The 57,134-nt window shown below is 40.5% G+C and carries 60 protein-coding genes, 4 tRNA genes and 1 other RNA gene (1 of these 65 only partly in view); 31 read left to right on the top strand and 34 right to left on the bottom strand.

The features are described 5' to 3' along the window. Positions 1–27: 27 nt before the first annotated feature. From CZ809_RS14320 to mutY, 7 genes are all read right to left on the bottom strand, one after another. Positions 28–103, bottom strand: a tRNA-Phe gene (locus CZ809_RS14320). Positions 104–158: 55 nt separating this feature from the next. Then, positions 159–234: transfer RNA gene (locus tag CZ809_RS14315), tRNA-Thr, on the bottom strand. A gap of 48 nt (positions 235–282) precedes the next feature. After that, a tRNA-Asn gene (locus tag CZ809_RS14310) sits at positions 283–358 on the bottom strand. A 45-nt stretch (positions 359–403) separates the two neighbouring features. Further along, positions 404–479 (bottom strand) — tRNA-Phe (locus CZ809_RS14305). A gap of 168 nt (positions 480–647) precedes the next feature. After that, on the bottom strand, positions 648–920 hold the full coding sequence (locus tag CZ809_RS14300; RefSeq protein WP_080158270.1) for an oxidative damage protection protein: 273 nt from the start codon (positions 918–920) through the stop codon (positions 648–650). A gap of 170 nt (positions 921–1,090) precedes the next feature. Then, on the bottom strand, positions 1,091–1,852 hold the full coding sequence (locus tag CZ809_RS14295) for a 5'-methylthioadenosine/adenosylhomocysteine nucleosidase (protein WP_080158269.1): 762 nt from the start codon (positions 1,850–1,852) through the stop codon (positions 1,091–1,093). A 120-nt stretch (positions 1,853–1,972) separates the two neighbouring features. Next, the gene (gene mutY, locus CZ809_RS14290) at positions 1,973–3,022 is read right to left on the bottom strand and encodes an A/G-specific adenine glycosylase (protein WP_080158268.1); all 1,050 of its coding nucleotides are present in this window, start codon (positions 3,020–3,022) and stop codon (positions 1,973–1,975) included. A gap of 250 nt (positions 3,023–3,272) precedes the next feature. Between mutY and trmB the strand changes: the two genes are divergently transcribed. The 3 genes from trmB (at position 3,273) to CZ809_RS14275 (ending at position 5,493) form a co-directional block, all read left to right on the top strand. After that, a complete protein-coding gene (trmB, locus tag CZ809_RS14285) occupies positions 3,273–4,010 on the top strand; it encodes a tRNA (guanosine(46)-N7)-methyltransferase TrmB (protein WP_080158267.1) in 738 nt (245 codons plus the stop codon). A gap of 104 nt (positions 4,011–4,114) precedes the next feature. After that, the gene (gene glsB, locus CZ809_RS14280; RefSeq protein ID WP_080158266.1) at positions 4,115–5,035 is read left to right on the top strand and encodes a glutaminase B; all 921 of its coding nucleotides are present in this window, start codon (positions 4,115–4,117) and stop codon (positions 5,033–5,035) included. A 59-nt stretch (positions 5,036–5,094) separates the two neighbouring features. Then, positions 5,095–5,493, top strand: a complete 399-nt coding sequence (locus tag CZ809_RS14275; RefSeq protein WP_080158265.1) for a DUF2884 family protein — start codon at positions 5,095–5,097, stop codon at positions 5,491–5,493. A 116-nt stretch (positions 5,494–5,609) separates the two neighbouring features. Here CZ809_RS14275 and hemW read toward each other — a convergent pair whose 3' ends face one another. From hemW to CZ809_RS14245, 6 genes are all read right to left on the bottom strand, one after another. Then, positions 5,610–6,770: a radical SAM family heme chaperone HemW gene (hemW, locus tag CZ809_RS14270; RefSeq protein ID WP_080158264.1), complete on the bottom strand. Its 1,161-nt coding sequence runs from the start codon at positions 6,768–6,770 to the stop codon at positions 5,610–5,612. Positions 6,771–6,773: 3 nt separating this feature from the next. Beyond that, positions 6,774–7,364: an XTP/dITP diphosphatase gene (locus CZ809_RS14265; protein ID WP_080158263.1), complete on the bottom strand. Its 591-nt coding sequence runs from the start codon at positions 7,362–7,364 to the stop codon at positions 6,774–6,776. A gap of 172 nt (positions 7,365–7,536) precedes the next feature. Beyond that, positions 7,537–7,833 carry a DUF167 family protein YggU gene (yggU, locus tag CZ809_RS14260; RefSeq protein ID WP_045037795.1) on the bottom strand — a complete coding sequence of 99 codons (297 nt, stop codon included), beginning with the start codon at positions 7,831–7,833 and terminating at the stop codon, positions 7,537–7,539. Next, a complete protein-coding gene (locus tag CZ809_RS14255) occupies positions 7,830–8,387 on the bottom strand; it encodes a YggT family protein (RefSeq protein ID WP_080158262.1) in 558 nt (185 codons plus the stop codon). Before CZ809_RS14255 ends, yggU begins: the two co-directional genes overlap by 4 nt. Before the next feature lie 9 nt (positions 8,388–8,396). Beyond that, positions 8,397–9,215: a pyrroline-5-carboxylate reductase gene (gene proC, locus CZ809_RS14250; RefSeq protein WP_080158261.1), complete on the bottom strand. Its 819-nt coding sequence runs from the start codon at positions 9,213–9,215 to the stop codon at positions 8,397–8,399. 92 nt (positions 9,216–9,307) lie between these two features. Further along, a complete protein-coding gene (locus CZ809_RS14245; RefSeq protein WP_080158260.1) occupies positions 9,308–10,018 on the bottom strand; it encodes a YggS family pyridoxal phosphate-dependent enzyme in 711 nt (236 codons plus the stop codon). A 25-nt stretch (positions 10,019–10,043) separates the two neighbouring features. Between CZ809_RS14245 and CZ809_RS14240 the strand changes: the two genes are divergently transcribed. Both CZ809_RS14240 and CZ809_RS14235 read left to right on the top strand, forming a co-directional pair. Beyond that, entirely contained in the window at positions 10,044–11,081 is a 1,038-nt protein-coding gene (locus CZ809_RS14240) for a type IV pilus twitching motility protein PilT (RefSeq protein ID WP_080158259.1), read from the top strand. A 21-nt stretch (positions 11,082–11,102) separates the two neighbouring features. After that, positions 11,103–12,206, top strand: coding sequence for a PilT/PilU family type 4a pilus ATPase (locus tag CZ809_RS14235; RefSeq protein ID WP_080158258.1), 1,104 nt, complete (start codon positions 11,103–11,105; stop codon positions 12,204–12,206). 358 nt (positions 12,207–12,564) lie between these two features. Here the strand turns inward: CZ809_RS14235 and ruvX are convergent, their stop codons facing one another. The 6 genes from ruvX to metK form a co-directional block, all read right to left on the bottom strand. Then, a complete protein-coding gene (gene ruvX / locus CZ809_RS14230; protein WP_036793273.1) occupies positions 12,565–12,996 on the bottom strand; it encodes a Holliday junction resolvase RuvX in 432 nt (143 codons plus the stop codon). Next, positions 12,993–13,556 carry a YqgE/AlgH family protein gene (locus tag CZ809_RS14225; protein WP_080158257.1) on the bottom strand — a complete coding sequence of 188 codons (564 nt, stop codon included), beginning with the start codon at positions 13,554–13,556 and terminating at the stop codon, positions 12,993–12,995. Before CZ809_RS14225 ends, ruvX begins: the two co-directional genes overlap by 4 nt. A gap of 120 nt (positions 13,557–13,676) precedes the next feature. Next, positions 13,677–14,627 (bottom strand): glutathione synthase, encoded by a 951-nt coding sequence (gshB, locus tag CZ809_RS14220; RefSeq protein ID WP_080158256.1) that lies wholly within the window; start codon positions 14,625–14,627, stop codon positions 13,677–13,679. Positions 14,628–14,644: 17 nt separating this feature from the next. Next, positions 14,645–15,376 carry a 16S rRNA (uracil(1498)-N(3))-methyltransferase gene (gene rsmE, locus CZ809_RS14215; RefSeq protein WP_080158255.1) on the bottom strand — a complete coding sequence of 244 codons (732 nt, stop codon included), beginning with the start codon at positions 15,374–15,376 and terminating at the stop codon, positions 14,645–14,647. Positions 15,377–15,508: 132 nt separating this feature from the next. Continuing rightward, positions 15,509–15,994: a SprT family zinc-dependent metalloprotease gene (locus CZ809_RS14210; RefSeq protein WP_080158254.1), complete on the bottom strand. Its 486-nt coding sequence runs from the start codon at positions 15,992–15,994 to the stop codon at positions 15,509–15,511. A gap of 153 nt (positions 15,995–16,147) precedes the next feature. Continuing rightward, positions 16,148–17,302, bottom strand: coding sequence for a methionine adenosyltransferase (metK, locus tag CZ809_RS14205; protein ID WP_080158253.1), 1,155 nt, complete (start codon positions 17,300–17,302; stop codon positions 16,148–16,150). A gap of 392 nt (positions 17,303–17,694) precedes the next feature. On the opposite strand from metK, the gene tkt reads away from it, so the two are divergent. The 4 genes from tkt (at position 17,695) to CZ809_RS14185 (ending at position 23,120) form a co-directional block, all read left to right on the top strand. Continuing rightward, complete coding sequence (tkt, locus tag CZ809_RS14200) at positions 17,695–19,707, top strand: transketolase (protein WP_080158252.1); 2,013 nt, start codon at positions 17,695–17,697, stop codon at positions 19,705–19,707. A gap of 634 nt (positions 19,708–20,341) precedes the next feature. After that, positions 20,342–20,686 carry a hypothetical protein gene (locus CZ809_RS14195; protein ID WP_080158251.1) on the top strand — a complete coding sequence of 115 codons (345 nt, stop codon included), beginning with the start codon at positions 20,342–20,344 and terminating at the stop codon, positions 20,684–20,686. Positions 20,687–21,390: 704 nt separating this feature from the next. Next, positions 21,391–22,215: a DUF2971 domain-containing protein gene (locus tag CZ809_RS14190; protein WP_080158250.1), complete on the top strand. Its 825-nt coding sequence runs from the start codon at positions 21,391–21,393 to the stop codon at positions 22,213–22,215. Then, entirely contained in the window at positions 22,212–23,120 is a 909-nt protein-coding gene (locus tag CZ809_RS14185) for a hypothetical protein (RefSeq protein ID WP_080158249.1), read from the top strand. Before CZ809_RS14190 ends, CZ809_RS14185 begins: the two co-directional genes overlap by 4 nt. A 211-nt stretch (positions 23,121–23,331) precedes the next feature. On the opposite strand, the gene CZ809_RS14180 is transcribed toward CZ809_RS14185, so the two are convergent. The 5 genes from CZ809_RS14180 to CZ809_RS14160 all read right to left on the bottom strand — a co-directional run bounded on the left by CZ809_RS14180 (position 23,332) and on the right by CZ809_RS14160 (position 28,532). After that, on the bottom strand, positions 23,332–24,504 hold the full coding sequence (locus CZ809_RS14180; RefSeq protein WP_080158248.1) for a sensor histidine kinase: 1,173 nt from the start codon (positions 24,502–24,504) through the stop codon (positions 23,332–23,334). Further along, on the bottom strand, positions 24,504–25,199 hold the full coding sequence (locus tag CZ809_RS14175) for a response regulator transcription factor (protein ID WP_080158247.1): 696 nt from the start codon (positions 25,197–25,199) through the stop codon (positions 24,504–24,506). The genes CZ809_RS14180 and CZ809_RS14175 overlap by 1 nt, the downstream gene beginning before the upstream one ends. Positions 25,200–25,497: 298 nt before the next feature. Further along, positions 25,498–25,911: a NirD/YgiW/YdeI family stress tolerance protein gene (locus CZ809_RS14170; RefSeq protein WP_235865956.1), complete on the bottom strand. Its 414-nt coding sequence runs from the start codon at positions 25,909–25,911 to the stop codon at positions 25,498–25,500. 198 nt (positions 25,912–26,109) lie between these two features. Continuing rightward, a complete protein-coding gene (locus tag CZ809_RS14165; RefSeq protein ID WP_080158246.1) occupies positions 26,110–27,999 on the bottom strand; it encodes an acyltransferase family protein in 1,890 nt (629 codons plus the stop codon). 320 nt (positions 28,000–28,319) lie between these two features. Next, on the bottom strand, positions 28,320–28,532 hold the full coding sequence (locus CZ809_RS14160) for a cold-shock protein (protein ID WP_080158245.1): 213 nt from the start codon (positions 28,530–28,532) through the stop codon (positions 28,320–28,322). Between the two features lie 733 nt (positions 28,533–29,265). Here CZ809_RS14160 and epd point away from each other — a divergent pair. From epd to CZ809_RS14135, 5 genes are all read left to right on the top strand, one after another. Further along, positions 29,266–30,318, top strand: coding sequence for an erythrose-4-phosphate dehydrogenase (epd, locus tag CZ809_RS14155; protein WP_080158244.1), 1,053 nt, complete (start codon positions 29,266–29,268; stop codon positions 30,316–30,318). A gap of 85 nt (positions 30,319–30,403) precedes the next feature. Further along, a complete protein-coding gene (locus CZ809_RS14150) occupies positions 30,404–31,567 on the top strand; it encodes a phosphoglycerate kinase (protein ID WP_080158243.1) in 1,164 nt (387 codons plus the stop codon). A gap of 161 nt (positions 31,568–31,728) precedes the next feature. Then, entirely contained in the window at positions 31,729–32,805 is a 1,077-nt protein-coding gene (fbaA, locus tag CZ809_RS14145) for a class II fructose-bisphosphate aldolase (protein WP_080158242.1), read from the top strand. Between the two features lie 343 nt (positions 32,806–33,148). After that, on the top strand, positions 33,149–34,033 hold the full coding sequence (mscS, locus tag CZ809_RS14140; RefSeq protein ID WP_080158241.1) for a small-conductance mechanosensitive channel MscS: 885 nt from the start codon (positions 33,149–33,151) through the stop codon (positions 34,031–34,033). 266 nt (positions 34,034–34,299) lie between these two features. Next, entirely contained in the window at positions 34,300–35,019 is a 720-nt protein-coding gene (locus CZ809_RS14135) for an oxidative stress defense protein (RefSeq protein ID WP_080158240.1), read from the top strand. Positions 35,020–35,100: 81 nt separating this feature from the next. On the opposite strand, the gene serA is transcribed toward CZ809_RS14135, so the two are convergent. The 5 genes from serA to zapA all read right to left on the bottom strand — a co-directional run bounded on the left by serA (position 35,101) and on the right by zapA (position 38,598). Continuing rightward, positions 35,101–36,333, bottom strand: a complete 1,233-nt coding sequence (gene serA, locus CZ809_RS14130; RefSeq protein ID WP_080158239.1) for a phosphoglycerate dehydrogenase — start codon at positions 36,331–36,333, stop codon at positions 35,101–35,103. Positions 36,334–36,571: 238 nt separating this feature from the next. Then, positions 36,572–37,231 carry a ribose-5-phosphate isomerase RpiA gene (gene rpiA / locus CZ809_RS14125; protein ID WP_080158238.1) on the bottom strand — a complete coding sequence of 220 codons (660 nt, stop codon included), beginning with the start codon at positions 37,229–37,231 and terminating at the stop codon, positions 36,572–36,574. Between the two features lie 185 nt (positions 37,232–37,416). Beyond that, the gene (locus tag CZ809_RS14120) at positions 37,417–38,022 is read right to left on the bottom strand and encodes a 5-formyltetrahydrofolate cyclo-ligase (protein ID WP_235865957.1); all 606 of its coding nucleotides are present in this window, start codon (positions 38,020–38,022) and stop codon (positions 37,417–37,419) included. 85 nt (positions 38,023–38,107) lie between these two features. Next, a non-coding RNA gene (gene ssrS, locus CZ809_RS14115) (6S RNA) lies at positions 38,108–38,291 on the bottom strand. A gap of 7 nt (positions 38,292–38,298) precedes the next feature. Further along, the gene (gene zapA, locus CZ809_RS14110) at positions 38,299–38,598 is read right to left on the bottom strand and encodes a cell division protein ZapA (protein WP_080158237.1); all 300 of its coding nucleotides are present in this window, start codon (positions 38,596–38,598) and stop codon (positions 38,299–38,301) included. A gap of 393 nt (positions 38,599–38,991) precedes the next feature. Here zapA and CZ809_RS14105 point away from each other — a divergent pair, with 393 nt between their 5' ends. From CZ809_RS14105 to gcvH, 4 genes are all read left to right on the top strand, one after another. After that, positions 38,992–39,573 carry a YecA/YgfB family protein gene (locus tag CZ809_RS14105; RefSeq protein ID WP_080158236.1) on the top strand — a complete coding sequence of 194 codons (582 nt, stop codon included), beginning with the start codon at positions 38,992–38,994 and terminating at the stop codon, positions 39,571–39,573. Between the two features lie 27 nt (positions 39,574–39,600). Next, positions 39,601–40,788, top strand: a complete 1,188-nt coding sequence (ubiH, locus tag CZ809_RS14100; RefSeq protein ID WP_080158235.1) for a 2-octaprenyl-6-methoxyphenyl hydroxylase — start codon at positions 39,601–39,603, stop codon at positions 40,786–40,788. Positions 40,789–40,790: 2 nt separating this feature from the next. Further along, positions 40,791–42,002 carry an FAD-dependent 2-octaprenylphenol hydroxylase gene (locus CZ809_RS14095; protein WP_162841606.1) on the top strand — a complete coding sequence of 404 codons (1,212 nt, stop codon included), beginning with the start codon at positions 40,791–40,793 and terminating at the stop codon, positions 42,000–42,002. 159 nt (positions 42,003–42,161) lie between these two features. Further along, positions 42,162–42,554, top strand: a complete 393-nt coding sequence (gene gcvH, locus CZ809_RS14090) for a glycine cleavage system protein GcvH (protein ID WP_080158234.1) — start codon at positions 42,162–42,164, stop codon at positions 42,552–42,554. A 69-nt stretch (positions 42,555–42,623) separates the two neighbouring features. Here gcvH and CZ809_RS14085 read toward each other — a convergent pair whose 3' ends face one another. After that, positions 42,624–42,827, bottom strand: coding sequence for a DUF1107 domain-containing protein (locus CZ809_RS14085; RefSeq protein WP_080158233.1), 204 nt, complete (start codon positions 42,825–42,827; stop codon positions 42,624–42,626). Positions 42,828–43,323: 496 nt separating this feature from the next. Between CZ809_RS14085 and CZ809_RS14080 the strand changes: the two genes are divergently transcribed. The 3 genes from CZ809_RS14080 to nqrM are packed head-to-tail and all read left to right on the top strand — an operon-like array spanning position 43,324 to position 44,297. Further along, positions 43,324–43,623 (top strand): DUF134 domain-containing protein, encoded by a 300-nt coding sequence (locus CZ809_RS14080; RefSeq protein WP_080158232.1) that lies wholly within the window; start codon positions 43,324–43,326, stop codon positions 43,621–43,623. A 3-nt stretch (positions 43,624–43,626) separates the two neighbouring features. Continuing rightward, positions 43,627–44,094, top strand: a complete 468-nt coding sequence (locus CZ809_RS14075; RefSeq protein ID WP_080158231.1) for a NifB/NifX family molybdenum-iron cluster-binding protein — start codon at positions 43,627–43,629, stop codon at positions 44,092–44,094. Beyond that, entirely contained in the window at positions 44,094–44,297 is a 204-nt protein-coding gene (gene nqrM, locus CZ809_RS14070) for a (Na+)-NQR maturation NqrM (RefSeq protein WP_080158392.1), read from the top strand. Before CZ809_RS14075 ends, nqrM begins: the two co-directional genes overlap by 1 nt. Positions 44,298–44,367: 70 nt before the next feature. Here the strand turns inward: nqrM and CZ809_RS14065 are convergent, their stop codons facing one another. The 3 genes from CZ809_RS14065 to ygfZ form a co-directional block, all read right to left on the bottom strand. Further along, positions 44,368–45,321 carry a LysR family transcriptional regulator gene (locus CZ809_RS14065; protein ID WP_080158230.1) on the bottom strand — a complete coding sequence of 318 codons (954 nt, stop codon included), beginning with the start codon at positions 45,319–45,321 and terminating at the stop codon, positions 44,368–44,370. Positions 45,322–45,391: 70 nt separating this feature from the next. Next, a complete protein-coding gene (locus CZ809_RS14060; RefSeq protein WP_199190803.1) occupies positions 45,392–45,877 on the bottom strand; it encodes an aminoacyl-tRNA deacylase in 486 nt (161 codons plus the stop codon). Continuing rightward, complete coding sequence (gene ygfZ, locus CZ809_RS14055) at positions 45,867–46,847, bottom strand: tRNA-modifying protein YgfZ (protein WP_080158229.1); 981 nt, start codon at positions 46,845–46,847, stop codon at positions 45,867–45,869. The genes CZ809_RS14060 and ygfZ overlap by 11 nt, the downstream gene beginning before the upstream one ends. Positions 46,848–47,098: 251 nt before the next feature. Between ygfZ and CZ809_RS14050 the strand changes: the two genes are divergently transcribed. After that, the gene (locus CZ809_RS14050) at positions 47,099–47,359 is read left to right on the top strand and encodes an FAD assembly factor SdhE (RefSeq protein ID WP_080158228.1); all 261 of its coding nucleotides are present in this window, start codon (positions 47,099–47,101) and stop codon (positions 47,357–47,359) included. Beyond that, positions 47,328–47,762 (top strand): protein YgfX, encoded by a 435-nt coding sequence (locus CZ809_RS14045; RefSeq protein ID WP_158258950.1) that lies wholly within the window; start codon positions 47,328–47,330, stop codon positions 47,760–47,762. Before CZ809_RS14050 ends, CZ809_RS14045 begins: the two co-directional genes overlap by 32 nt. A gap of 59 nt (positions 47,763–47,821) precedes the next feature. Here CZ809_RS14045 and nadB read toward each other — a convergent pair whose 3' ends face one another. Then, positions 47,822–49,438 carry an L-aspartate oxidase gene (nadB, locus tag CZ809_RS14040; protein ID WP_080158226.1) on the bottom strand — a complete coding sequence of 539 codons (1,617 nt, stop codon included), beginning with the start codon at positions 49,436–49,438 and terminating at the stop codon, positions 47,822–47,824. A 520-nt stretch (positions 49,439–49,958) separates the two neighbouring features. Here nadB and rpoE point away from each other — a divergent pair. From rpoE to era, 8 genes are all read left to right on the top strand, one after another. Next, positions 49,959–50,537 carry an RNA polymerase sigma factor RpoE gene (rpoE, locus tag CZ809_RS14035; RefSeq protein ID WP_080158225.1) on the top strand — a complete coding sequence of 193 codons (579 nt, stop codon included), beginning with the start codon at positions 49,959–49,961 and terminating at the stop codon, positions 50,535–50,537. 26 nt (positions 50,538–50,563) lie between these two features. Next, entirely contained in the window at positions 50,564–51,211 is a 648-nt protein-coding gene (locus CZ809_RS14030; RefSeq protein ID WP_080158224.1) for an RseA family anti-sigma factor, read from the top strand. Beyond that, positions 51,211–52,197 (top strand): sigma-E factor regulatory protein RseB, encoded by a 987-nt coding sequence (gene rseB / locus CZ809_RS14025; RefSeq protein WP_080158223.1) that lies wholly within the window; start codon positions 51,211–51,213, stop codon positions 52,195–52,197. Before CZ809_RS14030 ends, rseB begins: the two co-directional genes overlap by 1 nt. Positions 52,198–52,199: 2 nt before the next feature. Further along, the gene (locus CZ809_RS14020; RefSeq protein ID WP_080158222.1) at positions 52,200–52,697 is read left to right on the top strand and encodes a SoxR reducing system RseC family protein; all 498 of its coding nucleotides are present in this window, start codon (positions 52,200–52,202) and stop codon (positions 52,695–52,697) included. Between the two features lie 75 nt (positions 52,698–52,772). Beyond that, on the top strand, positions 52,773–54,569 hold the full coding sequence (lepA, locus tag CZ809_RS14015; protein WP_080158221.1) for a translation elongation factor 4: 1,797 nt from the start codon (positions 52,773–52,775) through the stop codon (positions 54,567–54,569). Positions 54,570–54,715: 146 nt separating this feature from the next. Then, positions 54,716–55,615, top strand: a complete 900-nt coding sequence (gene lepB, locus CZ809_RS14010) for a signal peptidase I (RefSeq protein ID WP_080158220.1) — start codon at positions 54,716–54,718, stop codon at positions 55,613–55,615. Positions 55,616–55,625: 10 nt separating this feature from the next. Beyond that, complete coding sequence (gene rnc / locus CZ809_RS14005) at positions 55,626–56,300, top strand: ribonuclease III (RefSeq protein ID WP_080158219.1); 675 nt, start codon at positions 55,626–55,628, stop codon at positions 56,298–56,300. Next, positions 56,297–57,134, top strand: the 5' portion of a protein-coding gene (gene era, locus CZ809_RS14000) for a GTPase Era (protein WP_080158218.1). 68 nt of this gene lie beyond the right edge of the window; the window shows 838 of its 906 coding nt (coding positions 1–838); it begins with the start codon at positions 56,297–56,299; its stop codon lies beyond the right edge, outside the window. Before rnc ends, era begins: the two co-directional genes overlap by 4 nt.

Below are 57,134 nucleotides of genomic sequence, written 5' to 3'. Positions count from 1 at the left end.
CACGACGAATCGTATCAAATTTTAATATGGTGCCTCGAGGCGGAATCGAACCACCGACACGAGGATTTTCAATCCTCTGCTCTACCGACTGAGCTATCAAGGCAAACACAGCAATATAATTGCTATTGTTGCATTTCTTACCGAAGTAAGAGAATAAATGGTGCCGACTACCGGAGTCGAACTGGTGACCTACTGATTACAAGTCAGTTGCTCTACCTACTGAGCTAAGTCGGCACATTAATTCTGTAATCTCTCCGCTCTATTGAGCCAAGAAATAAATAGTGGCTCCCTCTACTGGACTTGAACCAGTGACATACGGATTAACAGTCCGGCGTTCTACCAACTGAACTAAGAGGGAACAGATTTTATCGTTGCTTAACACCAAACTTCAAAAGAGAAGAAATGGTGCCTCGAGGCGGAATCGAACCACCGACACGAGGATTTTCAATCCTCTGCTCTACCGACTGAGCTATCAAGGCAACGGGGCGCTATTAAAAGGGTTTTGAGCCTTTTCGTCAACTCTTTTTTTAATAAAAAACGATTATTATGTTTGAGTGTTGGCTTTTTGTTCGTTGTGGCGTGATTTTTTACATTTTTAGTACTTTCCGCCGTTGAGATTACGGCGGAATATCTATTTGATTTAAATGTTATTTTTCTGGTGGTGTATAACCATCAATCACTACATCTTTACCTTCAAACAAAAAATTCACCATTTCAGTCTCAAGTAATTGACGATGTTCAGGATTCATCATATTGAGTTTTTTTTCATTGATTAGCATGGTTTGCTTGGCTTGCCATTGTGCCCATGCTTGCTTTGATACCGTATCAAAAATGCGTTGGCCAAGTTCACCTGGGTACAATTGAAAATCTAGACCTTCAGCTTCTTGCTGTAGACGGACACAAAAAACAGTACGGCTCATGGAATATTCCTTATGCATTCATTATTAAATTACAGCGAGATGGCTGTATCTATAATTGCTGTATTTATAGCAATAGTTATACCAGACTCGGCCAGTAGCGGCTAGGGTCGAGACAGGAATAACAACCGTGTAATCAGTGTGGATTACACGGTTTGCTGGGTTGGTATGGTTTAATGAGTGTCTAGCATAGCTAAGGTGATCGCTACGGAATTATCAGCGGTTATTTGTTTTAATTTAGGGTAGTCAAAGTGTGCTGATCCATCAGCTTTGTCTGAAATGGTACGAATAACAACAAATGGTTTGTTAAACATAAAGGCAACTTGTGCCACTGCCGCACCTTCCATTTCAATAGCCATTGCATTGAATTCATTATGAATAAACTTTACTTTTTGTTTATCAGCAATGAATTGATCACCTGTTGCAATAATTCCTTGAAATACTTTTTGATTATCAAGAACCCGTTGTGCTGCCGCAAATGCTTGAGCGGTTAATTGTGGATCTGCATAAAAGTAGCGATCATCAAATCCATCCATGTGACCGGGTTTATTACCAAAAACAGTTAAATCGACATCATGTTGTACCAATGCGGTTGAAACCACAACATCGGTTGGTGATAGTTGAGATGCCGCCGCGCCGGCAATACCTGTAAAGATCAATTTATCGACTTTAAATTCACGTATTAACGTGGTGGTTGTGACGGCGGCATTCACTTTACCGACACCTGAACGAGTGACAACAACCGAATGTTTACCGATTTGTCCTTGATAATACAGATGTTGACCGATAGTAATGGTGTGCTTGTTTTTAATATGTGGCAGTAAATTGGTAATTTCAGCATCCATAGCACCAACGATAGCAATCGTTTGCGCTGCGGATGCGAAAAAAGAACAACTTGTTAGAATAGTGGCGAAGAAGTAGCTTAATTTTTTCATAATAGAATGGATTAATAATAGGTTAGGGGGTAAAGATAGTAACTAGTTACATTTTAAAATGACATCATAAAAGCGGATCTTATGAGGTGAAAATGTAACTAGTGATAAATTTATTTATAACTAAAGGTATAACAGCCCATCAAGGATCTTTTGCACTGGCGCAGCAAGGCCTATTTTAGCGGGATCATGCAGATCATACCATTGCCCTTGGCGCTCATGGATCACATCAGGGAGTGTGTTTAAGGTAAATAAAACGGGCACAATATCGAGGTGATAATGACTAAAGGTGTGTCTGAATGCTATTAGCTGTTGTTGGCTGGCGATCAATGTTTGCGGCTGACCTAATTGCTGCAATAACAGATCATCGAGATCGTCACTATCATGTTGCGGAAAACACCATAAGCCGCCCCAAATACCCACTTGTGGTCGTTGTTCCAGCCATACTTTGTCGCCATAACGTAAAATCGCGAACCAAGTTTGCTTTTCAGGCATTACTTTTTTAGGTTTTTTGCCTGGAAAATCAGTTTGGCGCTGTTGAGCTTTAGCAATACATTGGGCCTCAATGGGGCACAAATCGCATTTAGGTTTGCTGCGAGTACAAATCATCGCCCCCATATCCATCATCGCTTGATTATAGCGTTCGACACCCATCGCTGGCGTATTTTCAATGGCTATGTCCCACAACGCATTTTCAACGGGTTTTTTCCCCGGCCAACCTTCAATCGCATAACAGCGCGCTAAAGTACGCTTAACGTTGCCATCTAAAATCGAATGGTGCTGTTTTAATGATAGCGATAACACTGCACCGGCGGTTGAGCGTCCAATACCCGGCAGGGCTTCAACTTCTGCAATCGTTGTCGGAAATTCGCCATTATGCTCAGCGACAATTAATTGGGCTGCTTTGTGAAGATTGCGTGCACGAGCGTAATAGCCCAAGCCGGTCCATAAATGTAACACTTCATCTTGCTCGGCTGCGGCAAGATCTGCCACCGTTGGAAAGCGTGCCATAAAACGTTCAAAATAAGGGATCACTGTTGCAACTTGGGTTTGTTGCAGCATGATTTCAGATAGCCATACTTTGTAGGGGGTCTTTTGATGTTGCCATGGAAGGGTTTTTCGACCGAATTTATCATACCACGCTAGAATAGCGTCGGAAAAAGCTGTACTCACGGTGAACTCACTTTACTTAATGGGCTTAAAAAATGTCAGGTTGCGCTTTATTATGGAATGATCTTGCGGAAAATTGGAGTCCGTGGGAACGATCCCTTATACTGCAAGTCATCAATGTTATGGCGTCTATAATGACGTTATTGACTAAGATTGCATCATAAACTGGCGATTGTCACACTTGATAGACTTGAATTGAGCCTATAAGTTTGGATAATGCCGTTCCGTTTCTTTTTTTGTTTGGATAGTTAGCATGAGCGAAGTTTCAAAAAAGTCAGGTGACGTAACTCTGACTGAATTTACCGATGAAGGCAAAATGGTTCGTAAGATCCGTAGTTTTGTTCGTCGTGAAGGCCGTTTAACCAAGGGTCAAGAACATGCGATGGAAAAAAACTGGCCAGCCATGGGTATTGATTTCGCCACTGAAATGCTTGACTGGACACAAGTCTTTAACCGTGAAGCGCCAGTTGTGTTAGAAATTGGCTTTGGCATGGGTGCATCATTAGTTGAAATGGCACAAGCTGCGCCAGAGAAAAACTATGTGGGTATTGAAGTTCATAGTCCAGGTGTTGGTCACTGTTTAATGGGCGCTGAAGCGGCTAATTTAACTAACTTACGCGTAATGTGTCATGACGGTGTGGAAGTGTTTGAACACATGATTCCTGATGGCAGCCTTGATATGGTACAGTTGTTCTTCCCTGACCCATGGCATAAAGCACGTCACCATAAGCGCCGTATTGTTCAGCCTGAATTTGCTGAAATGCTACGTAAAAAGCTTAAAATTGGTGGTATTTTCCATATGGCAACTGATTGGGAAAACTACGCAGAGCATATGGTTGAAGTAATGGATGCGGCACCTGGCTACAAAAATACTGCCACTGATGGTGCTTACATTGCTCGCCCTGAAGATCGTCCTTTAACTAAGTTTGAAGCACGTGGTCATCGCCTAGGTCATGGCGTATGGGATATGAAGTACATGCGTACTGAATAATTGCAGAGATTGCTGTGACCGTCGAGTAGAGTGACAGCAGTGATTGCGTTATTTATTTAGAAAGCCAACTTTTGTTGGCTTTTTTGTTATTGGAGATGAAATAAATGAAGCCGACAGAGACCTTACTCAATGGCATTTTAGATGAAGTTAGACCATTGATTGGTCAAGGGAAAGTCGCTAACTATATTCCAGCTTTAGCTGAAGTTCCTGCGAATAAATTAGGCATCGCTGTGTGTTATAACGATGGTGAAATTATTCAAGCTGGCGATAGCCAAGAAAGCTTTTCTATTCAATCAATCTCCAAAGTTTTATCACTGACATTAGCGATGGCACTTTATGAACCCGATGAGTTATGGGCGCGAGTAGGGAAAGAGCCTTCAGGTCAGGCATTTAATTCAATGATTCAGTTGGAATTAGAAAATGGTATTCCTCGAAATCCATTTATTAATCCAGGTGCGATTGTGATTTCAGATATGTTGTATAGCCGCTTGTGTGCGCCGCAATATCGTATGCTTGAGTTAGTCCGTGAATTATCCTGTAACCCACAGATTGTTTACGACAAAATTGTGGCGAATTCAGAGATGCAGCATAGCGATCGTAATGCTTCGATTGCTTATTTAATGCGTTCATTTGGTAACTTTAATAATGAAGTCATGCCTGTACTTAATAACTATTTTAGTTACTGCGCATTAAAGATGAGCTGTGTCGATTTAGCGCGCACATTTTCTTATTTAGCAAATAAAGGTCAGCCTTTAGGTGCAAAAACGCCAATTATTAGCCAAACTCAAAGTAAGCATATAAATGCATTGCTTGCGACATGCGGGTTATATGATGGCGCGGGCGAGTTTGCTTACCGCGTTGGTATGCCGGGTAAATCAGGTGTTGGTGGCGGTATTGTAGCGATTGTACCGGGAGAAATGACAATAGCGGTGTGGTCGCCAGAATTGGATCAATCAGGGAATTCTCTGGTGGGTACCGCAGCATTAGAAAAGTTATCAGCACGGATTGGACGTTCTATTTTTTAGTGGGTATATATCGAAATGATATGTCGCAACCCACTTTTTCAGGGAAGCGAGTATTATTTATGAATATTAAACGATATATAAAAAATGGCTGTGGGTTGTTATTTGGATTGAGCATTAGTTCATCCGTTATGGCTGTCGAGTGTCAGCCATTGTGGCAAAATAATGTCAGTTTTACCGATGAAAAATTAATACTAGAGCAAGACACACAGACCTTTACGATTAAAGATAATGGTCAGCTTTATTTTGATATTCATAAAGTAAATTTAGCCCCGCAACAAACTGAATTATTGGCACAATACTATCAGACGATCACCACTGATTTGCCATATGTTTTATCTCATGGTCAACATATTGATACGACGCTATGTAATTTTGCGGCAGTGCGTATTGATAAAGAAAATCAAATTCGACAACAGATTCCAGCGTTGAAAAACTGGCGGAGTGTCAGTTTAGAATAAGCAGCTTAGTTATTTTGATCTTTGATGAACGGTAACTAAAAAAAGCGATTCACAGGATGAGATCGCTTTTTTTGATTATTTTGATGAGAGATATTGAAGATTTACGAGTGGGTTAATTATTCATCATCTTCAACAAAAGCGGCTAATAAATCATTTAAGAATAATTTACCATGCTCGGTGATCTGCCATTGATCGCCATTATCTTGTAAATAATTTTGCTCAATTGCCCAATCAATATTGGCTTCAATGGTCGTCAACGGTAAACCAGTACGATCAATGAAGTCTTGCTTTGGACACGCTTCTAATAATCGAAATCTGTTCATGAAAAACTCAAATGGACGTTCGCTATCAGCCACCGCAATTTGCTCGCTTAAATAAGGCTTATTCGCTTGTAAATATCCACGAGGATGTTTGACCTTTACGGTGCGAATAATACGCCCATCATCAAAACTGATTTTTCCATGCGCGCCACAGCCAATACCTAAGTAATCGCCAAAGCGCCAATAATTAAGATTATGTTGGCATTGCTTTCCGGGCTTACTGTAACCAGAAATTTCATATTGCTGGTAACCCGCAGCAGTTAGCAAGGAATGACCTTGCTCAAAAATATCCCATAAATCATCGTCATCAGGTAATGTCGGTGGTTTTGAGTAATACAATGTATTGGGCTCAATTGTCAGCTGATACCAAGATAGATGTGGCGGATCAAGGGCGATCGCTTGCTTAAGATCACTGATCGCATCTGCAATAGATTGATCGGGTAAGCCATGCATCAGATCGGTATTAAAGCTGTTTAATCCAGCCGATTGTGCCAGTTCAATTGCCTTAATCGCTTCTTGGCTACCGTGAATACGCCCTAAACGCTGTAATTTTTGATCTTGGAAACTTTGAATACCAATTGAAATTCGGTTCACCCCCGCTTGGCGATAACCATCAAAGCGTCCCGCTTCAACCGTACCCGGATTGGCTTCCATGGTGATTTCAATAGTGTCACTAAATGGAATACGGCTTTCAATGGCGGCCAGTAAGCGACCAATTTCAGAGGGAGAAATTAAACTTGGCGTACCACCACCAATAAAAATTGAATGCAGTGGTCGTTGACCATTCACTAATTGATATGCCATCAGATCGGTTTCGAGATCATCAATGAGCGCATCAATATAATCAAGTTCTGGCAATTCAGTTTTTAGCGCATGCGAATTAAAGTCGCAATAGGGGCACTTTTGGACACACCAAGGAATGTGAACATATAAGCTGAGTGGTGGAGGAACAAGCATGAGTTAGCCTTTTAGTGCACTGAAAAGTTGTTGAAGTGCTTTACCACGGTGTGATAGTTGCTTTTTACGACTTGGGTCAAGTTGCGCTGAAGCACATTGATCTTCAGGTACCCAGAAAATCGGATCATAACCAAAGCCATTGTCGCCATGACGTTCAGTTAAAATACTACCTTCCCACGAGCCATGACACACAAGAGGCGTTGGATCATTTTCGTGACGCATCATCACTAAGACACAATGGAAACGCGCACTACGTTGTGCTTCTGGAACACCGTCCATTGCTGCAAGTAATTTATCAATGTTTTCGGCATCCGTTGCACCTTCACCGGCAAAACGAGCTGAATAAATACCCGGCGCACCTTGTAGGAAATCAACCTCAAGTCCTGAATCATCAGCAATCGCAGCACAACCGGTTTCTTTGGCAGCATGGCGCGCTTTGATGATCGCATTTTCAATAAACGTGGTGCCTGTTTCTGCTACTTCTGAAACATTAAAATCGCTTTGAGCGACCACATCAAATCCAAAGTCAGCAAGTAGGGAAGCCATTTCTTTTACTTTGCCTTGATTGCCTGTTGCCAGTACCAGTTTGCTCATATTGATGCCTTTTGAAAACGTTCATTCGTTAATGGCCGCTATGATAGCCGTTGTGGGAATAATAACAAAGTCGAGCACTCAGCAAGGTTATGTTATGAGGGATGATTGAATATAAAAAAAGCGAACATCAGAATGATATTCGCTTTTTTAACAATAGTAACTGGCAGCAAAGCTATTGCATTAAATTAGCGATAGTTTCAGGGATCTGCTTAGGATCTTCGATACGGATTTGCTTATGGCGACCTTGAAAGCCTTTTTCCACGTGCACTAATCCTTTTGCTACTTTAAATTGCTTGGCTAAGTATTTGGCTAAATGTGCATTCGCTTTACCATCAACCGGGGGGGCTGTAATGGCAATTTTAACTTCACCACCATGCAGACCAACTATTTGATCACGGCTGGCTTTAGGTTGAATGTAAAGTCGAATAACGACATCATCACCTTGGCGAAATACAGCATTATCACTCATAACTGGAACCAAATTGGACCAATTAAATCACCCATTAAATAGTTAGCAAACTGCAAGCCTAAGAAGATCACCAGAATACTTAAATCAAGACCACCCATCGCTGGCAGAACGCGACGAATCGGTGCCATTAGTGGTTCTGTTAGTTGGTGCATGACATATTCCATTGGGCTGCGACCTTGGCTTACCCAACTTAAAATGGCACGAATTAATAGTACCCAGAATAATAAACCGCCAGCGGCTTTTAAGAATGCTAATAGACCAAAGAATAAGAACATTGGACTAAATGCTGATGCTCCACCTGTTAGCGCCAATTGCAGTAAAACAAACTTAGCCACACACAATAGGTAACCAAACAAGATGGTTGCCATATCAAATGAACCCACTGATGGGATCACACGACGTAGCGGTGCCACAACTGGTTGAGTTGCTTTGACAATAAATTGTGAGAACGGGTTATAAAAATCTGCTCGTGACCATTGTAACCAAACACGTAGCAACACAATCATGATGTAGAGATCAAAGACTGTGGTAATTAAAAAAGCGAGTGAATTCATAATTAAACCTTAAAACAATTGTTCCATTTCTTGAGCACGAGCAACAGCAGCTTGCATTGCTTTAGCCACGATTTCTGTTAAATGATGCTGATTGAACGTATTAATCGCTTCTGCTGTAGTGCCACCTTTAGAAGTCACTTGCTGACGTAGTGTAGCCAGATCCGTGTCAGGATTTGCTTGCACCATTTCTGCTGCGCCTAATGCGGTTTGTTGAACGAGCAGTCGTGCTGTTTGTTCATCAAAACCTTGTGCCATCGCTTGCTGTTGAATCGCTTCCATAAACAAGAAGAAGTAAGCGGGCGCACTGCCTGCTGCGGCAATAATACCATTGATATCTGCTTCTTGTTTAACCCAGCAAATTTCCCCGACGGCTTGTAATAGCTGGCTGGCAAACTGATGATCTTGCGGCGCTAATGTTGCATCTGCATATAAACCGCTCATGCCTTTACCAATTAATGCTGGTGTGTTTGGCATTACGCGTACTAAGTGTAATTGGCTATCAAGCATGGTTGCTAGCCGCGCACTATTAATACCTGCAGCAATAGAGATCACTAATTTATTACTGAAATCTACCGCTTGCAATGGCAAACACACTTCAGCCATTAATTGTGGTTTCACTGCCAGTACGATGACATCAGCTTGTTGCGCTGCACGTAGGTTATCACTATCGGTATGAATACCAAAATCAGCGCTTAACGGTGCGAGACGGGTTTTGCTTGGCGCTGTCGCGGTAATTTTACTCGCGTCATAACCACTGGCAATTAATCCAGCGATGATTGAACGGGCCATGTTACCGGCACCGATAAAGGCGATAGAACGCTGTTCCATGTAATATCCTTTGCTGTTGGTACGACGCGCAAACAAGTAGGCTGAGTCGTTGACCGTAATTGAAGACTATCGTTAAGATCTAAAAATTATTGTTAGGCTTGGCTGCCGTAATCACGTGCACCAAACAGAGCTGTGCCAATTCGAACCATAGTGCTGCCAGCTGCAATTGCCGCTTCCATGTCACCACTCATGCCCATTGATAATGTATCTAGCTGTGGATGGTGTGGCTTCAGTTGTTCTAATAAATCGGCCAGTTTTTTAAATGCAGCGAACTGACTATCATAATCGGTTTCAGGTTGTGGAATCGACATTAATCCGCGTAAAACTAATTGCGGCATGGTGGCAATTTCCGCCGCAAGTGCCATTGCTTCATCAGCATTGATACCAGATTTACTCGCTTCACCACTGGTATTAACTTGTAACAACACATTTAACGGTGCCATGGTTGCTGGTCGTTGTTCATTTAAGCGTGTCGCTGTTTTAAGGCGATCAATTGAATGCACCCAATCAAAATGCTCAGCGATGGGACGAGTCTTATTGGACTGAATTGGACCAATAAAATGCCATACTAATTTCTCCGCGGCGGGGTGACTCGCAAAGTAATTGACTTTATCAACCCCTTCTTGAACGTAATTTTCACCAAAAGCAACCAGACCTGCGTCAATTGCTTGTTCGATCGCTACAACGGGCTTGGTCTTACTTACCGCTAACAATTGCACCGAATCGATGTTTCTGCCGCATTTTTCAGTTGCGAGTGCCATCTCATTGATGACCTGTGTAATATTTTGCTTGATACTATTCATAATTGATTCTTGAGGAAAGTTGTTTATGGATATCACCGAATTACTCGATTTTAGTGTAAAGCATAACGCATCAGATCTGCATCTTTCTGCGGGTGTTCCACCAATGATAAGAGTTGATGGCGATGTAAGAAAGCTCAGTTTGCCTGCTTTAACTCACAGTGAAGTGCATCGATTGATTTTTGATATTATGAACGATGCCCAACGTCGAGAGTATGAAGAAAAATTAGAAGTCGATTTTTCTTTTGAATTACCTGATATCGGCCGTTTTAGGATTAACGCTTTTCATCAATCGCGCGGTTGTTCTGCTGTGCTGCGTACCATCCCTATTCATATTCCTACTTTAGCATCATTGAATGTGCCTGAGGTTTTTTATGATATTGCCCAGCTTAACCGTGGTCTCGTGTTAGTGACGGGCGCAACGGGCTCGGGTAAATCAACCACTATTGCCGCCTTAATAGATTACATCAATAGCAACTATCAACGCCATATTTTGACGATTGAAGATCCGATTGAATTTGTCCATACCAGTAAAAGTTGTTTGATCAACCAACGTGAAGTGCATCGTGACACGCTGAGCTTTCAAAATGCCCTGCGGTCATCGTTACGTGAAGATCCCGATGTGATTGTGGTGGGTGAGTTGCGCGATCAAGAAACGATTAGTTTGGCATTAACGGCGGCTGAAACCGGACATTTAGTTTTAGGCACCTTGCATACTAGCTCAGCGGCTAAAACGGTCGATCGTATTATTGACGTCTTTCCCGGCCATGATAAATCGATGGTACGTTCAATGTTATCTGAATCATTACGCGCGGTTGTGGCTCAAAATTTATTGAAGTGTACTTCTGGTGGGCGAGTTGCTTGTCATGAAGTGATGATGGCTACCCCCGCTATTCGAAATTTAATCCGTGAAGATAAAATTGCTCAGATGTATTCAATGATTCAAACCGGTTCTTCACTTGGCATGCAGACTATGGAACAAAGTGTAAAAATGCTGGTGGCACAAGGAATGGTCGAAGCTGAAGAAGGACGTCGTGTTCTGGATCGTAGCAAAAGCAATTTTTAAGAAAGTTAAAGGAATAACCACATGACGTTAGATGACATTCTTGAGCAAATGGTGGCTAAAAAAGCTTCTGATTTATACATCACTGTTGCTTCAGCTTGCTTATTAAAAATTGATGGTAATTTACATAGTGTCGGTGAAGTGTTAAATCGAAGTGGTGTTGATAGCCTATTTGATCAAGCTATGGATACGAACCTTAGACAAGAATTTTTTAGCACCAAAGAAGCTAATTTTGCTTTAGTTCGTAATGACCTTCGATTTCGTGTCAGTGCTTTTTGGCAACAAGAATTACCTGGAATGGTGATTCGTCGTATTGAAACCCAAATACCACAAATGAGTGATTTGAAATTACCCATAGATATGGAACGACTGGCACTTTCAAAGCGAGGTTTAGTTCTTATTGTTGGTGCTACGGGATCGGGAAAATCAACCTCGATGGCGGCAATGACAGGTTATCGAAATCAGCATCGAAGTGGTCATATTTTAACGGTTGAAGATCCGATTGAATTTGTTCACAAGCACAACAAATGCATTGTGACTCAGCGTGAAGTTGGACTGGATACTGCCAGTTATGAAGTGGCGCTAAAAAACTCCTTACGCCAAGCCCCAGACATGATTTTAATCGGTGAAATTCGTACTCGTGAAACCATGGAATACGCGATGAATTTTGCTGAGACGGGCCATTTATGTATGGCAACTTTGCATGCCAATAATGCTAACCAAGCATTAGAACGTATTTTACATTTAGTGCCTAAAGAGCGACGTGATCAATTTTTATTTGATTTATCACTTAATTTAAAATGTATTTTGGCGCAGCAATTAATCGCAGATGCTAATGGAGAGGGGCGTCATGGTGTGTATGAGTTATTACTTAATACACCACGAGTGGCTGATTTAATTCGACGCGGTGAGTTGTATGAAATTAAAGGTGTAATGGCCAAATCGACTGAAGCTGGAATGAGAACGTTTGATCAATCATTGTATGCATTATTTAATGAAGGAAAGATCAGCGAGCAAGATGCACTTCATCACGCCGACTCTGCTAATGATTTACGGTTAATGATTAAAATTGGTGATCCTGATGCTAATTCATTGAATAGCTTATCGGGTGTGGCATTAGAAAATTAATAAAGCCTATGATGATCCTTTTGCAAAAGGATCATCATAGTGAAATTAATCGCCACAATGGATAGTAATGTATGTTTTGTTTAATTTATTGATTTTAATGTTATTTGTTTTTTATTCTAATAAATGACGTTTACTAAAATAGCTTTTGGGTTTAAATGATCCAAAAGCTGTACAAGCTGATCAAGCAAGTAATCATAGGGCTTTGAGTAAGACAGTAGTGGTGCTCAAAAATAGAGATCAGCTTTGTGATGATCTTATTTGCAAAAGCTGTACTGCATAAAAAAAAGACAAACGAGAATTCTCGTTTGTCTTTTTTATTGGTTTATAGCTGATTTTTTAAAGGTTAAATCAGATGAAATTAAGCGCCATATTGACGCTCAAACCAGCTTTCCAAAATGACCACGGCTGATTGTGAATCGATGTTACCTTTACTTAATGAACGATAACCACCGCGTTCAAATAAATCTGCTTTTGCTTCTACAGTACTTAAACGTTCATCGTGCAATTCAACCGCGTAACCAAATCGACCATGAATACGATTAGCAAATTTCTTGGCCCGTGGTGCGATAGTTTCTAGTTCTTTACCTTCAAGATCTAATGGTAATCCCACTACGATTAAATCGGGTTGCCATTCTTTAAGGATCTTTTCAATGTCATCCCAATTAGGAATACCATCTTTGGCTTTTAAAGCGGCGAGGGGACTGGCAGTACCAGTAAGTTCTTGACCGATAGCAACACCAATACTTTTGGTGCCGTAATCAAAGCTTAATACGCTGCGAGATTGACTCATGCATGGCCTATATCTGATGACAGATTCGCTGGGCTAATGCCCAATTTTGCAAGGGCTTGCTGCCAGCGCTGATCTATCGGAGTGGAAAAAATAATATCGCTATCTGCTTCAATGGTTAGCCAATTATTATTCGCTAATTCTTGCTCAAGTTGACCGACATCCCAACCCGCATAACCAAGGGCCACAATAAATTGTTGTGGTGCTTGCTGGGTGCCCAGTTGAGCCAAAATATCTAATGAGGTGGTAACGGCAAGTTGAGGCGTGATAGTAATACTGGAGTTATAATCAGCTGAAATCGAGTGTAATACAAAGCCGCGATCTTCTGCGACAGGCCCGCCATTAAGTACAGGCGCTTCAATACTTATCGGGTCAATTAATGGTTGTGTACGTTCAATATTAATTTGATCAAGCATGTCGACAATTGAAATTTCAATCGGCTGATTAATGATGATACCCATTGCACCTTCATCATTATGTTCACAAACATAAATGACACTATGCTTAAAATTTGGATCTTCCATAGTGGGCATTGCCACTAGAAAATAATTGGTCAGGTTCATTTACAACACCATTAAATACACGTCAGCACCGATGATGGTGTTGATAATAAAAAGCAGCGATAAAAAATAATCGCTGCGTTCTTGGTTTGATTATGGCTGATGTTTAGCGCTTAGGTGATCTTAGTTAGCGTTAATACGGCGTTCAATCGCATCCATTAATTTACCTGTGATAGAAATATCAAATGCAGCTTCAATTTCACAAATACAGGTTGGGCTGGTTACGTTAATTTCAGTGAGTTTATCGCCAATCACATCAAGACCAACAAAGATCAAGCCTTTCTGTTTTAAAATTGGCGCAACAGTTTCTGCAATTTTACGATCAGTGTCGCTAATTGGACGCGCTTCACCACGACCGCCAGCGGCCAAGTTACCGCGAGTTTCACCTTTAGCTGGAATACGCGCAAGGCAGTATGGCATTGGTTCGCCATCAACCACTAAAATACGCTTATCACCGTTACTGATATCAGGCACGAATGTTTGTGCCATACAGTAGTTTTGACCCATTGCGGTTAGCGTTTCGATGATCACCGATACGTTAGGATCATTTTTCATTACGCGGAAGATAGACGAACCACCCATGCCATCAAGCGGTTTTAGGATCACATCACCGTGTTCTTTATGGAATGCTTTTAGTTTGTCGGCACGACGGGTCACAATCGTGGTTGGCGTTAGTTCTGGGAACCATGCGGTAAATAATTTTTCATTACAATCACGTAGGCTTTGCGGTTTGTTAACGATTAATGCACCGTTATCTTCTGCGCGCTCAAGAATGTAAGTCGCATAAATGTATTCAGTATCAAACGGAGGATCTTTTCGCATTAATACCGCATCAAGATCCGCGAGTGGAATCTCTTGCTCATTATGAAATTCAAACCAATCGTTTGGATCTTTTTTTACAGTTACAGTGCGAGTACGTGCAATTGCGACACCTTGCTCTAAAGAAAGATCACTCATTTCCATGTAGTGTAATTCCCAACCACGACGTTGAGCTTCCATCATCATGGCAAAGGTCGAATCTTTTTTGATATTGATAGACTCGATAGGGTCCATCACAATACCTAGCTTGATCATTGTTTTCTCCTGATTACTCAGCCAAGATCACCAAAGCGAACTTGCAGTGCGGTAATGGCTGTCATTGCGGTAGTCTCAGTGCGTAACACACGTGGGCCTAATAAAATTTCGTCGAATTTATATTGCTCTGTCATGCTGATCTCTTCAGCTGACAAGCCACCTTCAGGACCGATCAATAACCGTACTTTGGTTACTGGGGTAGGGAGGGTGTTAATTGAATAATGCGCACGAGGGTGTAAATTTAGTTTTAAACCATCATATTCTTCAGCGCACCATTGCTCTAGCTTCATTACAGGGCGAATGGTGGGTACCACATTACGACCACATTGTTCACAAGCTGCAATTGCGATTTTCTGCCACTGTTCCAGTTTCTTTTCAAAGCGTTCAGCATTAAGTTTAACGCCACAACGTTCTGAAATAAGCGGTGTAATAGTATTCACACCCAGTTCAACTGATTTTTGAATGGTGAATTCCATTTTATCACCACGTGAAATCACTTGGCCTAAGTGAATATCTAATGGTGATTCAATGCTATGTTCCACACGCGCTTGAATCTCAACTTCAACACTTTTTTTGCTGGCGCTACTAATAACAGCAGGGAACTCTGCATTACTGCCATCAAACAGTAATACTTGTTGCCCAACTTGCATCCGCATTACACGGCCAACATGGTTAGCCGCATCGTCGCTAAGCATAACCGTACCTTGGCTAGGTAAAGGTTGTGGGTGGTAAATTCGTGGAATTCTCATGATGCGGTCATCTGTAGTAATTGTTGGGTAATAAAAGATATTACCATGGTTGACGACAGAAGAGAGGGCAAAAATCAGTGTGGCGAGGAACGAATAATAAAAATTATCGAGGTCGTTTAAATACGACTCAAATTACGATGCTTTGAGCTGTAGCTGTTGGCGACATTTACGGCAATGGTAGCTGGCTTGGCCTCGTAGAACCTTATTATGGCGACGAATAGTGAGTGGGTATTCACTACATGGGCAGTGGTAAATATAAGTTGTTCCAGCCACTGAACTGACATTAAAGTTGTGAGTAGTTTTGGGGGGGACATTGAAAACTTCAGTCATGATTATTTGCCATTCACGGCCATGAGGACGAACGCGACCAAAGTGTTTAAACACCACTAAATGCGCGACTTCATGAGCGATAACTTCATTTAAAAATGCATCAGGGTTTTCGGCTAATAGTATTGGATTAAAGCGTAATTCCCATTTCTGTAAGTGCGCAGTACCGGCAATTTTACCACGTTGAGTAAAGTTAACCTTAGGCATGGTTAGGCGTTTATTCAAACGCTGGTTAGCATGAACAATGCAATATTCTACGTGAGTAAGCACTTGCTTTTGTAGCGGGGTCATTACCAAATATTTCCTCAGTTATTATCTATATTGGAGCAAAATAATCATCACTGACTATACACCGCAATATAAACGGTAACGATTATTTTATTTTATGTATAAAAAAAGGGACGAATAATCGCCCCTTAATTATTGATAAACTTAAATTTATTATTATTTAAGTTTAGCGAAGTCGCGTAGCGCTTCTACTTTGTCTGTTTTTTCCCAAGGGAATTCTTCGCGACCAAAGTGACCATATGCAGCCGTCTTTTTGTAGATAGGCTGAAGTAGGTTTAGCATTTCTTGTAGGCCGTATGGGCGAAGGTCGAAGTGCTGGCGAACCGCTTCAATAATAATATCTTGGTGTACTTTTTCAGTACCGAACGTTTCAATCATGATAGATGTTGGATCAGCAACACCGATAGCGTATGAAAGTTGAATTTCACAACGCTCAGCCATACCAGCGGCAACGATATTTTTCGCTACATAACGTGCTGCGTATGCTGCTGAACGGTCAACTTTTGATGGATCTTTACCCGAGAATGCACCGCCACCGTGACGTGCTGCGCCGCCGTAGGTATCAACGATAATTTTACGACCTGTTAAGCCACAGTCACCCATTGGGCCACCGATAACAAAACGACCAGTTGGGTTGATAAAGAATTTAGTATCTTTACGTAACCACTCTTGTGGTAATACTGGCTTGATGATTTCTTCCATTACAGCTTCACGTAGATCAGCTGTTGAAATTGAATCACTGTGTTGAGTTGATAATACAACTGCATCAATACCAACAATTTTACCTTGATCGTATTCAAACGTTACTTGAGATTTAGCATCAGGGCGTAACCAAGGTAGGCTGCCGTTCTTACGTACAAGCGCTTGACGTTGAACAAGACGGTGTGCGTAAGTGATTGGTGCAGGCATGAACTCTTTGGTTTCGTTGGTTGCATAACCAAACATAATACCTTGGTCGCCAGCGCCCTGTTCTTTAGGGTCAGTCTTATCAACGCCTTGGTTGATATCTGGTGATTGCTTACCAATGGTATTTAAAACAGCGCAAGAATTAGCATCAAAGCCCATGTCTGAGTGAATATAACCGATTTCACGCACTGTTTCACGAGTGATTTCTTCGATATCAACCCAAGCTGATGTTGTTACTTCGCCACCGACCATTACCATGCCAGTTTTTACGTAAGTTTCACAAGCAACACGTGCTTTTGGATCTTGCTCTAAAATTGCATCCAAGACTGCGTCTGAAATTTGGTCTGCAATTTTATCTGGATGACCTTCTGATACCGACTCAGAAGTAAACAGATGTTTAGCCATTGATGGTCTCACTTATATTCATAAATTTGGTAGAACGGTAGCGGTAATACTGATACTGCACTGCATTCCATACGTTTATATGTATGGAGCTACCTCCGTCTAGACGTCTATAATACCCCGACCAGTTATAAAATCAACAATGTAATCTGTAAGGATTTAGCGAAAACCGGTATTGGTGAAAGAAGAAGCTTTTTATTGTTACCATTTTAAATACAAAAACTTAAATTCAGACTGATTGCATATTGTTGAATAAATTGGTTTTTTTAAAAACGAAAACGTTTGCAGTCAATGGCATCTATTTGAGACAATATTGAAGCGAAATTAAGTGATCATTAATAAAAATGGTAACTATTTGTTCGTAATTTATTATTTTATGACTATTTGGAGCAGATATGTCTTCTAGCAATGCGGTGTCTCGTAAAGAACTAGCCAATGCAATTCGTGCACTTAGTATGGATGGTGTGCAACAAGCGAACTCAGGTCATCCGGGTGCGCCGATGGGAATGGCAGATATTGCTGAAGTATTGTGGCGTGATCATTTGAATCATAATCCACAAAATCCAAACTGGGCTGATCGTGATCGTTTTGTATTATCAAACGGCCATGGTTCTATGCTGATTTATTCTCTGCTTCATTTAACAGGTTATGATTTATCGATTGATGATCTTAAAAATTTCCGTCAATTGCATTCAAAAACACCAGGCCATCCAGAATATGGTTACGCGCCAGGTGTTGAAACTACTACTGGTCCTTTAGGCCAAGGTATTACCAATGCGGTAGGCATGGCTCTGGCAGAAAAAGCCATGGCTGAGCAATTTAACCAGCAAGGTCATGAGATCGTTGATCACTACACCTACACCTTTATGGGTGATGGTTGCATGATGGAAGGTATCTCTCACGAAGCATGTTCATTAGCAGGCACTCTAGGTCTTGGTAAGTTAATTGCTTTTTGGGATGACAATGGTATTTCAATCGATGGTGAAGTCGAAGGTTGGTTTACCGATGACACCGCCAAGCGCTTTGAAGCTTACGGCTGGCATGTTATTTCAACCGTTGATGGCCATGATGCTGATGCGATTAATGCCGCGATTGCTGCAGCACAAGCAGAAACCACTAAACCAACCCTTATTTGTTGTCAAACCATCATTGGTTTTGGCTCGCCAAATAAAGCCGGTTCTCATGATTGTCATGGTGCGCCATTAGGTGCTGAAGAAATTGCAGCAGCGCGTGAATTCCTAGGTTGGAACCACGGCCCATTTGAAATTCCTGCCGATATTGCTGCAAATTGGAATGCCATTGAAGCTGGTAACGCTAAAGAAACAGCGTGGGATCATAAATTTGCCGCATATAGTGCAGCTTTCCCTGAGCTAGCCGCTGAATTTAGCCGTCGTATGAACGGTGATTTACCAACGAATTGGGAAGCGGAAACATCACGTATTATTGCGGATCTGCAAGCTAACCCAGCCAATATCGCATCACGTAAAGCATCACAAAATGCGCTAGAAGCGTACGGTCAGTTATTACCTGAATTTATGGGTGGTTCTGCCGATTTAGCGCCATCTAACTTAACTATGTGGTCTGGCTCTAAATCACTGACACCGACAGATGCATCGGGTAACTACATTCATTACGGTGTGCGTGAATTTGGTATGACAGCCATTATTAACGGTATTGCATTACACGGTGGTTTTGTTCCTTATGGGGCAACCTTCTTAATGTTTATGGAATACGCACGTAATGCATTGCGTATGGCGGCACTGATGAAGGTGCAAAATATTCAGGTATACACTCACGATTCGATTGGTTTGGGTGAAGATGGTCCAACGCACCAGCCAGTAGAGCAAGTCGCATCACTGCGTTTAACCCCGAACATGAGTACATGGCGTCCTTGTGATCAGGTTGAATCAGCGGTTGCTTGGAAATATGCGATTGAACGTAAAGATGGTCCAACAGCGTTGATTTTCTCTCGTCAAAACCTTGATCAGCAGGATCGTAACGTTGAGCAAGTCGCGAATATCACTAAAGGTGGTTACATTCTTAAAGATTGTGCTGCTACACCTGAGCTTATTTTAATTGCAACAGGTTCTGAAGTGGGTATTGCAGCGCAAGCATATGCAGAGCTAACCGCTGCGGGTCGCCAAGTACGGTTAGTTTCAATGCCTGCGACAGATTTGTTTGATAAACAGAGTGCGGCTTACCGTGAAACTGTATTACCTGCAAATGTCACCGCACGTATTGCGATTGAAGCGGGTATTGCGGATTACTGGTACAAATATGTTGGCTTGAACGGTCGCATCATTGGCATGACAACTTTTGGTGAGTCAGCACCAGCTGATGAGTTATTTAACATGTTCGGCTTTACTGTTGAAAACATTGTTAATAATGCTAATGCGTTACTAGGGTAAGTTTTCCCTATTAACCACCATTTTTAAAGACCGTTAATTGCGGTCTTTTTTTATGCCGATAATTCCTGTTAAACATTACAAATTGAGTGGAAAGATAATAGTATTTCGCATTAGTAAAACTAATTCGAAATGGCTGTTTTTATCACTTTTAAAGTCTAACGAAATACCTATAATTAGCTTCATTGAAACACGACCGCAAGCCTTATAGAGTCAATGGTTAGGCTATGGTTGTTCTATTAAAAAAGCTTAGTTTATTGAGGAAAAAGAAATGACTGGTATCGTTAATAAAATTATTGCACTTTACACGCCTGTATTCGCTCCTATGTACAAAAGCGGCAACATGACTAAGTAAAGTTAGCGTTAAGGTTTTTCCTTAACCCTCGACATATTTCTAAGAAGGCTTTGAACTTATTGTTCAAAGCCTTTTTTACGTTTAGACCCAAAGTTCATTTTCATCAAAAAAATAAAGAACCTCTAAATCATTCTTTGTAGTTATATGTTGATGTTTTCGCATTCCGTTAGCGATGTATTTCGCTGACGTTTGTCAATTTTTAGTTTTGTTACATTATTTATCTTTTCTTTATTTTTATAATGCCTAAAATAAACTCATAAGTTTACTTTTTTGAGTGTTGTGATGAAAAAAGCTATTTTAGGATTATTGTTAGGTGCAATGGCATTTGCTTCGATTCCTGCGCAAGCAAATAATTGGGGTTCTTGGGGCGAGACTAAAAAAGGTCGTGTTGAGAGTGCTCGAATTTGTGGTAAGAATGGTTATATCTTTAAAGTTAGAGATAGTTTTTACGTTGCTAAATACCAGTCAGGTAAACGCTTTGCCGTTGGTGTACCCGTTAAAGCACGTTTTGGTAAAAATCAATGGCTACGTGTTGAAGGGCTTAAAAACGACGGTAATTACCTTGTTAAGCGTAAGTATTACAGCCTTGCTAAAGCAAAAGCGAGCGCATGTGGTTTAGCGTGGTAAGTCATCTTTGATGATATGAATTATAGAAAGGTCGCTCAGGCGGCCTTTTTTGCATCTGAATATTATTGAGTGGTCGCTAGGAAGATATTCAAATGCGGCTCGTGGCGATGATGTTAGCTGGGTAGAAAAGCTGATTTTTGCATAAGTGGCTACCAAATAGTGTTCAAATGGGAATTTTGGAATTAAGTAACACTAATAACAATATAATAACGTTAGTTTTAGCCTCATTTAGCTTAACAAAACCGTTTAAAATGCTGACTTTGGGAGTGTTTTTGTATGAACGGTGATCCCGTAGTGCATGTTAGATCCATTAAGTTAAATAGGACTGTTTTCAGAGAAAAGTCATACTAGGTGTCGAGTGATAGGTATTTATGGTCTTAAAATCGTTTTCAGGGGCTATTTAATGGGTATTTGGGTCGTATTAGATTGATAAGCGATTTATGGGAAGATGAATTGATAAAAATAGTTAGATTTATTTTAAATCTAAGGTGTAAGGTCGCTAATGGCGACCTTTGTTGTATCAGGAGGTTTATTATTACCGCGAATCGAATAGCAAATGTTAAATATGGTATTTATCATTGAAATCATTGTGATTTTTGAAGGATACTACCTCTAGTATGTGGGTTGTTGTATATATACCTTAATATTAGTGATTTTTGGTTAAACTGTAGGTTTATACAACGTTAGCTTTGTGAGGATATACATTGATTCTGTACAAATATATGTCGTTTAAAGCGGCACGTTCAATTATTGAAAGCTCTTCACTAGGTTTCTCCTGCCTAGAAGATCTTAATGACCCATTTGAATGCTCGTCATTTGGATTTGAAGAGAATATCGACTCATTAGTAACGGCTAAAATTGCTACAGGTGCTTGTAAGAACCGATTTTCAAGACACTATGGTGTATTGTCGTTAACTAGGCAGCCATTGAACCCTCTAATGTGGGCTCACTACGGAGATGAGCATCAAGGTGTTGTAATAGGCATTGATGTTAAATTAGCAGGGTTATCTGATGAGGATACGTGCATTATCCCCTCCCAGTATGGAGAAATGATTTATTCTGCAACCAAGCCGCATAGCGATTTGCCTACACCAAGTAGTAAAGAATTGATGAGTATCGGAAATGGTATCAAATTTAATTCAAATGCTTTTAATTTAGTTAAAAGGGCATTTTTATATAAATCTATTGAATGGGGTTACGAGGAAGAAGTTCGAGTAGTTAAGGATATATCTAAACTGCCATTTAGCTATCATTCTGGAGATGGGCGTAGTGCTTTTTGGAATAAAATATCAGTATCCGGTCGACCTTTATATTGTTTAGATATACCAATAAGCGCAATTAAGGAAATCTATTTGGGACGGCATATAAATAAAAATGCATCCAAAAAGAAAGATTTTTCAGGTAATGAACTTCAAGAAATTCTTCTTTCATGGGGACGAAAAGATCTCAAATTATTTCAATGTGAGACTGATATTAATTCTTGGCACTTAAAAGCAACCCCATCCATTAACCAACAAAGAGAAATATGAAAAGATACATTTGGATTTCTGCTATAGCTATTTATGTGGGTACTTTGATTATTTATCATAGATTTGAAGATTCGAAGAATGTTTTAGATATATTAGGAAATATTCCCACGTTTCTTTCGTCACTAACTACCGCAGGAGCATTTATAGTAGCCGCAATTACTTACAACTCAACAAAAAAAAGGCAACCTTCACAGCAATGCTTTGAGGTTTATAACGAAACTTTAAATGACCTTAAATGTATTCTTCGTGATCCAAGTAAAGGTGCAGGTTATAAATTGTATAACATTGGTATTGCTTTTGATTCATTAAAAACACTTAACAGCACATTAACAGAAGAAGATCACCGTAATATAGTGCTAGTTAAATATGTATCTATACAAAGAGAAATTGAAATTTTATTACGTGGCATTAAAGTACATGATTATTTTTGTAATAAGGATGTACCTTATGATAAAAGTTTCTCTCGAAATATAACTTCGTCTGCCGATGCATTGTATGACTATTGGTATAAGAATGTTTCAGGTAAAAGTTCATTGTTTAAGTTTTCAAGGGGAATAATGGATTCTTTTGCAAGCCATCCCTATGGAATTGAACCTGAATTATTAATTAAAGCTCTCACAATGTGCTGCTCTAATCTAAACCTATGGGCTGTATATCTCAGTATTACTGACACAATGGCTAAGGTGGATACTTGTAAGCCTCATGAACTTATCTTTTTGTCAGACAATTATCCAGAAACGGTAGCTTATTTATTGTTGTCGTATCAAACCCAACCATCAACAAATAAAGATGGTAAGGTTAGTTTGACGCTAAAATCAACATATAACGACAGATATTGGTTAAATTACCAAATGACGACAGGATCATGGTTACGTTATGAAATACCAAAGAAAATTTCATTTTAACATCCGCAAACAGAACTTAAAAAGCCGCTCATAGTAGCGGCTTTTTTATATCTATAAAATTAAATTGAAGATCAAAGAATGTTACTAAAAGAAACATCTAAAACAACAGAGTGTTAGTACGCATAAATAGACATACTGTTAAATACCGCCTCAAAAGGCGGTATTTTTATCAGTCTGGTGCTATTTGGTAGCTATCTCTATGTGATAGCAACTAACAGTGATAACGAATCTCCACCCCAAGTCCGGGATGACAATCATAAAGTTTGATTTCGCCTTGGTGTAAATCTGTCACCGCTTTAACTAAGGTTAATCCGATACCTAAGCCGCCATCATTGCGGGATTTGTTAATTCGATAAAGACGCTCAAATACGCGCTGTTTTTCTTGATCATCAATCCCAGGGCCATTGTCTGCCATGGTGATCACCACATTATCTTGCTCAGTGTGGCACGAGAGTATTAATTGACTTGCTTGCGGGCAATAACGCAGTGAATTTTCTACCAAATTAGCAAATTGTTGAATCAGTAACTCTTTATCGCCTTGAATGAAAATAGGCTCTTTTTGAACATCAAGAACCAAGCTCATGTCTGCATCTTCAGCAACATCGGTATAAATTTCAGCAATAGTGTGGACGAGGTCAACCACATTTATGGTTTCAAAACGTTGGCGTCTATTACCGGATTCAATTTGAGATATACGCAGTAAAGCATCAAAGATAGTCGCTAATCGGTTTGATTCTTTGAGTGACAGTTGTAGTTGTTCTGAAAAATCGTCATCAAGCTTATCACCGTGTGCGTCAGCCATCTCGCTTAGGGTTTGTAAATTATATTGTAAGCGCGTAATCGGGGTTTTTAATTCATGAGCAATATTGGAGGATATATCGCTCATTGCAGCTACTACACTTTGTAAGCGTGACAACATTTCGTCAACGGTTGAGCCGATACGAGTGAGATCATTTGTTTGGCTCGACATCATGGTTCTGGCTGATAACTCACCATCAGCGGCGGCGCGTAATACCGTTTCAATGCGATCAATTTTTGCTTGGTTGCGTCGCGTCATATAAATCACGATAGCTGAGCTGCAAAGTACAACTAGAATACCGGATAGGATAAAACCTGTTGCCAAAACGTCGATAACATCATCTTCATCAATGGGTTCTTTGTTGATCTCGGTGGTGGTGCCAAGCATAAAGGCTTCAACATTATGTTCAATGTTGTTATTTACTTCATCAAGATGATAGTCAACATACGCAATAGTGAGGCTCGACATCAAAATTAAACTTACCACTGACACCATGATAAACATCAGTCCTTGCTGCATAGCAGAACTGCGTAACCATACAGGGGGCGGCAATCGTTGTTGAAGTTGCGTGATAAAAGGATGCATTAGGCGTTTTTCCCAAGTTTGTGTTCTAACTTGTAGCCAGCCCCTCGAACGGTATGAATAAGTTGATCACCAAACGGTTTTTCAAGCTTATTACGTAAACGGCTAATGTGAGTTTCCACCACACTGGTTTGGGGATCAAAATAGATATCCCAAACGTGCTCTAATAACATGGTTCGAGTAATGACGCGTCCTGGATGACGCAGAAAGAGTTCAAGAATACGAAACTCTTTTGGTTGCAGAGTTAAGATTTGCCCTTGGCGGATTGCGGTATGATCAAATAAATTAAGACTGAGATCGCCATAAACTAATTCACTGGGTTTGGCTTCTGATAGTGTTGATGAGCGACGAGATAAGGCTGATATGCGAGCCAGTAATTCTGAAAAGGCAAAGGGTTTAGTTAAGTAGTCATCTCCGCCTGCTTCTAAGCCATCAACGCGATCATCAATACCACCTAATGAGGTAAGAAAGATAACCGGCATTGAAATTTTGGATGCGCGAAGTGCTTTTACAAATGATAACCCATCTAATCCTGGCAACATCCGATCAACAATGGCGATATCAAACTGTTCTGACATACATATAGAAAGGGCAAACCGACCATTATCAATACACTGCACATGGTGACCCGCTTCTGTGAGCCCTTTTTCAATATAATGGCTTAAACTAATATCGTCTTCGACAAGCAGTATTTGCATAATGGCAGCCTTACAATCAGATAAAATCTATTGATGAAAATTTGAATAACTCGTTGATGTGCTAAAAAGGCGTAAATATTGGTGTTTTTTAGCATCTAACAACTTATTACGTTATTAGAGTGTAAATGCGTATTTTTCATGCGAGGTGATATGACCTGCATTCAATTAGACGTTGGTAAACAGTGTGATAATAAAGTTTATCGTTATGTCGGCAAGATTAATATGAAATTAATACGCTATAGATGATAAGACGGCGAGTGATTGATGCACTCGCAGCCTAATGATGGTGATAAAGGGATTATCCCACAACACGAACATGGTTCACATCAATCGCGGTATGATTAAATTCTTGATCAATTTCACCTTGAATAGTGATCTTTGTTTGTGGGGTTACTTGCGCACCAAACCATTTATCATGATCAATATCGATCGTAATTGAACCAGTACCATCGGTAAATTGATAATGTTCATCACCTAATGAATTTGTAATGTGTCCGGTTAAAGTGACAGGGGTATCGTCACTGAACATGCCAGCATCAAGAACGGCTTTTACTGTTTTTAGACCCGCACTTGGACCACTAAAACCTTGTTGTTGAGTTGCTACTGCATTGATTGGTTGTACTGTTGCAGATGTTGGTGGTGTTGTCGCAAATACTGATGTTGATAACAGTACCGCAGGAACAAGTAGCATAGCAAAGCGTTTATTAGACATTGTAAAATTCTCTGTTGTGTTTTGATGTGAGAATAATAACTAACGATCTATACACCGACCTTGCCTGTAGTTTACATTTTTGTAAGCTTTCTCTGGTTGATGTTTGGGATACAAAAAGGCCGCTAATGTATTAGCGGCCTTGCAACGTTTTATATAAAAATTACAGAGTAGTTTTGTATATTTAGTGAACTGAAATAATTATTGATTTTCAGGTGCTAATATTTCATTGAATAACTGCTTTTTTTGTAATTGATCAGCTATATATTGTGTGCCTGCACGTGTTGTATGGCGACTGTCAAAGTAAAAACTATTACCTTTTTTATCAACAACATCACAACGATCGCTATGACACATAATGGTGGTCATATTAATAAAATTATAGTTATATTTAGGTAACTTAGCTTTTGCTTCAAATTGTTCGTTTTGTACAGCGCGGTTTTCACGAACATTGCTAGCAATATTTGCTTTTGCATAACGACTAAGATCTAATTTTTTATTGTAAGATTCATAGGCTAACGTTGATATTTGAGCATTAAATGATTTGCCGCCAATAACATAGATTTTTGCATGTTGGTTTTTAGCGCGAATATTTTGAATCGATTTGAATATCCAATTCATATTAACATCACGCCAATACATCGCTAAAATAATAACGTTAGCTTGTTCAACAACATCACCTTTATCGACATTTTTTATAAATGTTCGACATTTATTTTGCCACATTTGATTGCCTTTAATCGTTGGAGATTGACTAAATGCAATATTTTGTTCTGCTGGTGGTAAGTAGAAAAAGCCACAATCTGCTTCAACAATTCGTGATACTATCTCAATATTTTTATTTAAATCAGCATCATAAAGACTGTTTGTGAAATCTCCAGCTTGAGAATCACCAATGACTAAAACTTTTTCTTTGTTTTGTTCTACAAAATCTTTTTTATCTAAAGTTCTAATATGAGCCCATGTATAAGCGCTATTATGATCTGTTTTTGTATTTGTAGTAATCGCCTTTAAATTTATTGTCGGAATATTGTAAAACAGACCAATATTTGATGAGACGGTATATGCTAACCCTAGAATTAAAATAAAGGGTAGGATAATTGCTTTTAGGCTTACTTTGTTTTTTTCTATAACAGTATAACTAATAAAGCCTAGTAATACTGATAATGGAATACCGATAACAGCCCAATATTTAATATTAAAGTAATGACCAATAACAACAACTGGCCAATGCCATAAATAAATAGAATAAGACCATAAACCAATATTCTTCATTATTTTATTACTGGTAATAGGGCTGTTGCTATTATTTGCAAGGATAACTAATGCAGCGCCAACGACAGGAATTAGAGCTAAGTATCCTGGCCACATATCTGACTTAGAGATAAATACATAAGAGAGTAAAACTAAAAGTAATCCAATCCATTCGAGATGTTTTTTTCTAGGTTGGCTTAACTCTATAGGATATAAGAAGACTAGACCACCCGCTAACATTTCCCATGCGCGTGTAGGTAATAAGAAATAAGCAGGAGATGGCCAGTAATAGGATGCATAAATACTTATACCTAACCCGATAACCGTTGTTAAAATTAGGATTTTTTTAATGCTGTTAAGAGAGAATATTTTTTTGAGAATAATTAAAGCAATAGGGTAGAGAATATAAAATTGCCATTCGACAGATAATGACCATGTATGTAAGAGCCATTTAGTTTGTGATGAGGTGTCAAAGTAGCCTGATTCTTTCCAATAAAATATATTAGATAAGAAACTAATGCTACCAATGACATGCCGACCTAAAGCTTCAAGCTTTAATGGCATTAGAAAGAACCAACAGAATATAAGTACGGTAATACAAACTGCTAATAATGCAGGGATGATCCTTACTGCTCTCGCTTTATAAAAAGAAAGCACTGAAAAATTATTATTTTCTAGTCCTCTAAATATAATGCTAGTCATTAAGAAACCAGATATAACAAAAAACACATCAACACCAGCGAAACCACCTGGTATGAGCGAACTGTTAAAATGAAATAGCACAACAGCAATAACGGCTATTGCTCTTAAACCGTTTATATCTTCCCTGAATTTCATTGGAACCTCATAAAATATAATTTTAAAATATTATATTGTTGTTGAGGTGATATTAATATATTACAAATAACATTAACAAAAACATGACATTAATTTAAATTATATGATTAAACAAAAACATGATGAGGTGTTAGATTATATGTAATATTGTTGAATAGTAGATGATGAATGGTTTTTATATTTTACTTATAATGCTGACTAATTAACATTGAACTTTATATATTAAATTAATTATGATTTTAATTGTTTATAGTTATTGAAAATAAGAGGGTGTGATAAAAATAAAATGCTACTAATGTATCAGCAGCATTTTTTAGTTACTACAGAATCACAACGTTGATCGCTTGTAGGCCTTTTTGACCTTGCTCTACATCAAAAGACACTTTTTTGCCTTCTGGTAGCTTGGTTAATGTTTTATCAGCAATGCCGCTGCTGTGAACAAACACGTCAGCATTGCCTGTGTCTTGAGTTAGAAAGCCAAAACCTTTTTCTTCACTAAACCACTTCACTAAACCTGTTGCTTTATGCGACATGTGTAACCCTTAATATTCAAAAGATAAAAAATGTGAGTGCTGATAAGCGTAACTATTAAATGCGACGATGAAGCTAAGGGAAACACAGAGGATGACAACATTGACGAAGATATTCTAAGGGTTTTACTTTTACTTGATGTTTCATTAATAACGCAGAGCAACAGCGCGTGACGATTATTTATTTAAAATGCAGGGTTGTAAAGGAGTATGTGTGATCCCATTGAGTGGCTAAGCGTATTTTTGCAATCTTAACTGTATTGATTGCTTTGTTAGTCGCAATTAATAGAACGAGGCTCTGCTTTTATCGTGTTGCGAAAATAGCCGCTACAAATAGATACGCCCAATGTTATTTTGAAATAAATAAGCCGTATAAATAGTTGCATGTTGATAGAGGGGATACTGCAAAGACATAACGATATTTATATATCGTTCTATTCCATAGTACTTGTCATTATTTATCTGATAAATCTGTCGCTGTTTTTATTTTGTTTGGTGGCGGTTATTGGTAGAAAACACCCTAAATAAGCCAGTTTTGATGATAAATCTTTTACATGAATAATAGATTTTGGTGGTTAATTATTCATATTTTATCTTTTTATTAAGGTTATTTATGTGATTATATGTTTGATTATGAACATATTTAATTAAACGCAGTGAGAGTTGTCACAATTATGGTGATTCTCAAACTTGGTTGGTATACACTAACGCCGCTTGGTTTTTTTGTAGCACGGATATGACACTAAAAGTCGCAATAAATGGATTCGGCCGCATCGGTCGCAGTGTGTTACGTGCACTGTACGAGAGTGGTAAACATCACCAGATTAACGTCGTGGCAATCAATGAATTAGCAGAGCCGGAAGCAATGGCTCACCTGCTTCAGTATGATTCAAGCCATGGACGATTCGGTAAGCCTGTCAGTCATGATCAGGAGCATCTTTTTATTGCCCATGAAAATGGTCACCGCGATCAAATTCGCCTGCTTCATCAACCGGAACTTAAATTGTTACCTTGGCACGATTTGGACGTCGATATTGTTCTTGATTGTACCGGTAAGTTTGGTTCTCGTGCTGATGGTTTAGCCCACATTGATGCTGGTGCTAACAAAGTGTTATTTTCCCATCCTGCTGCCAACGATATTGACTTTACTGTGATATATGGCGTTAACCATCAACAGTTAACCCAGCAACACACGATTGTTTCTAATGGCTCTTGTACGACGAATTGCATCGTGCCCATCATTCAAGTGTTGGATGATTGTTTCGGTATTGAAACGGGTGCTATAACCTCAATTCACTCTGCAATGAATGATCAGCAAGTTATTGATGCTTATCATCCTGATTTACGCCGAACGCGTGCTGCTAGCCAATCCATTATTCCAGTAGATACCAAATTACATTTAGGTATCGGTCGTATTTTTCCGAAGTTTTCTGACAAATTTGAAGCTATTTCTGTGAGGGTGCCCACAATAAATGTCACCGCCATGGATTTAACGGTTACTGTTACAACAAACGTGAAAGTTAATGACGTAAATCAAGCATTATTGAATGCGTCTCGTTGTACATTAAAGGGTATAGTGACTTATACCGAAGCACCCTTGGTGTCGATTGACTTCAATCACGATCCCCATAGCGCGATTGTTGATGGCACCCAAACCCGCGTGAGTGGGCAGCATTTAATCAAAATGTTGGTGTGGTGTGATAATGAATGGGGGTTTGCAAATCGTATGTTAGATACTGCGTTAGCAATGGCTGCAACAGATCATTCTGTTGCTACGCCGACAAAATAAGTAGTAAGAATTATTGGGTTTGGCAGTGACGCCGGGCCATGAAATTTATGAACTTTTATTTTAAATAATGTTGAGAGGGCAAAACATGTCTGTAATCAAGATGACTGATCTGGATCTAGCTGGTAAGCGTGTATTTATTCGTGCTGACCTAAACGTGCCAGTAAAAGACGGTAAAGTAACTTCAGATGCACGTATCCTTGCATCTCTACCTACTATTCAGCGTTGCCTAGAAGCAGGCGCTAAAGTAATGGTTACTTCTCACCTAGGTCGTCCAACGGAAGGCGAATACGCAGAAGAATTCTCTCTACAGCCTGTAGTTAACTACTTAAACGACGCACTAGATTGTGACGTTAAATTAGCAAAAGATTACCTTGATGGTCTTGAGCTAAACGCAGGCGAGCTTGTTGTTCTTGAGAACGTACGTTTCAACAAGGGCGAGAAGAAGAACGAAGACGAACTATCTAAAAAATACGCTGCACTTTGTGACGTATTCGTAATGGATGCATTTGGTACGGCTCACCGTGCACAAGCATCTACTTACGGCGTAGGTATGTTTGCACCTGTAGCATGTGCAGGTCCATTACTTGCTGGCGAACTAGAAGCGCTAGGTAAAGCAATGGATAACCCAGCACGTCCAATGGTTGCTATCGTTGGTGGTTCTAAAGTATCTACTAAACTAACTGTTCTTGAGTCACTATCTAAGATTGCTGACCAAATCGTTGTTGGTGGTGGTATTGCTAACACATTCATCGCAGCTGAAGGCAACGATGTAGGTAAGTCACTTTACGAAGCAGACCTTATCCCTACTGCTAAAGAGCTAATGGCACACACTGACATTCCAGTAGCAACTGATGTTGTATGTGCGAAAGAGTTCTCTGACTCAGCTGTTGCAACTATCAAACCATCAACTGAAATCGCTGCTGACGATATGGTTCTTGACCTTGGTCCTGATTCAGCTCAAGCACTTGCTGACATCATCATGAACGCAAAAACTATTCTTTGGAATGGTCCAGTTGGCGTATTTGAAATTGAGCAATTCGGTAAAGGTACTGAAGTTGTTGCTAACGCAATCGCACAATCTGCAGGTTTCTCTGTAGCTGGCGGTGGTGATACTCTAGCGGCTATCGACAAGTACGGCATCAAAGACAAAGTATCTTACATCTCTACTGGTGGCGGTGCGTTCCTTGAGTTCGTTGAAGGCAAAAAATTGCCTGCTGTTGAAATGCTAGAAGCACGCGCTAAAGCATAATTTATTTGGCGTGGAAACTGGGTATATTTGTAATAATAGTGTCAGTTTCCGCGTTTAAATGTTTGTGATAGACGTTATGTTTCAGTAAAATAGAAGCTTATCGCAAACGTTTGCACAAGAATTTTTCCACAGACAACAAAGTAAAATATAGGACTATTGTTATGTCTAAGATCTTCGATTTTGTAAAACCTGGTGTTATTTCTGGCGACGACGTACAGAAAGTATTTGCTGTAGCAAAAGAAAACAATTTTGCTCTACCTGCTGTTAACTGTATCGGTACTGATTCAGTAAACGCTGTTCTTGAAGCTGCTGCTAAAGTTAAAGCGCCAGTTATCGTTCAGTTCTCTAACGGCGGTGCTGCATTCTTCGGCGGTAAAGGCCTTAAACTTGAAGGTCAAGGCCCTCAAATTCTTGGTGCTATCGCTGGTGCTAAATACGTTCACGCAGTTGCTGAGTCTTACGGCGTTCCTGTAATTCTTCACACTGACCACGCAGCTAAGAAACTTCTTCCTTGGATCGACGGTCTACTAGACGCGGGTGAAGAGTTCTTCGCACAAACTGGTAAGCCTCTATTCTCTTCTCACATGCTAGACCTTTCTGAAGAGTCTCTAGAAGAGAACATCGAAATCTCAGCTAAATACCTTGCGCGTATGGCTAAGATGAACATGACACTAGAAATCGAATTAGGTTGTACTGGTGGCGAAGAAGACGGCGTTGATAACTCTCACATGGACGCATCAGACCTATACACTTCTCCAGAAGACGTTGCATACGCATACGAGAAACTAAACGCAGTTAGCCCACGTTTCACTATCGCTGCATCTTTCGGTAACGTACACGGTGTTTACCAAGCAGGTAACGTTGTACTTACTCCAACTATCCTACGTGATTCTCAAACATACGTTTCAGAGAAGTTTGGTCTACCGACTAACACTCTAAACTTCGTATTCCACGGTGGTTCTGGTTCTTCTGAAGCTGAAATCCAAGAGTCAATCGGTTACGGTGTTGTTAAAATGAACATCGATACTGATACACAGTGGGCTGCATGGGATGGTATCCGTCGTTACGAAGCTGCTAACCACGATTACCTACAAGGTCAAATCGGCAACCCAACGGGTGAGTCAGCGCCAAACAAAAAATACTACGATCCACGCGTATGGTTACGTGCAGGTCAAGTATCAATGGTTGAGCGTCTAGAGAAAGCATTCTCTGACCTAAACGCAATCGACGTTCTATAATATCGATTTCGTTACAAGATAAAATGTGAAAAAGCCCACTTCGGTGGGCTTTTTTTGTATCTAATAAGTGGTTAGCATTATTCGTTATACGTTGATAATTTATATTTTTTTATGATTGTTCGATTTTTTTTACTAGCCATTTGGCTAATAAAGGATTAATAATGCACCGTTTCTTTGATGTTAGAATACTCAATGCTGATAATTATACTAATCACAGCATTGTTGTTAGCGATTATTGTCTAATATCACATTTGTTGCAAAGGTGTTATTTTTTTACTAGTTACGGTATGATTTACGCATTAGCAACATTTTACTATTGTTATACTTTGAGAGAGATACCTTCATGACAGAGAGCGTTACTGACAAGGTTGTTGAAAATATATCCGATAATTCACTGACTAATGGTGTTATGCATGCAAGCAATTGGATTTCTAAAAACCAAGATCTATTAGTTCAATATGCGGTGAACATTGTTTCAGCATTACTGATTTTATTTATTGGTAATATCATTGTTAAACTCATTGCGGGTTCAATTGCGAAAATTTTACGCAAAAAAGACATGGACAATGCAGTTGTTGAGTTTATCCATGGCTTAGTACGTTATGTGCTATTCGTTATTGTTTTAATTGCAGCATTAAGTCGTATTGGTGTTCAAACTGCATCAGTGGTTGCGGTTATTGGTGCCGCAGGTCTTGCTATTGGTCTTGCACTTCAAGGGTCATTATCAAACTTTGCAGCAGGTGTGTTGATTGTTGGTTTCCGCCCATTCAAATCTGGCGACTACGTTGAAGTTGCTGGTGTTGCTGGTGCTGTTGAATCTATTCAGATCTTCTCTACTGAATTACGTACACCTGATAACAAAACAGTTATCGTGCCAAACGCACACATTATTGGTAACCCAATTACTAACTTCTCTCGTAATGATACTCGTCGTATCGATTTAGTGATTGGTGTTTCTTACAATGCTGATTTACAAAAAACAAAAGAAGTATTACGTCGTGTTGTAACGTCTGATACTCGCGTGCTTAAAGATCCTGAACCAACTATTGGTGTGGTTGCACTTGCTGATTCTTCTGTTAACTTTGTAGTACGTCCATGGGTTAATACGCCTGATTACTGGGCTGTATATTTCGATCTAAACCAAGCGATTAAAGAAGAGCTTGATAAAGAAGGTATCGAAATCCCATTCCCACAAATGGATGTGCATGTAAATAAAGTTGGCGCTTAATTCGCTCAAACTTTAATTATATGACACTAAAAAAAGAAGCCTACGGGCTTCTTTTTTTTATTCTAATTAACGCTAATCGTCGCATTAATGATGATGTTAAAACAGTACCATTACTGAATGGTTTCTGAATTGCAACTAAAAAACAGTGTTCATTATAAAAAGGCTTTGTTAGCATAGCCTTCTTATTTTACAGATAAACAACAATATATTTATTAATGTTGGTATCAATAAATACCCCTGCTGTGCGATCAATAAAAGGATGAATAATGAAAAAACAATTGTTAGCGATAGTACTTGGCGCTAGTGCGTTTGTTTCAACTGCTGCAATGGCGGCAGATATTCCATTTCCTCATTTAGAAACAACGGGCCGTGGCGAAGTGACGGTTAAACCGGATATGGCGGTTTTTTCTGTCAATGTGGTTGAAACTAAGAAAACAGCGGTTGATGCTAAGTTAGCCGTCGATCAAGCTGTCACTAAGTTTATTGAGCGTTTACAAGCAGCAGGTGTGAATAAAAAAGACATTAATAGCGCCAACATATCATTGTCAGCGCGATACGCTTATCCAAAAGATCAAAAACCGGAACTAGCCGGCTTTAAAGCGAGTCGTAATATTGAGGTGACGGTGCATCAACTAACGAAGCTAAATACGTATTTAGATGACGCGTTAGGTGATGGGATTAATCAAATAAACAATATTGATTTGAAAATATCAAATACTGAAAAATACCAACAACAAGCACGTCAAAAAGCAATTGAGAACGCTAAGCAAGTAGCGGCTTCATTAGCACAAGGTTTTGGTAATAAAATCGATGGCGTCTGGCAGATTGATTATAATACGAATAATCAATCAATGCCGTACCGCCGCAGTAATGATGCGGTGATGTATAGCAGCATGAGTAAAGGATCTGTTGATCAAAGCTATACTGATAACAGTATCGTAATTAAAGACAGTGTTAATGTGATCTTTAAGTTAGCTGAAAAATAAGCGGTTCATAAAAATAAATTAGCTATAAATAAAAAAGGAGAGCGCCATGCTCTCCTTTGTCATTTTTAAATGATTATGATTCTAGTGCAAAATACGGGCACGAATCGTACCTTCAATTGATTTTAGTTGCTGTAATGCTTCTTTTGAACGTTCCGTTTCAACATCAATCACGACATAGCCAACTTCTGCACCTGTTTGTAAGAACTGGGCGGCGATGTTTATGCCTTCTGACGCAAAAATAGTGGTGATTTGATTTAATACTCCTGGGCGGTTGTGGTGAATATGAAGAAGGCGAGAACAACCACTGTGATGTTCTGGCAATGATACTTCAGGAAAGCCAACCGCTGATAATGTTGAGCCATTATCGGAGTATTTCACCAGTTTCCCTGCAACTTCAATACCGATATTCTCTTGAGCTTCATGAGTAGAACCACCAATATGTGGAGTTAAAAGCACGTTATCAAATTGCATCAGAGGGGATTCAAATGGATTGTTATTGGTTTGCGGCTCAACAGGGAATACATCAATGGCTGCACCTGCAATGTGTTTGCTTTCTAAAGCGCTACAGAGAGCATCTATATCGACCACGGTGCCACGAGCGGCATTGATAAAAATAGAACCGGGTTTCATACGTGCGAATTCTTCAACACCCATGAGGTTTGCTGTTCCTTTTGTTTCTGGAACATGTAAGCTCACTACATCTGATTTATTGAGTAATTCAGATAATGAACTAACTTGAGTCGCATTGCCGAGTGAAAGTTTGGTTTCAATGTCGTAGAAGCAGACTCTCATGCCTAAGTTTTCCGCAAGAATACCTAATTGAGTTCCAATGTGACCATAGCCAATGATGCCAAGGGTTTTGCCTCGTGCTTCAAATGCATTATCAGCTGATTTAAACCATTCACCACGATGAGCTTTGGCATTTTTTTCAGGAATACCACGTAATAGTAATAAAATTTCACCAAGAACCAGTTCAGCAACACTGCGAGTATTTGAAAAAGGGGCATTAAAAACAGGGATACCGCGTATCATTGCTTCATTGAGATCAACTTGATTGGTACCAATACAGAAACAACCAACAGCAGTTAGCTTTTTCGCTGCAGCAAAGACTTCCGGTGTTAATTGGGTACGAGAGCGAATACCGATGAAGTGGACATCTTTGATTGCTTCTAATAGTTGTTCACCTTCAAGAGAGCCTTTGTGGTAATCAATATTGCTATAACCTGCTTGCTGCAACACTTCTACTGTTGAAGGATGGAGACCTTCAAGGAGTAGAATTTTTATCTTTTCTTTATTGAGTGATACGGTTGCCATAAGTTCTTATCCTTAAAAACGTGGCGACTGAGAATGACAATCTTGCCTTAGTTTGACTGTGGTAAATATTGCCTTTCAGTAGCTAAATAGTTAAATGTTTGATGGTGTCTGTTTAATAAAGTATCAAAAATTAACCACTATGGGTAAGAATATTACAAAAAAGCCAATAAAAAACGGCAGCTAATGATTCGCGAACGATCAATAGCTGCCGTTTTGTAATCAAATAACGAACTAATCATTATTTTTGGATGATTTTAGTACCTTCCGGTGAGCCAACAATTAATACATCAGCGCCACGATGAGCAAAAAGGCCTACAGTCACGACACCGGGTAGGGCGTTGATGCTGTCTTCCATTGCTTTAGGATCGGCAATTGCCATGTTGTAAACATCAAGAATGATATTGCCGTTATCAGTGATCACACCTTCACGGTAGACTGGGTCACCCCCAAGTTTTACCAGTTCACGACCAATGAAAGATCGTGCCATTGGAATGACTTCTACTGGTAATGGGAACTGACCTAAGACATCAACTTGCTTGGTGTTATCAACAATACAGATGAATTTTTCTGCGATAGCCGCAACAATTTTTTCACGAGTTAATGCGGCGCCGCCACCTTTGATCATGTCAAATTCAGCATTGATTTCATCTGCGCCATCAACATAAATATCAAGACTAGCAACATCGTTAGCATCAAAGACTTTAATGCCAATTTGCTCTAGGCGCTCAGTTGAAGCAACAGAGCTTGAAACCGCCCCTTTGATCTCTTCTTTACGAGTTGCCAAGGCATCGATGAAGTGATTAACGGTTGAACCAGTACCTACACCAACAATACTGTTTTTCGTTACGTACTCAAGTGCTGCCCAACCCGCTGCTTTTTTCATTTCATCTTGTGTCATGCCGTTCTCCTCGTAATGACCTCAATTATGCGAAAGGTGATTATAGCTAACCGAAGTGATTTCGTCAGTTGGATTCTATGGTTAATGGCTGCAAACTTAAAACTAAAAATATAACTTTATGAATAACATACAATTACATTCAGTTTTTTTTATCCAAAAGCCAAACGTTTGCGTTGAGGATGTGATCACTCGCTGAATTGATGGTTAGGGGTAATAATTAAGGGCAATGGCACATCCCATTCTTCGTTAGGTAATTGCGGTATATATTGGCAATCATGACCAATCCCAATTGGATAAGGCCCTTGGCGATAGTGGTGCCACTGGCTTAGGGTTCTATCATAATATCCCCCCCCCATACCAAGTCGTTGGCCTGTGCTATCAAAGGCGACCAATGGGGTACAAATAATATCAAGCTCAGCAATAGGTTTAACTCGACGTAAATCTAATTTAGGCTCACGAATATGGTAACGATTGGTGGTCATTGGCGTGGTTGCGTCATAATGCAAAAACAGTAAATGCCCTTTGCTAAAAGGGTGCAATACTGGCAAGTAAACGGATTTTCCTTGTTGCCATAACCAATCAATAAACGGTTGCGGATCTATTTCACCATCTGTCGCGAGATAAAGTGCAATATGTTGGCTGTGTTGAATTAAAGGTAAGGTTTGTAAACGTTGGGATAATTGTTGAGCAGCATGTTGTTGTTGTAGAGAAGATAACTGACGCCTAGCGTGACGAATGTGTTGTCGTAGTTGTTGGCGTAATGGTTGTGAGTTGGAAATGGGGGGCGTTATCACTTGAGTATCCAATCCATGAACGGTGAGTGTCTAAAGATTGTAGAGTGAGAATACTAACAAATAAAGTGAAATACACGAAAGGGATGTCCCCAAGGTGCCGTTGCGAAATAAGGCCCTTGAACCAGATGTTCAAGGTGGATTAGCAACATTAACCGTAGGCTTCTCAGTCGGGCTGAGCATGCTCAATAGTTAATAAAAAAGCCAATCCTGGGTATTTGCTTATCGGCTCGGGGACGTTCATTCACTGACGTACACCCCAGGGTCAATTCATTATCAACGCTTTGGCTGATATTGCAATACTTTATCCAAATTTTCTTCTAGTGAATTGATTTTATTGGATATTAATTCAGCATTGCGATTATGTTCTTGTCGCTCTAAATGCAACTCGTTACTGATGTTGAGACCAGTAAAGATCAATAATTGTTCTACGGATACACTACTACGCGCAGACATATCTTTCAAGCGCTGGTCAAAATCTGCCGCCGCGGCACGTAATGCATCTTCTTGACCTATTGGGCAATTCACTTTTAACTTTCTGCCCAATACTTGAATTTCTACAGCCTGAGTACTCATAAACCTTCGATTTGCTCCGTGCCAGAATGGGTATTCATTCCGCTTGCGACTAGAGTCAATATAGAAAAACCCTACCTAAGATGCAAGCGGCTATGTCTCGGTTTCAGTTCAATAGCATCTGACTAAACAGATATTAATCACACTCATCATAGAGTTGATTAAGGATTGAACGTTCTCGCCAGTGTTATCATTTGCCGAACTAGGCTTAAGTGTTAGCATAACACAGTGCCAGCATTCGCTCATCGCTATTTATTATACTAACTAAGCCATGTGTGTGATTATTGTTTGGTACAATTTCAAAAGTGTAACGTTAATTACTGACATCTCTATTCATTCAGTAATGGTCACAAAACTATTAATTTTAAATCGCGCCAATTAAAAAGGTGATAAACCATGAGTGAAATAACCCTACCAACATACCAAGCTGTTGAAGCTGAATTAAAACAACAAGGCTTGGCTGCTATGCCTGCTGAATTACATGGTTTACTCAGTGGAATGATTTGTGGTGGTTTAGCTGTTGATGATGAAAGTTGGGTCGGTCCTGTTTGTGATTACGCCAATGAAGGTCAGCCGATGACAGACGGCGCCAAAATGATGGTACGGACGCTATTTACAACGACGGCTGATGAGTTGATTGGTGGTGGATTTGAATTTTCATTATTGATGCCTGATGATGACGAGCCGTTAGCCACTCGCGCTGAAGCATTAACTGAGTGGGTAAACAGTTTTATTTCTGGTTTAGGACTAATGGATTTGCAAAAAAATCAATTATCTGAGGAAATAACTGAAGCACTGGCTGATTTACAAGAGATCTCACAACTTGGTATTGATGAAGACGAAGATCTTGAAGATCAAGCGGCTTTATTTGAACAAGTGCTTGAGCATGTACGTATGTGTGTCTTGAGTTGTCATTCTGAATTAGGTCAACGCCTTGTCAATGATGATAATGCTGACGAAATGCCAACTCTTCACTAATTATTTCGATGGCGAAAGGGACAAAATGTGAAGCAATATGATGTGGTTATTGCGGGTGGCGCAATGGTGGGTGCATGTCTAGCAATTGCACTGGATGAATTAACGCAGCATCAATTACATATCGCGGTTGTTGAAGCGGTAGCGGCTGATCAGCATGGGCATCCTGGCTATGATGCACGCAGTATTGCGTTGTCTCATGGTTCAAGTCGATTATTAGATGCGATTCAGCTTTGGCCTGCCTTAGCAAAGGTTGCGACGGCAATTGAACATATTCATGTGTCGGATCGTGGTCATGCGGGAATGGTTGAGTTGTCAGCACAACAATTGGCGGTTGATGCGCTAGGTTATGTGATTGAGCTAGCTGATGCGGGTAAAATTTTTCACCACCAGTTAGCGACTCGTCCTCAGATTGATCTGTTTTGTCCCGCTAAAGTTGAACATATTGAGCGTACTCAGGCTGAGGCATTGGTGCGTTTAAATACTGGGAAACGGCTACGTACTAAATTAGTGGTTGCTGCTGATGGTGCGATGTCACATTGTTGTGATTTATTGCATATTGGTCGTGATGAACATGATTTTGAGCAAGTCGCGGTTATTGCTAACATTACCACTGCTAAGCCACATCAAGGCCAAGCTTTTGAACGCTTTACTAAATATGGTCCTGTGGCATTGTTGCCGATGGCTCAAGGACGGAGTTCATTGGTGTGGTGCATTGAACCGCAGCAACAAGCGCGCATTATGGCATTATCGGATGCGCAATTTTTAGCAGAATTACAAGCCGTGTTTGGCTGGCGTTTAGGGGCACTAACAGTGGTTGGTGAGCGTCATTGCTACCCTTTGATTTTACGTCAATCACAGCGGCTAGTCTCACACCGTACTGCGGTGATTGGTAATGCGGCTCAAACGCTTCATCCTATTGCTGGACAAGGGTTTAATCTTGGTTTACGTGATGTGATGACTCTGGCGGAAGAAATTGCAGCTGGCGTTCAGCGTGGTGCTGATATTGGTTTACCCACCGTATTAGGTCGTTACCGCGAACGCCGTTTACCTGATCGTCAAGCGACGGTATCCATGACCGCCGGGCTGGTAAGCTTATTTGCAAATGATAATCCCGCACTGGTTGCTGGACGTAATCTGGGCTTGATGACCATGAGCCTTTCTAACACACTTCAAGCACCGCTGTTACGCCGTGCCATGGGACAGGTAAAACGATAGCTATGATGCAAAATGTTGATGTCGCCATTATCGGTGGTGGAATGGTTGGTTTAACACTGGCCGCAGCGTTAGCCGATACTGAATTACGTATAGCGGTGATTGAAGGTCAATTGCCGAATCCTGAATTAGCCGCTTTGCCTGATATTCGTGTATCGGCATTGAGCCGTGCTAGTGAACGCATTTTACGTAGCGTGGGGGCGTGGGAAGGTATTTGCTGTCGTCGAATGAGCCCTTACAGCAAAATGGAAGTGTGGGAGCAAGACAGTTTTGCCCATATTGATTTTGACGCTGAGCGGCTATCACAACCGGATTTAGGTCATATTGTTGAAAATCGAGTAGTGCAATTAGCATTGTTAGAACAGGTTAACAAACAACATAACGTGACCGTCATTGCCCCTGACCGCTGCCAAAATATTGCTTTTGGGGAAACGGAAGCATGGCTGACTTTAGCCTCTGGTAAAAACCTCACCGCTAAATTAGTGGTTGGTGCTGATGGTGCCAATTCATGGTTACGCCAACATGTAGATATTCCTCTGACACAGCGGGATTATGGTCATAGTGCATTAGTGGCCAATATCCGTTGTGATGAGCCTCATTTACAAACCGCCCGTCAAATTTTTCGTCCTGATGGTCCGTTGGCCTTTTTACCTTTAGCTGAAAAAGATTTATGTTCGATTGTGTGGTCATTACCACCTGAGCAAGCATTGCAGCTGTGTGATGTTAGTGATGAAGAGTTTAATCAGCATTTAACGACAGCTTTTGATCACCGTTTGGGTTTGTGTCGTGTGGAAGGTGAGCGCCAAACCTTTCCTCTAAAAATGCGTTATGCTCAAGATTTTGTACGTGAACGGGTCGCGTTAGTTGGCGATGCAGCCCACACGATTCATCCGTTAGCTGGGCAAGGGGTTAACTTAGGCTTATTAGATGCAGCGGCCTTAGCGCAAGAGATCATTGGTTTGTGGCAAGCGGAAAAAGACATTGGTAAGCAGGTTAATTTACGTCATTACGAACGCTGGCGTAAAGCGGAAGCAGCGAAAATGATCACCGCGATGCAAGGTTTTAAATCCTTGTTTGATGGCGCTCATCCAGCGAAAAAACTGGTACGTGATTTAGGAATGTTATTTGCTAATAATGCCCCAGGCGTTAAAGATGAATTCATGCGTCGAGCATTAGGATTAAGTGGCGAATTACCTGAATTAGCGCGCTATAAATAAGCTGTAATCAGCCACTGAACTGAGTGATTATTTATTAAACCGTAATAAATTTTTTGTTACGGTTTTTTTTGTTCTCAAATTGAGCAAAAGATATTTTTTCACCTACAGTAAATAGAGTGATAACGACCTATTAATTGTGAGCTTAAAAAGGATGTGAGAATGAGCTATGTGCCCTCAGAATTAAAATTTACTCATACGCATGAATGGTTACGTGATGAAGGTGATGGAATTTATACCGTTGGTATTAGTGATCATGCTCAAGCCTTACTTGGTGATATGGTATTTATTGACCTTCCTGACAGTGGGGCGGCTATTGATGGCGGAGAAGAATGTGCCATTATTGAATCCGTAAAAGCAGCATCCGATATTTATGCACCATGTACGGGCACGATTATCACTATTAATGACGAGCTCGAGGCTGCACCTGAATTAGTCAATAATGATCCCTATGGTGATGGGTGGTTATTTCAAATTCGAATTGATACAGATGCGGATGTGGATGAGTTGTTGGATGCTGAGGACTATTTAGCGACGATTGTTGATGATGAATAGCGTAAAAACATTAAAGCCCACATACTGTAGTGGGCTTTATTCGAGAGGCTTTAATTCTAAAGGATTGGCTTAGTAAATTTCACGTAGACGCTTAATTTCTAAGTTAACCTCGTTCACTGTATCGTAATGATGCTGTTGTGCTTTTAATGGCACCAACAATATTCCTTTCTCAAAATGATAGCCGCCACGGCCATCAATATAAATTCTTCCTTTAAATATACGACTAACATGCTTGGCAATTAGTTTCGGCAAGTAGCGTTTGAACATCCGCATAATACAGTTTAACTCCGACCTTCCTGGCGATTAACGCGATAACGCGAATAAGTATACGCTAATTCTTATGACACTTCTGTGACATTATTAGCATAAATTTAACGATAAATTTCATTTGTTGGCGAATTGAATAAGTTTAAATAACATATCTAGAATAATATTCTGATTATAATGATTTTTTGGTGTTTCTTATTACCACTGATTGTTACATAAGGCTGGTTAATGAATGATGATCGCTACCTATTTGACGATGTTAGCGGCAAATGAAGGTAAGTGGATTACCGCTTAAACATTGTGAGTGATTTGTAATCAGTAATGTTAATAATAAGTTAGTGTTGGTTTCGATATTTTATGCTGATTTTTAAAATTTTAAGTTGATAGCTGTTTAGTGTTTTTTATTAAAAAAATCACTTAGATCATCATTTATGATCCTAGATCAATACTAGGTTTTTGGCATATGCCAATAATAAACCTCATTAGCGAGGTTATCATCACCATGGCAAGACCTAAAATTGAAAGAAAGATCCGTTGCCGGCCAGCTTATAGTTGCTTTAAACCGAATGGGGTTCCGATGAAGCAATTACCTCGACTTATTTTAGCCAGTGATGAGTTAGAGGCGCTAAGATTGGTCGATATGTTGGGTTTACAGCAACTTGAAGCAGCTCAACAGTTAGGTGTTTCTCGACAAACATTAGGCAATATTGTGGCACGAGGCCGACACAAAGTTGCACAGGCGTTAGTAATGGGAATGGCATTAGAATTGGTAACCGACACCCTTAAAAACACAGAGGAATAATGTATGTTAATAGCGATAGCGTTAACGCCAAGAGATCAGATTGCAGGCCATTTCGGTAAAGCGGCAATATTTGCTATTTATGATCAACAAGGTCTGCTGGTGGATCGCATTGAAAATAGCGGTAGTCGAGAGCTGGGATGCAAACATAAAAAAATACTCCAGCGTCAGCTTGCGGCACTGAACGTCAATGAAATTGTTCTGGGTAATATTGGTACTCGATCTTTAGCACGTTTGTTGCAAGCTGGATTTAGTGTTAGTCGGGTACCGCCGAGAACATCATTAGCGACTTTTTTAGCGGGTGGTATTAGCAAAGAAGCATTAGTGACTGCCGATCAAGGTCGTGCTTGTAAACGTGAAAAAGGTGCATGTGGTTGTGGCTGTGGCACTAAAAAATCGGCGCCTGTCGTGGCTAAAGTCGGTATGCTCGCGACCAGTTTTAATCAGTTAGGAAAAATTGGAGGATTAAAATGATGACTACATTTTTCCTGACGTTAGGTATTTTCTTGGTGGTGATATTAGCAATGGCGATTGGGTGGTTTGTTAAACGTCAAACCATCAGTGGCAGTTGTGGCGGTTTGGCTAATGTTGGCGTCAATAAAGAGTGTAACTGCGATGAACCTTGCGATGAACATAAACTTTATCAAATTCAAGAGCCAAATAGCCGCGCGCAGTAATTGTATTGGTATAGCAACAACAGCCATTGGCAGAGTAAATATGCTCTGCCGCGCTCTTTTCTTTATTGGTTTATTGACCTGCTCGAAGTTGTTCGACTTGAGTTATCACCGTTTGGGCAACAAGGTGGCGTAACCATTGATTGCGAGGGTGATTACTGTTGCGATGTAGCCATAGTAATCGAATATCAAAATCAGCTATCGCAACAGGGGGAAGGCATTGGGTTAATTGGTCATTGAAAATATCCAGCTGCGCCATCAAACGTGACACTACACAAATTAAATCGCGACCGCTTAGTAAGTGTCGAATGGTGAGAAAGTTATGTGATCCTACCGCGACTTGACGCACAAATCCTTGTTGTTGTAATTGGTCATCAACCTGAGTAGTTAATTTACCATCCGGACTTACAAGTGCATGGGGGTGGTGACTGTATTGATCGAGTGTAACGTTATCATTAAGCCCCGTTGCGCATTGATCATAAAGGCACACATGATCTTCGGTATATAAATATTGATGTTCAATATCCTTTCCCATATCTGTCATTGAACCGATAACCACATCTATTCGATGTTGATTGAAATCGGTGTGATAACTATGACGATCGACATTAAAAAAGCTCAGTTGACATTGTGGTGCTTGATGATGAATTGCATCATACAGTGCGGGGGCAAATAATAATTCGGCATAATCAGTTAGACCTATTTTAAAGGTGCCACAAAAATCAGCAGGAATAAATGTACTTGGTCGCAGTAGTTCATTGGTGACTAATGACAAAATCATATCGACAGTAGTGGCATGTTCTAAAGCGGTTTGAGTGGGCAGCATTTGATGACCATGACGCTCAAATAAAGGGTCATTTAATAAATTGCGTAAACGCGATAAATTATGGCTCATTGCTGATTGACCAATGGCTAATTTATTGGCGGCTTTGGTTACACTGCGGGTGTCCATTAATGCCGAAAAGGCAATCAATAAATTAAGGTCGACACCGCGCCAATTAATATCGTGGTGGTGATAGTTAGCCATAGCCTATTCCTTTACCGAGTAAGTAAACCAACGGTATTTTCATTCATACCGTTGGTCTAGGTGTCACTAATTAAGCCTGTTCTCGACAAATATCAGCGACCATAGGATCACATAATATCAATAAATCATCAGTCGCGATTTCAATGCCAGCCATTCGATCACCACTACTGATATTAACATGCTCAATAGCGGTTATAGTGGCATCAAAAACAATCACTAATGGACGCTTTAGCCCTATAGGTGCCACTGTGCCGATGACTAATCCCGTGACTTTTTCTACTTCAGTGGCATCGGTACAAGTCATTCGCTGACAACCTAATAGCGCCCGTACCTTTTTAGGATCAACCGATTGTGGCCCTGGAACACATGCTAGTACATGAAAACCTGACATATCTTTGAGTAATATCGATTTCACCATGTGCTGCGGATCAACCCCGCGTTCTGCTGCGGCTTCGGCAATGGTCTTTGCCGGCTTCGTGTGTGGCAGCAAGCGGTAATCAACCCCTTCGTTATCAAGTAACTGCGTTACTGCGGTATTAATCAAATTATTCGGCATTAAGATCATACGGTAAGTCGAGTTTATGCCAAAGTGCGTCAGGGGTAGTAGCAAAGCGGAACTGACTGTCATCGTCGAGATCGTTAGGTAACACCACTAATGCAATTGCTTGATCATCGGCATAGTGATAGCCGCAAATAACCGTACCTCCTTTACGCCAATTTTCACCAACACTGCGTTCTAATGCGTCACCCGCTTGTGGGCATTGGGTCGCCGCACCTGTCACTATATACATCGCGCGTTTATTGATACCACGATACTTAGCACGGGCGACGGTTTCTTGGCCGGTATAGCAGCCTTTTTTAAAGCTAATACCATCAACCGCTTGTAAGTTTACCGCTTGAGGAATGAATTCAAGTTCGGTGGTGTTATCAATGCGAGGTTGTGCCGCCTTAATATCATAGAGATTCCACAATTCAGTGGTTGTTAAGGTTGCTGTTGGTGCCAAGTTGGTGATAACACTGTCAGCTTGTTCCGCGGTGGTGATAATTAACCAGCGCGCGTTATCGACTTTTATAGCCGTGGCAGTATCGTTATGACGTACATCGGCATCGCCATTGAAATGACTATCAATGGTGGTTTGAGCTTGGGTGCCTGTAAGCCCTAAAATAATCGCTGAACTTTGGGTTATTTCTGTTTTAGAAAACACCGCATATTTTTTTAATTCAGGTAGTTGGCTTGTCATTACACTTTGACGTTGTACTAAACCATAACCATTTTGGTAATGGAAAACGCGCATAATGGTGCGTAATTTTCCTTTGGCATCACAGTGACCGGCAACGGTTGATTTATCGGCGCTTAATGACACTACATCACAAGTTAACTGACCTTGTAAGTAGGACTTACTGTCAGGGCCAACGAGTGTCACCATTCCCCAATCACTGAGGTTGATCATTGCTAAATCAGGTAGCGAATCAGTTGTGCTTAATGCGAACGGGGTAAAGGTGTATTGAGTTGACCAAGTGTTCATAATGGTATCCACAAATGCTGTAATGATTACACTATGTTATACCAACTGAACAAAATAATTAACCATGGTTACACGATGGGTTAATTGGATGTTTTTGTGGGGGGCGATTATGGTGGGCTAGGTCTCATCTTGAAGGATTATTTGTGCTAGCGCATGGTCGTTATTGAGCATGGCTGTTACTCTATTTGTAACGGAAATACGCACAGTATTCGATTATCAGTGAGCCATTAGGCACGCAATAGAGGTTATGTATGTTAGGTGCAGAAGAGAAAGCTCGCGTAAAATGGGCATGTCGTCGTGGTATGCTTGAATTAGACGTGTTGGTGATGCCATTTTTTGAAGAGTGTTTTGATGATTTATCAGAACAAGAGCAACGTGATTTTATTTCTCTACTAACATGTGATGATCCTGATTTATTTAAATGGATGATGCAGCATGGGCGTAGTGATAACGCAGCTCATGCGATGATGGTTGATAAAATTGTTGCCCATAACAACAGCAAGCTACGTTGATCTAAAGCTTAACTTATCCCCGCGACTGAACACTGCGCTGAGTCTATCTTACTTCAGTGCAGTGCTATTCTTATTGATTGTCCCGCCCGTATTTTTACCACTTAGTTACTTGTTTGCTGAAGCATTGCTGTTTGAATGGCAACGAAGCTATCACTATTATTTAGCTCAACAAGGCCCTTTACGGCTTTATAGTGATGGTAATATTCGTTGGTATGATCAAGCTGGAAAGGTGATAGCGGTTAAACTGGTTACGCGCTGGCTGGTGGTGTTGTCGATTACACACCATAGAAATCAATGGTTAATTATTGGCTATGACGGTTGTGACGCAGCTCAGTATCGACAATTAAAAATGATGATCCATTTAGGGCTATTAAAACCTGACTCCGGCCACAATAAACCATGATGCTAATATTGAAATTAGCATCACAGGTATTAATAATAAAAACAGTTGATTGCTAACGATTAATGATTGTTAGGCACTAAAATTGTTGCTGTTGCTTGTTCATCAAGTTCAGGATAATCAAGCGTATAATGCAACCCGCGACTCTCTTTACGTGCCATCGCACACCGAACAATCAGTTCAGCAACTTGTAGTAAATTACGTAATTCCAACAGGTTATTTGAAACCCGGAAATGGCTGTAATACTCATCGATTTCATGTTTTAGTAATTCAATTCGGTGCATTGCGCGTTCTAAACGTTTGGTTGAGCGTACAATACCGACGTAATCCCACATAAATAATCGTAATTCATGCCAGTTATGTTGGATCACCACTTCTTCATCTGAATTGGTCACTTGGCTGTCATCCCAACAAGGTAACTGTTGCGGTTGTAAGATGGCATTAAATTGTTGTTCTATATTCTGTGATGCTGACCATGCATAAACGACACATTCAAGTAGGGAGTTTGATGCCATACGGTTAGCTCCATGCAGACCGGTATAGCTCACTTCTCCAATGGCATATAAACCGTCAATATCGGTTTTACCTGATTTATCAACCATGACCCCGCCACAGGTATAGTGCGCAGCGGGCACAATTGGAATCATATCAGTCGTAATATCAATACCATAGCCTTGTAATTTTTCAGCGATCATTGGAAAGTGGTTTCTGACAAAATCGGCAGGCTTATGGCTAATATCTAGGTACATACAATCGGCACCGAGACGCTTCATTTCATAGTCGATCGCACGGGCGACGACATCCCGTGGCGCCAGTTCCGCGCGTTCATCAAAATCAAGCATAAAACGACTGCCATCAGGGCGACGTAAATAAGCGCCTTCGCCACGTAAAGCTTCACTTAATAAGAAGGTTTGTGCTTTAGGGTGAAATAAACACGTGGGGTGGAATTGATTAAACTCAAGGTTAGCAACACGGCAGCCTGCGCGCCATGCCATAGCAATACCATCACCCGATGAAACATCTGGGTTTGAGGTATATTGATATACTTTAGATGCACCACCTGTGGCTAAGACGACAAATTTCGCTGCGAGGGTTTCAACACATTCTTTGTCGCGATTCCATACATAGGCACCCAGTGCTCGGTTGGTTTTTGAGTGCGGATTTATTTTTTTCTCAGTGATAACATCAAGTGCATTATGACGTTCAAGGATAGTAATGTTAGGGTGGTTGCGGGCTTGTTCTTGAAGTGAGGTTTGCATTGCCATTCCGGTGGCGTCAGCAGCGTGAAGAATACGACGATGACTATGACCGCCTTCAAGCGTTAGGTGATAACGTGGGTGATCGTCTGAATCTGAGTCTTCACGATCAAAGGGTACTCCACCATCAATCAGCCATTGCACACACTGCTTGGCGTTTTCAGCAATAAATTGTACGACGTCTTGGTCACAAAGGTGAGCACCAGCAATTAAGGTATCTTCAACATGGGATGCAATACTGTCTGATTCATCAAAAACGGCAGCGATACCTCCTTGAGCATAATAGGTTGCTCCTTCACTGAGTGGCCCTTTGCATAAAATTGTGACTTTACCAAGATGCGCTAAGTGGAGTGCGAGCGATAACCCTGCTGCGCCACTACCAATGACTAAAATGTCGCTATCGTGTTGATGAGGTTGGTTCATAGTGATTACATGTCCATGTGATAATCTTATTTCATGCTACCAAAATTGTTATTAAAACGCATGTTTGTTTGGATTTTGGTAGCATAAATATCACTGAGATACGCTGCTTTAGCTGTATTATTGTTAACAAATAACACAGTGATTATTTCATGTCTTTGTGATTTTTTACTTTTTTCAGTCACAGATCCTCGTCAGTGTTATTATTTCAGGTAAAATGACTGCTGTGATTAGATCTGTTTTTTTGGTGTTTTTGTTACAATGAATAACCTAACGGTAACCAAAATATAAAATTATTTTTTTAACGGTGGAACTTTGCCATTATCCATCGGTCTTAAGTAGTGCTCATGCTCATAAATATTTCATAAGTCAGTGTTTTATTTACGGTGAGACTAACGCTTATAGTGGCAGGACAATCTAAATAAACCATTGTGCATCAATAACGAATTTGCGCCATTATTGGGTAAATTATCGTGAGATGAATGCAATATTACTAACCGTAGACATGGGAGTACACGCTCGAATGAGCGAGCAGCAAACTGATCAGGTATTAATTGAGCGAGTACAGCGGGGAGATAAGCAAGCATTCAACCTTCTGGTTATTAAGTACCAGAATAAAGTTTGTAACCTTGTTTCTCGTTACGTTAGCAATTCTGGTGATGTACCAGATGTTGCCCAAGAAGCGTTCATTAAAGCATATCGCGCCTTACCTACATTTCGTGGTGAAAGTGCATTTTATACGTGGCTTTATCGCATCGCGGTTAATACAGCAAAAAATTATTTAGTTGCTCAGGGGCGTCGTCCGCCTGCATCTGATGTAGATGCCGAAGACGCGGAATATTATGAAAGTGGAAATGCGCTTAAAGAAATTTCGAACCCTGAGAACCAAATGTTGTCTGAAGAATTAAGACGGGTTGTTTTTAGTACGATTGAAGCATTACCCGATGATCTTAAAACAGCGATCTCATTGCGTGAACTGGATGGTCTAAGCTATGAGGAAATCGCTGAAGTAATGGGATGTCCAGTAGGTACAGTTCGCTCACGTATATTCCGTGCTCGAGAGATGGTCGAAAAACGTATTCGTCCCCTTATGCAACAATAATTATGTTGCACCAAACGGTGGAAAAAATGGCTGATAAAGAAAAAATTTCGGCATTGCTTGATGGCGAAGATTTGGATCAGAGCATTATCAATGCGCTGACCGTTGACAAAAATAGCGAGCAAAGTTGGCATGACTTCAACTTAATTGGTGATGTTATGCGTGGCGATGCACCGCAATGCAAACAATGGAATATTGCAGGAAATGTCGCGTTAGCGTTAGAGGCTGAACCGGCACACACAGGTGCTGTGATCACGCATATTGAGACTGTTACTCAGCCGATGATTACTGAAGAACAACCGACCCCATTTAAAGCGAAGCGGACATTACCCGCTTGGCTATCCCAGTTTGGTCAGGTTGCAGTGGCTGCATGTGTTTCATTAGCGGTAATTGTTGGCGTTCAACAATATGACGGTAATGGTAGCAACCTTACAACGACAACCAGTAATGATGTACCAGTACTACAAACTATTCCATTTACAGGTAAAGCTGAACCTGTGAGCTTAAATACCAGTATGGTTGATAATAATCAGACACCATCTGAATCACAGTTAATGGAACAACGACGTCGAATTAATTCGATGTTACAAGATTATGAACTGCAGCTTCGCTTCAATGCTGAAGATGGCAGTATTGATCATTCACAGCTACATCCTAATAAATCAGTGGCGGATTAATGAAAAAAATACTGGTCGGTGCGCTTGCATTGGTCAGCCTATTATTGCCACTCCAAGCCTCTGCTGAAGCGGTTAAACCTTCAACAGAGGCTTTGTTGCATCAAATGGGCCAAGCCAGTCGAGATCTTAGTTATGAGATGTCATACATTTGGGTTAAGAAAAATAGCATTGATACCTTGCGTTATCGGCATGCGTTAGAGAATGGTCAAAGTTACGCGCACTTGTTGTTTCTTAGTGGTCCACCACAAGAGGTGATTCAACGGGGTGATGAAGTTAGTTACTTTGAGCCGGGGCTTGATCCTTTTACCATTAAAAGTAATAAAATGGTCGCGCCAATATTGCCGCTAATGAAAGCCAATATAGATCGACTGGCTAATTTCTACGATTTTATTGCCATGGGACGCGCTCGTGAAGCGGGTGTTGCTTGTGATGTTGTTCGTGTTGCCCCTAAAGATGGCAATCGCTATTCTTATTTATTGTGGATTGATCAAACTACGCACTTAGTGATGCGAGCTGATTTATTGGATCGTGAAGGTGACCTACTTGAGCAATTTAGAGTGGTCTCATTTGTTGTGAACCCTAAAGTTGCCGAAATGCTCAGTAAGCTTGATCAAGTTAAATTGCCAGCTGTGGTACAATTGCCACAACAGCCACAGAAAAAACTTGAATGGGCCGTGAAGTGGTTACCAAATGGTTTCACATTAATTGCTGGTAATCGTCATCGATTATTATTAACTGAACGTGCGGTTGAAAGCCGAATGTACAGTGATGGTTTATTTAGTTTCTCTGTGTATGTTTCTGATGTGGATAATTTTGTTGGGCGAGGACAATTAGTTCGTCAAGGACGTCGTACCTTAACCACTAGAGTTGATGGCAACAAAGAAATAACAGTTGTCGGTGATATACCACCAGAAACGGCGCGACGAATTGCAGAAAATGTAACCTTTGATAATACTAAAGCTGAGGTTACCCAAACGAGTAAATAATCATGATGAGAACATTAGCGACGGTTGTCGCTGTTGAAGCCGGCCATATAACCGTGAGTTGTCAGCAACAAACCAGTTGTGGTCATTGTGCTTCGAGTGATAGTTGCGGCACAGGTATTGTGACAAAAGCCATGCCTGGGCGTTCTCATCAGATAAATATTGCGACCAATGAAAAAATAACCCTCGGACAAGTGGTTGAAATCGGCTTGTCTGAGCGTAGTATGTTGAGTTCAGCATTATTAGTTTATATGTTGCCGCTGCTATTTTTAATTGGCGGCAGTTTAGTTGGACAATACATTTTTATTGATTTAGCAGCCAGTAACCAACTCGGTGTTATTGTGTCGGCTGCTGTTGCTACCACAGTAGGATTAATGATTGCACGCTATTATGCCAAGAAATTCGATGGGGATGCAGCCTACAAACCAAGCCTTATTCGAGTGCTAGGGTTACCCATTTCAGCAGATAAGCTGATAAATGCCGCATCGAAAGATAGCGAGTAGCGTTTAAATTCGGTAGAATCCGTCAACTTGATCGTAAGATCCCATTCATTTTAATCACGAGCAGTCACGCCATTCATGAAGCACATTCGTAACTTTTCGATTATCGCACATATCGACCATGGTAAGTCGACCTTATCCGACCGTCTAATTCAAGTCTGTGGCGGCCTTTCTGATCGAGAAATGGCTGCACAGGTTTTAGATTCAATGGATCTTGAACGCGAACGCGGTATTACTATCAAAGCCCAGAGCGTTACGCTTGATTACACGGCTAAAGATGGTGAAACTTATCAATTAAACTTTATCGACACCCCTGGACACGTTGACTTCTCGTATGAAGTATCGCGTTCACTTGCAGCTTGTGAAGGTGCATTGTTGGTCGTTGATGCGGGTCAGGGCGTAGAAGCTCAGACTTTAGCTAACTGTTATACCGCTATGGAAATGGACTTGGAAGTAGTGCCGATTTTAAATAAAATCGACCTTCCTGCTGCCGATCCTGAGCGTGTAGCCGAAGAAATTGAAGACATTGTTGGTATTGATGCGCTTGATGCTGTGCGTTGTTCAGCAAAAACAGGTATTGGTGTTGACGAAGTTTTAGAAAAAATCGTTGAAGCAATTCCTGCACCTGAGGGTGATCCTGACGCACCACTACAAGCACTAATTATTGACTCATGGTTTGATAATTACTTAGGTGTTGTATCTTTGGTGCGTGTTAAAAACGGTAAGCTAAAGAAAAACGACAAAATTAAAGTGATGACCACAGGTCAAATCTGGGGTGTTGATCGTCTTGGTATCTTTACACCAAAACAAATTGATACTACTGAACTAAATACTGGCGAAGTTGGCTGGGTTGTTTGTGGTATTAAAGACATTCTAGGTGCGCCAGTTGGTGATACATTAACGCTAGCTAAAGGCGGTTGTGAGACAGCATTACCTGGCTTTAAGAAAGTAAAACCTCAGGTATACGCAGGTTTGTTCCCAGTATCATCTGATGATTACGAAAACTTCCGTGATGCGTTAGGTAAATTAAGCCTAAACGATGCGTCACTGTTTTATGAACCAGAAAGCTCGACAGCACTTGGTTTTGGTTTCCGTTGTGGTTTCTTGGGTATGCTCCACATGGAGATTATTCAAGAGCGTCTAGAGCGTGAATATGATCTGAACTTGATTACTACTGCACCAACAGTAGTATATGAAGTGAAGAAAACTGACGGCACCATGTTGTATGTTGATAGTCCGTCAAAATTACCGGCTGTCAATGACATTGAAATTATGGGTGAGCCTATTGCTCGCTGTAATATTCTGGTACCAAGCGAATACTTAGGTAATGTTATTACCCTATGTATTGAAAAGCGTGGTACGCAAGTTGATATGGTTTATCACGGCAATCAAGTAGCCTTAACTTATGATATTCCGATGTCAGAAGTGGTACTGGATTTCTTTGACCGTTTGAAATCAACCTCGCGTGGTTATGCATCGCTAGATTACAATTTCCAGCGTTACCAAGAATCAGACATGGTTCGAGTCGATATTCTATTGAACGGCGAGCGTGTTGATGCGTTAGCTATCATTACTCATAAAGAAAACTCACAGACCCGTGGTCGTGATGTTGTTGAGAAAATGAAAGAATTTATCCCTCGTCAAATGTTTGATATTGCTATTCAAGCCGCTATTGGTGCTCATATCATTGCACGTTCAACCGTGAAGCAATTGCGTAAAAACGTAATCGCAAAATGTTATGGTGGCGATATTAGCCGTAAGAAGAAGCTACTACAGAAACAGAAAGACGGTAAGAAGCGCATGAAGCAAATTGGTAATGTTGAATTACCACAAGAAGCTTTCTTAGCGATTCTTCATGTGGGCAAAGATAAGTAGTAACCTTTCTTTGTTTATAACAGTCTAGACGTAATTAGAAAGTGCTTATTTAACCTGTTAAATAGCACTTTCTTTTACTTAGAAGTTTTAAATTAGTCACAATAAACAAATGGTTGTGGTTAATTGCGTTAAACCTAAGGGATAACATGGCAAATACATTTTCAATAATACTGGTCTTAGCGACGATCTTTACCGGTATTATTTGGGCGCTAGATAAATTTCTATGGGCACCGAAGCGACAATTAAAAATTGCAGCCGCAGCTGAAAAAGCCGGTAGTCAAGTTGATGCTGAAGTAATTGCACGTGTTGCACCTCAGCCTAGTTGGGTTGAGTCTGCAAGCTCAATGTTTCCTGTTATTGCATTGATCATGATCTTCCGTTCATTTATTTATGAACCGTTCCAGATTCCATCAAAGTCAATGTTACCAACCCTGTATGTGGGTGATTTCATTCTGGTTCAAAAATTTGCTTACGGGTTACGTGATCCTGTTTTTGATCATAAATTTTTAAATACTGGTGAGCCTAAACGTGGTGATGTGATTGTATTCCGTTACCCACCTAATCCAAAGATTGATTACATTAAACGTGTTGTTGGTTTACCAGGTGATTTAATTCGTTACAGTGTTGACAAAAAACTATGCATTCAGCCACAAGGCACTTCTGTTTGTAAGCCTGTGAAATTAACGAACATGAAAGACAGTGAATTTACCCAAGGTATGACACGTCTGATTGAATATAACGAACACCTTGGTGATGTAAATCATCATATTTTGATCAATCCATCGCGACGTGATAACCGTATGGCTTACGTACCTCGCCCAGGGATCGGTGAGTGGATTGTACCAAAAGGTGAATATTTTGTTATGGGTGACAACCGTGACAATAGTGCTGATAGTCGTTACTGGGGTTTTGTACCAGAAGCGAACTTAGTCGGCAAGGCGGTAGCTATTTGGATGAGCTTTGATTTTGATCGCAAGCCTGATAGTTTACTTCCATCTTGGATCCCTACCGGCGTACGTTTTAATCGTATCGGTAGCATTAAATAATCGAGAGAAAATGACAACTCCAGCGAATAGGCTCCAGCGCAAGCTGGGCTACCAGTTTAATAATTGTGAGTTGATGACATTAGCACTGACACATCGCAGTGCTAATGGCACCCACAACGAGCGCCTAGAGTTTCTAGGCGATTCTATTTTAAGTTTTGTTGTTGCTGATGACTTATATCACCGTTTTCCTAATGTGGATGAAGGTGATATGAGCCGAATGCGCGCAACACTAGTTCGTGGTAAGACCTTGGCAGAGTTAGGACGTGAGTTCGAACTAGGCGATTACTTACTATTGGGCCCAGGCGAACTGAAAAGTGGCGGTTTCCGTCGTGATTCTATTTTGGCTGACTGTGTTGAAGCAATCATTGGCGCGGTTTATCTAGATAGTGATGTTGAGACAGTGCGTCAAGTCGTATTGGCTTGGTATAAATCACGTCTTGATACAATTGAACCAGGCATCAACCAAAAAGATCCAAAAACACGCCTGCAAGAATGCTTACAAGGTCGCCGTTTACCATTACCTGCATATACTGTAACTAAGGTACAAGGTGAAGCTCATAACCAAGAGTTCACTGTACAGTGTGATGTCACAGGTTTGGATGAGCCTGTAATTGGTAAAGGCGGCAGTCGGCGCAAGGCAGAGCAGGCAGCAGCAGAAATTGCACTTAATCAGTTGGAATCATGACAGATAAACAACATTGTGGCTTTATTGCCATCGTTGGTCGACCGAACGTCGGAAAATCAACCTTGCTTAACCGTTTAGTGGGACAAAAACTGTCTATCACTTCACGTAAACCTCAAACGACACGTCACCGTATTATGGGTGTTGACACTCGTGATGGGTATCAAGCTGTTTATATTGATACTCCAGGTTTGCACATTGAAGAAAAACGTGTGATTAACCGTTTAATGAACCGTGCTGCTAGCAGTTCATTAACCGACGTTGAATTAGTGCTATTCCTTGTTGATGGCACAACGTGGACGGCTGATGATGAGATGGTACTGAATAAGCTTATGAAAAGTGAGCTGCCAACAGTATTGTTGATCAACAAAGTCGACAACATTAAAGAAAAGCATGAGTTATTCCCGCATTTGCAGGAATTAGCGAAAAAAATGCCGTTTGTTGATGTTATTCCAATGTCGGCAAAGAAAGGCACCAACATTGCGGCAATTGAAAAAATTGTTCATGATCATTTACCTGAATGTGAATACTACTTCCCTGAAGAGTATGTAACGGATCGTTCACAGCGCTTTATGGCGTCAGAAATTATTCGTGAAAAACTAATGCGCTTTACAGGTGAAGAATTACCATATTCAGTCACCGTTGAAATTGAGCGTTTTGATTTCAACCCTGAAACTAATGGTTTTGATATCAATGGTTTGATTTTGGTTGAGCGTAAAGGCCAGAAGAAAATGGTGATCGGTAAAGGCGGCGATAAGATCAAAGTTATTGGTCGTGAAGCCCGTTTAGATATGGAAGATCTATTTGAACGCAAAGTGTATTTAGAACTTTGGGTTA

Origin of the sequence: Photobacterium piscicola, assembly GCF_900166965.1 — a bacterium.
Lineage (GTDB): Bacteria > Pseudomonadota > Gammaproteobacteria > Enterobacterales > Vibrionaceae > Photobacterium > Photobacterium piscicola.
The sequence above is the reverse complement of the archived record's forward strand: the minus strand, read 5'-3'. Positions and strand labels throughout refer to the sequence as shown.

What these genes read in the sequence shown, in the direction of transcription:
- CZ809_RS14240 (WP_080158259.1), top strand. Translation starts at nt 10,044, where the DNA reads ATGGATATCACCGAATTACTCGATTTTAGTGTAAAGCATAACGCATCA.
- CZ809_RS14210 (WP_080158254.1), bottom strand. Translation starts at nt 15,994, where the DNA reads ATGACCCCGCTACAAAAGCAAGTGCTTACTCACGTAGAATATTGCATT.
- CZ809_RS14020 (WP_080158222.1), top strand. Translation starts at nt 52,200, where the DNA reads ATGATGAGAACATTAGCGACGGTTGTCGCTGTTGAAGCCGGCCATATA.
- CZ809_RS14235 (WP_080158258.1), top strand. Translation starts at nt 11,103, where the DNA reads ATGACGTTAGATGACATTCTTGAGCAAATGGTGGCTAAAAAAGCTTCT.
- hemW (WP_080158264.1), bottom strand. Translation starts at nt 6,770, where the DNA reads ATGCTTGTTCCTCCACCACTCAGCTTATATGTTCACATTCCTTGGTGT.
- CZ809_RS14175 (WP_080158247.1), bottom strand. Translation starts at nt 25,199, where the DNA reads ATGCAAATACTGCTTGTCGAAGACGATATTAGTTTAAGCCATTATATT.
- lepA (WP_080158221.1), top strand. Translation starts at nt 52,773, where the DNA reads ATGAAGCACATTCGTAACTTTTCGATTATCGCACATATCGACCATGGT.
- metK (WP_080158253.1), bottom strand. Translation starts at nt 17,302, where the DNA reads ATGGCTAAACATCTGTTTACTTCTGAGTCGGTATCAGAAGGTCATCCA.
- CZ809_RS14060 (WP_199190803.1), bottom strand. Translation starts at nt 45,877, where the DNA reads ATGCCGAATAATTTGATTAATACCGCAGTAACGCAGTTACTTGATAAC.
- epd (WP_080158244.1), top strand. Translation starts at nt 29,266, where the DNA reads ATGACACTAAAAGTCGCAATAAATGGATTCGGCCGCATCGGTCGCAGT.
- CZ809_RS14050 (WP_080158228.1), top strand. Translation starts at nt 47,099, where the DNA reads ATGTTAGGTGCAGAAGAGAAAGCTCGCGTAAAATGGGCATGTCGTCGT.
- CZ809_RS14225 (WP_080158257.1), bottom strand. Translation starts at nt 13,556, where the DNA reads ATGAACCTGACCAATTATTTTCTAGTGGCAATGCCCACTATGGAAGAT.
- fbaA (WP_080158242.1), top strand. Translation starts at nt 31,729, where the DNA reads ATGTCTAAGATCTTCGATTTTGTAAAACCTGGTGTTATTTCTGGCGAC.
- rpoE (WP_080158225.1), top strand. Translation starts at nt 49,959, where the DNA reads ATGAGCGAGCAGCAAACTGATCAGGTATTAATTGAGCGAGTACAGCGG.
- mscS (WP_080158241.1), top strand. Translation starts at nt 33,149, where the DNA reads ATGACAGAGAGCGTTACTGACAAGGTTGTTGAAAATATATCCGATAAT.
- tkt (WP_080158252.1), top strand. Translation starts at nt 17,695, where the DNA reads ATGTCTTCTAGCAATGCGGTGTCTCGTAAAGAACTAGCCAATGCAATT.
- CZ809_RS14085 (WP_080158233.1), bottom strand. Translation starts at nt 42,827, where the DNA reads ATGCGGATGTTCAAACGCTACTTGCCGAAACTAATTGCCAAGCATGTT.
- zapA (WP_080158237.1), bottom strand. Translation starts at nt 38,598, where the DNA reads ATGAGTACTCAGGCTGTAGAAATTCAAGTATTGGGCAGAAAGTTAAAA.
- CZ809_RS14030 (WP_080158224.1), top strand. Translation starts at nt 50,564, where the DNA reads ATGGCTGATAAAGAAAAAATTTCGGCATTGCTTGATGGCGAAGATTTG.
- CZ809_RS14180 (WP_080158248.1), bottom strand. Translation starts at nt 24,504, where the DNA reads ATGCATCCTTTTATCACGCAACTTCAACAACGATTGCCGCCCCCTGTA.
- ruvX (WP_036793273.1), bottom strand. Translation starts at nt 12,996, where the DNA reads ATGAGTCAATCTCGCAGCGTATTAAGCTTTGATTACGGCACCAAAAGT.
- CZ809_RS14095 (WP_162841606.1), top strand. Translation starts at nt 40,791, where the DNA reads ATGATGCAAAATGTTGATGTCGCCATTATCGGTGGTGGAATGGTTGGT.
- rpiA (WP_080158238.1), bottom strand. Translation starts at nt 37,231, where the DNA reads ATGACACAAGATGAAATGAAAAAAGCAGCGGGTTGGGCAGCACTTGAG.
- proC (WP_080158261.1), bottom strand. Translation starts at nt 9,215, where the DNA reads ATGGAACAGCGTTCTATCGCCTTTATCGGTGCCGGTAACATGGCCCGT.
- CZ809_RS14065 (WP_080158230.1), bottom strand. Translation starts at nt 45,321, where the DNA reads ATGGCTAACTATCACCACCACGATATTAATTGGCGCGGTGTCGACCTT.
- nqrM (WP_080158392.1), top strand. Translation starts at nt 44,094, where the DNA reads ATGACTACATTTTTCCTGACGTTAGGTATTTTCTTGGTGGTGATATTA.
- CZ809_RS14135 (WP_080158240.1), top strand. Translation starts at nt 34,300, where the DNA reads ATGAAAAAACAATTGTTAGCGATAGTACTTGGCGCTAGTGCGTTTGTT.
- glsB (WP_080158266.1), top strand. Translation starts at nt 4,115, where the DNA reads ATGAAGCCGACAGAGACCTTACTCAATGGCATTTTAGATGAAGTTAGA.
- trmB (WP_080158267.1), top strand. Translation starts at nt 3,273, where the DNA reads ATGAGCGAAGTTTCAAAAAAGTCAGGTGACGTAACTCTGACTGAATTT.
- CZ809_RS14075 (WP_080158231.1), top strand. Translation starts at nt 43,627, where the DNA reads ATGTTAATAGCGATAGCGTTAACGCCAAGAGATCAGATTGCAGGCCAT.
- CZ809_RS14150 (WP_080158243.1), top strand. Translation starts at nt 30,404, where the DNA reads ATGTCTGTAATCAAGATGACTGATCTGGATCTAGCTGGTAAGCGTGTA.
- lepB (WP_080158220.1), top strand. Translation starts at nt 54,716, where the DNA reads ATGGCAAATACATTTTCAATAATACTGGTCTTAGCGACGATCTTTACC.
- CZ809_RS14195 (WP_080158251.1), top strand. Translation starts at nt 20,342, where the DNA reads ATGAAAAAAGCTATTTTAGGATTATTGTTAGGTGCAATGGCATTTGCT.
- CZ809_RS14265 (WP_080158263.1), bottom strand. Translation starts at nt 7,364, where the DNA reads ATGAGCAAACTGGTACTGGCAACAGGCAATCAAGGCAAAGTAAAAGAA.
- CZ809_RS14160 (WP_080158245.1), bottom strand. Translation starts at nt 28,532, where the DNA reads ATGTCGCATAAAGCAACAGGTTTAGTGAAGTGGTTTAGTGAAGAAAAA.
- CZ809_RS14300 (WP_080158270.1), bottom strand. Translation starts at nt 920, where the DNA reads ATGAGCCGTACTGTTTTTTGTGTCCGTCTACAGCAAGAAGCTGAAGGT.
- ygfZ (WP_080158229.1), bottom strand. Translation starts at nt 46,847, where the DNA reads ATGAACACTTGGTCAACTCAATACACCTTTACCCCGTTCGCATTAAGC.
- yggU (WP_045037795.1), bottom strand. Translation starts at nt 7,833, where the DNA reads ATGAGTGATAATGCTGTATTTCGCCAAGGTGATGATGTCGTTATTCGA.
- CZ809_RS14245 (WP_080158260.1), bottom strand. Translation starts at nt 10,018, where the DNA reads ATGAATAGTATCAAGCAAAATATTACACAGGTCATCAATGAGATGGCA.
- CZ809_RS14255 (WP_080158262.1), bottom strand. Translation starts at nt 8,387, where the DNA reads ATGAATTCACTCGCTTTTTTAATTACCACAGTCTTTGATCTCTACATC.
- serA (WP_080158239.1), bottom strand. Translation starts at nt 36,333, where the DNA reads ATGGCAACCGTATCACTCAATAAAGAAAAGATAAAAATTCTACTCCTT.
- CZ809_RS14295 (WP_080158269.1), bottom strand. Translation starts at nt 1,852, where the DNA reads ATGAAAAAATTAAGCTACTTCTTCGCCACTATTCTAACAAGTTGTTCT.
- CZ809_RS14185 (WP_080158249.1), top strand. Translation starts at nt 22,212, where the DNA reads ATGAAAAGATACATTTGGATTTCTGCTATAGCTATTTATGTGGGTACT.
- gcvH (WP_080158234.1), top strand. Translation starts at nt 42,162, where the DNA reads ATGAGCTATGTGCCCTCAGAATTAAAATTTACTCATACGCATGAATGG.
- rnc (WP_080158219.1), top strand. Translation starts at nt 55,626, where the DNA reads ATGACAACTCCAGCGAATAGGCTCCAGCGCAAGCTGGGCTACCAGTTT.
- rseB (WP_080158223.1), top strand. Translation starts at nt 51,211, where the DNA reads ATGAAAAAAATACTGGTCGGTGCGCTTGCATTGGTCAGCCTATTATTG.
- CZ809_RS14080 (WP_080158232.1), top strand. Translation starts at nt 43,324, where the DNA reads ATGGCAAGACCTAAAATTGAAAGAAAGATCCGTTGCCGGCCAGCTTAT.
- CZ809_RS14165 (WP_080158246.1), bottom strand. Translation starts at nt 27,999, where the DNA reads ATGAAATTCAGGGAAGATATAAACGGTTTAAGAGCAATAGCCGTTATT.
- gshB (WP_080158256.1), bottom strand. Translation starts at nt 14,627, where the DNA reads ATGATCAAGCTAGGTATTGTGATGGACCCTATCGAGTCTATCAATATC.
- nadB (WP_080158226.1), bottom strand. Translation starts at nt 49,438, where the DNA reads ATGAACCAACCTCATCAACACGATAGCGACATTTTAGTCATTGGTAGT.
- CZ809_RS14275 (WP_080158265.1), top strand. Translation starts at nt 5,095, where the DNA reads ATGAATATTAAACGATATATAAAAAATGGCTGTGGGTTGTTATTTGGA.
- rsmE (WP_080158255.1), bottom strand. Translation starts at nt 15,376, where the DNA reads ATGAGAATTCCACGAATTTACCACCCACAACCTTTACCTAGCCAAGGT.
- CZ809_RS14170 (WP_235865956.1), bottom strand. Translation starts at nt 25,911, where the DNA reads ATGTCTAATAAACGCTTTGCTATGCTACTTGTTCCTGCGGTACTGTTA.
- CZ809_RS14105 (WP_080158236.1), top strand. Translation starts at nt 38,992, where the DNA reads ATGAGTGAAATAACCCTACCAACATACCAAGCTGTTGAAGCTGAATTA.